Here is a 55,812-nt window from a genome sequence, read left to right as displayed (position 1 = left end):
TCGGCGACGGCGCGGAACGCGGAGGGGCGGGGAACGGTCCGTCCGGACGGCTGCATGCGCTCGTGCGGCCGTTCCTGTTGCGGCGGATGAAGTCGGATCCCGCCGTCATCGGGGATTTGCCCGACAAGATCGAGCAGACGTCGTATTGCGGCATGACCGAACGCCAAGCGGCGATGTACACGGCGGCGCTCGAGCGGATGGCCGATCAGCTGAAGCGGGCGGAAGGCATTCGCCGCCGGGGCGTTATCCTATCGACGATTACGAAGCTGAAGCAAATTTGCAACGCGCCCGAGCAGGCGCTGCGAGAACGTTCGCTGCGTACGGGAGCGTCCGGCAAGCTGCTCCGGCTCGAAGAGCTGCTAAGAGAATCGCTTGAAGCGGACGTAAGAGCGATCGTCTTCACGCAATACGCGACGATGGCGACGCTGCTGCAGTCGTATCTCTCCGCCCGCCTCGGCTGCGAGGTCGGGCTGATGATCGGCAAGACGCCCCGCAAGGAGCGGGAATCGCTCGTCGAGCGCTTCCAGGAAGCGGAGGACGGACCGAAGGTGCTCGTCTTGTCGCTGAAGACCGGAGGCTTCGGCCTCAACCTGACCCGAGCGAATCGGCTCGTGCACTACGACCGCTGGTGGAACCCCGCCGCGGAGCGGCAAGCGACCGACCGCGCGTACCGCATCGGGCAAACCCGCACCGTGGAGGTGTGGAAGCTGGTGACGAAGGGGACGCTGGAGGAGTCGATCGAGAAGCTGCTCGAGAGCAAGGAACGGCTCGCGGACGACGTCGTCGGCACGGGCGAGCAATGGATTACCGAATACAGCGACGAACAGCTGAACGAGCTGCTGTCGCTCCGCCGACAAGTGATCCTGTCGGAGGACGAAGCGTGATGGGCGAAGAGGGGGCGGAACATCATCGCGGAACGGGAACAGATCGACATCCGCATCGAGAGCGGCCGCGTGACGGCCGCGACGAATAGCGTATCGAACAGCGAATCGTATAGCGAATCGAACAGGAAAGAACCGTCCCCCCGGTGGGACGTTCCCATAGCGAAGACGGAAGACTTCGAACGCGCGGCGCGCGAGCTGGCGGCGGATCCGGCGCTGGACGGGCGCTGGCGCGCCGGACTGGCGACGGAAGACGAGCGCGAGCGGCTCGGCGCCGGCGAGCGGGGGTGGCGCGCGGAGTGCGATTGCGGCCAGCGGCAGCCGTGCCGACACGCGCAGTCGCTGCTGTTCCGCTTCCGGCAAGAAGCCAAGCGGGACCCTTGGCTCTGGTGGGAAGCGGCCGGCGTCGACCGCGACGCCTTGGCGTCCGCCGTTCGCAACGCCCGCGCGAAGCTGGCCGAAGACGCGCCCGAGGCGGAGGCGGCATGGGAGGCGCGGGCCGTGCAGCAAGCCAAGTCCCAGGCTCGGGAAAGCGGCGAGCCCTGGATGTTGCGTCGGATTGCGGATCCGGCGTTCTGGAATCGAGACGTACCGTTCGCCGATTGGCTGAAGCCGATCGCGTACGCCGTCCGCGCAAAGGAGGAGCATCATGACGCCGAGAGCGACCACAAGATGGATTCGCACGTTCGTGAACGCCCATAAGCTGTCGTCGTTTCAAGATAAGACGGCCGCCTTGCGGGCGGAACCGAACCCTTACTACTTGCTGGAATGGCTCGTCGTGCCGAAGGAAACCGAAGCCGGCACAGAAGACGATGCGTTCTGGAGCGCTTGGGAAGGAGAACGAACGCCGGGAGCGGAGAAGGGCAGCCTGATCGGCGTCGAGGCGTGCTTCCGCGAACAGCTGCCGATCGAGCTCTTGATCGGGGAGCCGATCGCCGAAGAAGACGCGGCGCGGCTCGCGACCGCGTTCGCCGATCTCGCCGCTCGCTACGGCGTAGAACGCTGGTCGGCGGGCGTCGAGGCGCTCGTCGAGCGGTTGAGGCAAGCGGCGGACCGCAGCTACCCCGAATACGTCGAGGCGCTGCGCCTCGAGGCGGAGAAGCTCGACGGCGAGGCCGCCCGCCAACTCGAGGAACTGAAGGCGGAGGCGGCGGAGTACGAAGAAGGCGAATTCGATCTCGAAGCGGAAAAGCGGGCCGCCCAGTCGAAATGGGACCGCAAGAAACAAGAGCTGCCGTTGAAGCTCCTGTCGCGGCTGTTCCCGGACGACGCGCTCCTTAGAGGCATGGCGACGAGCGGCGTACCGAAGCCGGCGGAACGGGTCAAGGCCGCGGCGGAGCGGCTGCGGGCGAGCGCGTCGCACCCGGCGATCGGATGGGCGGCGGCGCTCGACGCGGGCGACGTCGACGCGTTAGAGCGCGACTTGGCGGCCGCGGGCGCCGCCGCGGCCGCTTGGCTTGCGGCATACATGAGCCGCAGCGAGATGACGCGCGGCTGGCTCCCGTTGGAGGAACGGCAGCGCGCCGCGCTGCGATGGATCGCCAGAACGGCGGGAGCGGAGACGGACGCGGACGAGGAGCGGGGCGACCGCTGGATGAACGCGGCGTTCCGCGCGGCCGGCTGGGAAGGTCTGCTCGCCGAACCCGAATTCGCGGAGCGGGCGCTGCACGCCTTCGTCTGGCGCGCGGCGCGCGCCGAAGACCGGCGGAAGCGGCTTCGCGAGGAGCTCGTTCTGCAGCATTGGGCGTCGTTCGCGGACCGATTCCGCGAAGACGGGGCCGAAGAGCGGTTCGAAACCGTCTCCTGGGTGTTCCTGCTCGACCCGGAGAACGTGCAGCAGCGATTGCTCCGCGGCGCCGCGGACCGGGCGGAGGAGCTGATCCGCAGGCTGTGCCTTCTGTATGCGGAAGGCATTCGCCGCGGTCTCGACGTACGGATCGTCGTATCGTTATATACGTATTTGGCCAAACATGATAGAGAAGTCTTCTATTCGTTCGTACACGGCACGAAGTCGATCGAAGAGGCGCTGCCGATGATGGAACTGCCGAGCGCGGAGCTGTCGCAGCTGTTCCGCGGGGACGGCGTCCGGCAGACGTCGGCGCGCAAGCACTTGCTGCAGCTGTTTTACGCGTTCTTGGAGGAACCCCAAGAAGAGCGCCAACCGAAAGGGAAGGCGAGAAAACCGTCCGAGGCGCTGCAGAAGCTGGCCGCCATTTTATCCGCGGACAAGAGGGCGGCCGTCGTCGGTTGGCTGCACCGGCACGAGCGAGACTGGAGATCGTGGGTCGGCGACAAGCGGGAGCGGGGCGAGGCGCTGACGCGCTTGCTTCGATTCCGCTGGTTGGGGACGGCCGCCGAACCGACGGAGCAGCATCGCGCGGTGGAAGAATGGCTGCAGCGGCGCACCGACTGGGTGCAATTCGAGACGGACGCGCCGAATGTGGAAGGCAAGGGCGTCACGTACGCGATCGCGAAGCCAGGAGCCATCGACGCGGAGACGGGCGAGGTGCTCGTTCGCGCGACGGTGCGGGCGGAATGGTCCGACCGGAAGGAAATCGGCAAGCTCTTGGACGATCTGAAGCTGCTCTAGGACGACATACGACATAGTCATGAAACGGAGGTACACCTTATGGATCCCTTGCTCGTCGGCATCGACTTCGGGACGACCAACAGCTCGGTGGCCGTGCTCGACCCGGTCCAGAACCGGGTGCATATGAAACGATTGGACGAAGGCGAGACTCCCTACCTGATCCGCACGATCTTGTCGAAAGGCACGGAAGGCGATTGGATCATCGGCAATCAAGCGGCGGCGCTCGGCAAGCTGCGCGACCGTTCGGTGCTGTCGCTCAAGACGGAGCTTCGGCGGTCGCCGGACTTCCGTCTGCGCGTGGACGGCCAAGACGTGCCGCTCGTGGAATGCATCTCGCGCTTTCTGATGGCGCTGCTCGAGGAAGCCGGCATTCCGGAGCCCGAGACGATCGACCGGCTGGCGCTCAGCGTGCCGGTCAACTACGACGATCGGCGCAAGGCGATGATGGAGCAGGCGGCCGTCAACATCGGCGTCGAGCCGAGCCGCATCTGGTTCCTCGACGAACCGGTATCCGTCTTATGGGATTGCCGCATCATCCCGTCGCGTTACGCGCTCGTCTTCGACTTCGGAGGCGGCACGCTCGACATGGCGATCATGGATAAAGAAGCGTCGGAGAAGCACCGGCAAGCGATCGTGCATCACCCGTACTTCGACCCGGACGACAACGACAGCAACCGGTACCACGGCAAAGTCGTGACGAAGCTCGGACTCGACCTCGGCGGAGACGATCTGGACGACTGCCTCGTGAAGTTGTTCGTCGAACGGGGCAAGGCGCAGGGCAATCCGGTGTGCGATTCGATCGCGCTCGAGCTGTTCGAGGACCCGGAGCGGCTCCACAAGCTGAAGTCGCATCCGCAGTACACGTTCTATCACCAGATGAAATCGATCGCCGAGCAGGTGAAGCGCAGACTGTCGACCGAGGAATCGGTGACGGTAGACGTGCCGCCGCTCATGCCGGGCGTCGACCAAGGCATCAAGGACGTGACGATCACGGCCGAGCAATTCTACCTCGCGACGGAGAAGCCGCGGGAGACGCTGATGAAGGGGCTGACGGAGCTCGCCCGCAAGTTCAACGAGGCGACCCGGCTGACGCGCCGAGACATCGGAGCCGTCCTGTTGTCCGGCGGCAGCTCGCTCGTGCCGTTCGTGCCGGACGTGCTCGAGGAGCTGTTCCCGAACGCCCGCATCGTCTGGGACGAGGAGCATCTGCAGACGCGCATCGCGAGGGGCAACGCCCGGTACACGCGCAGCGAGGACGAGTGGATCGTCGGCGACGTCGTGAACGCTTCGATCGGCATCTATAACCATGCCGGCAAGGAGACGATCGAAATTATCGCCGCCGACGACACGTATCCGATCAAGAAGCAGAAGCGCGTCGCGACGACGAAGCCGAACCAAACGAAGATCGAGATCGCTCCGATGGTGAAGGCGCAGGGGAGCGACCGATACGAGCCGCTGCAGAAGTACGGCCGACCGATTTTATGGCGCATGAACATCCGGGCGCATCCCGGAACGCACGACGTGAACCGGCTGACCATCACGTACGCGATCGACAAGTCGCAGCGGCTGCGCGTGTCCGCTTACGACAATCTGTTCAAGTCGGAGGTCGGCGTCGAGGAAGTCGAGCTGGCGGATTCGGGCTGGAACGTCCGATTGGATCGAAAATAATCCCGAAGGAGGGCGTATCCGCATGAACGAAACAACGCCGATCACCCCGCCGGACTACAACCGAGATTATACGCTCGGGTGGCTGATGCGGCTGCTGACGACTCCGAGCCCGACCGGGTTTACGCACGATATTTTGCGCTTGCTCGAGGAAGAGACCGCGAAGCTGGGCTTCCGCATGGAGCGCATCGCCAAGGGCGGCGGCTTCGTCCGCGTCGAAGGGACGTCGGGCGGTCCGGCGCTTGCCATTACCGGCCACGTCGATACGCTCGGCGCGATGGTCCGTTCGGCGAACGCCGACGGTACGCTACGTTTGACGCTGCTCGGCGGGTATATGCTGCCATCGATCGAAAACGAATACTGCCTCGTTCACACCCGCGACGCCAAGGCGTTCTCCGGCACGATTCTGCCGAAGAAAGCCTCCGTGCACGTATACGAAGACGCGCGCGACCAGAAGCGCAACGAGGAACACTACGTCGTCCGCCTGGACGAGACGGTCTCGAGCAAGGAGGACGTCAAGGCGCTCGGCATCGAGACGGGCGACTATATTTCGTTCGATCCGCGCGCCGTCTTCCTGGATAACGGCTACATCAAGTCGCGTCACCTCGACGACAAAGCCGGCGTAGCCGCCATGTTCGCGCTGCTCGAGGCGATGTCCCGCACGGGCGCGAAGCCGCGGCGCGATCTGATTTTCTTCTTCTCGAATTACGAAGAGATCGGCCATGGCTCGTCTTACGTCCCCGGCGGGGCGGAGGAGATGCTCGCGATCGACATGGGCGCGATCGGAGACGACCTCGCCTGCACGGAGCGGGACGTATCGATCTGCGCGAAGGATTCGACGGGGCCGTACGATTACGAGATGACGAATCGGCTCGTCGGTCACGCGAAGCGGCTCGGACTCGGTTACGCCGTCGATATTTATCCGCGGTACGGCTCGGACGCGTCCGCCGCGCTGCGGGCGGGCCAGAACATCCGGGCCGCGCTGATCGGCCCGGGCGTCGCCGCTTCGCACGGGATGGAGCGGACGCACGAAGACGCGATCCGGAGCACGTACGCGCTGCTGGCCGCCTACGCGCTGGAATAAACGCGGATGAGCGGACCGATGACCGACGTCGCCGAACAGGAGCTGATTCGTCGCAGATGGAGCGGCGAAGCGCCGTTCGCCGTCTATTTCTACACGCCTTGGTGCGGGACGTGCCGGTACGGCGAGAAGATGTTGACCGTCGTCCGGGCGATGGCGCCGGACGCGGCGATGTTCAAAGCGAACGTGAACTTCATGCCGACCGTCGTGCAGGATTGGAAGATCGAGAGCGTGCCCTGCCTTGCGTTCGTCGAGGAGAAGCGCGTGACGGAGAAAGTGTACACGATGCGCTCGGTCGAGTATTTGCTGGAGCGCGTCCGGGCACGGCTCGGCACGTGACATTCATAACTACCCGCGACGTGCGGCCGATGCTATAATGGCACTACTTTTTTCGTAGAAAGCAGGACTCGTCTATGACCGTACATATCATCACCGACGGCAGCGCCGATCTGCCGGAATCGATTCGCGACGGCTGGGGCATTCGCGTCGTGCCGCTCGGCGTTCGCTTCGGCGAAGCGGAGTTCGATTCGACGATGGCATCGAGCGAATTTTACGCTCGGATGCGTGAGTCGGAGTCGCTTCCCCAGACGTCGAGTCCGGCGCCTCACGCGTTCATGGAAGCGTATCGCGACGTCCCGCCGGGCGAATCGATCCTCGTCGTCGCCTTGTCTTCGCAGGTGAGCAGCACGTATCGACACGCGGTGCTCGCCAAGGAGATGTTCGAGGAGGAACGGCCCGGCGCCGCCGACATCGAGGTGATCGATTCGAAGACGGCTTCGGCCGGGCTCGGAGGCATCGTCTATAAAGCGGCCAAGATGGCGAAGGACGGCGTCGGCGCACGGGACATCGCGTCCGCCGTGAAGCGGCTCGCAGCCGAGACGCGCACGCACTTCGTCCTCGACACGCTGGAGAACGTCATCAAGGGCGGCAGGCTCGACCGCGTCCGAGGCGCGGTCGCTTCGATGCTCAATATCAAGCTGCTGATGCACGCGAGCGAGCACGGCGCCATCGAGGTGCTGGAGAAAGCTCGGGGCACGTCCAACGCGGTGAAGAAGCTGATCGATCGGATCGAAGACGCGAAGCACGAGGTAAGCGGCAAGCTGCTCGCCGTGGCGCACAGCAACTGCGAGGAGCGGGCGAAGGCGCTCGTGCGCGACATCTTGGCGCGGTACGACTTCGGAGAAGTCGTCGTGTCGGACATGGGACCGGTCATCGGGACGTATGCGGGCGAAGGCGGATTATTGATTTCGTATTAAGCGAGGAGGGACGGACATGAACGTCGGCGATTTGGTCGTCGCTCGGTATAAGAGCGGCGAATACGTAGGCGAGCTGATCCAGCTCGACCGGCCGAAGGCGAAGGTGCGGACGCTCGCCGTTCGCAAGCACCCGACGCAGGGCGATCTGCACCATCCGGAGCAGGCGGACGTGGCGTTCTTCCACGAGCGTCGGGCGCTGAGCTATCGCGAGGTGGCGAACGTCTTCGCTTCCGAGCTGGCGCCGTACGACGGTGCGGAAGCGCCGGACTACCAGGCTTCGCTCGCGGAGGCGCTGGACGCCGAGATCGCGACGATGGAGCGGCGCGGCGACGCGTTCGGGCGCCGCGCGCTGCTGGAGCTGGAGAAGCTGAAGCGGGACTATTTCGGGGTGTAACCGGATTCGGCGCGACATCCGCCTCTTCGACGAGAGGCGGATTTTTCATTTCATCAGAGGGAGACGCAAGCGACGCATCATGAGACTTCGAGACTTTCATCCGAACGTAAGACTGCGCATTTATTTAGGATTTTTCAGTTCGTTCCTCTTCAACCTCGTGATCCCGTACATGACGATCTACTTCGCCAGAGAGCTCGGGGCTTTGGCGGCGGGGCTCGCCCTGACGACCGGCGTCGTCTTGAGCCTCGCCGCCGGCTTCTGGTCGGGCTACGTCTCCGACCGGATCGGCCGCAAGAAGCTGATGGTCGCCGCGGAGCTCGTCTTCCTCGGCGCGTACGCGACGCTGGCGCTGGCGACGTCGCCGGCGATCGACGCGCCTTGGGTCGCGCTCGCGGCTTCGATCGCCGCTCAGGTCGGCTGGGGCGTCTACGGACCGGCGTCCGACGGCATGCTGCTCGACGTCACGTCGCCGGAATCTCGCAAATTCATGTATTCGATCTTTTACTGGTCGAACAACTTAGCGATCGCGCTCGGCGGCATGATCGGCGCGTACTTGTTCTCGTCGCATCTGACGCTCATGCTGCTGCTCTTGACCGGCATGACGGTCGTGACCGCGACGCTGACGGCGTGGCGCATCGGGGAGACGCACTTCCCCGGCGCGGCCGACGCCGCCGCGAACGCGCGCGACCTGTTTCGCAGCTACGGCCGCGTGCTTCGCGACCGGACGTTCATGTGGCTGTGCCTCGCGAACTTGCTCGTGTTGTCGACGGAATTCCATCTCGGCAACTATATCGGCGTTCGGCTCGCGGACGAATTCGGGACGCAGTCGCTATTCGGAGCGGGGGAACAGGCCGTGCGCATGGACGGCGTGCAGATGCTTGGGCTGCTTCGCACGGAAAATACGCTGTTCGTCGTCGTCTTCTCGCTGTTCGCGGCAAGCGTCATGCGGCGACTGCGCGATCGTCACGCTTTGTATGCCGGCATGTTCCTGTACGTCGCCGGGTACGCGTTCCAGATGTGGTCGAACAGCCCGTGGCCGCTTCTCGTCGCGATGCTGCTCGCGACGTGGGGCGAGGTCATCAATTCTCCGATCCGGACGGCGTACCATGTTTCGATCGTTCCGGACGACGCCAGAGGCTCGTACATGGCGGTCGATTCGCTCGCGCATTCCGGCGCCATGATGTTCGGCACGCTGGCCGTGTCGCTCGGCTCGCTTTTCTCGCCGGAAGCGATGGCCGCCTTCACGCTCGCGACCGGCCTCGGCGGCGTGGCGATCTTCGCGGCTTTGATGGGGAAGCTGGAGGGTCGCATGGAGGCGGGCTCGCAACGCAAAGCGACGCCGGTCCCGACGGGGGCGTCGGAAACGGCGTCGCGTTAGCATCGTTTTACTTGTCCGTTCCTAGTTTCTCGAACTCGTCGCGAATCGCCTGAAGCTTCGAAGGCGAGGACGCGCATTCGTAGGCTGTCGCCGCCAGTGCCTTGGCGCCGAGCAGCATCCCTTGGAACGCCCGGTCCTTCATCGCGGCGTCTCGGAATTCGACCGTATGCAAGGCGAATTTCTCGTCGACGACCTGCACGTACGGATGAGCGGCGGGGCACTGCAGCGACACGTTGCCGAGATCGAGCGAGCCGTGATCGTTGCCGCGCTGGATGCTCGCCTCCGGCACGCCGAGCGCGACGAGCGCCGCGGTGAAGGCGTCGGACAGCGTCTCGTTCGTCCGCAGCTCGTCGTACGAAAACTCGTAGTTCGAGACTGTAAGCGAACAACCTGTCGCGAGGGCGGCGCCTTCCGCGACGCGCTTCACCTTCTCCACGAGCTCGTTGGTGTACGCCCGCGTTCCGGCTCGTACGTAGAAGTCTGCGCAGGCATAATCGGGAATCACGTTCGGCGCCTTGCCGCCGTTCGTAATGACGCCGTGAATGCGCGCGTCGGCCTTCGTCTGCTGTCGCAGCGCGTTGATGCCGTTGAACAGCTGGATGACCGCGTCGAGCGCGTTGACGCCGTCCTCCGGATTGGCGGCGGCGTGCGCCGGCCGGCCGCGGTATTCGAAGCGAAGCGCGTCCATCGCCATGGACGACCCGGATTTCTCGTAGGCGTAATACGGATGCGCCATCAGCGCGAAGCTGCAATCGCGGAACATGCCGGCTTCGGCCATAAGCACCTTGGCGCCCTTCGTCTCTTCGGCGGGCGTGCCGTAGACGCGAATTTTGCCGCCGAAGTCGTCGAGCGCCGCCGCGAGGCCGACCGCCGCCGCGACGCTCATCGAGCAGATGAGATGATGGCCGCAGGCGTGGCCGATGTCCGGCAGGGCGTCGTATTCGGCGAGGAACGCTACGGTCGGGCCCGGCTTTCCGGAATCGAGCTCCGCGACGAACGCGGTCGGAAGGCCGAGCGTATGGCGCTCGATCCGGAAGCCGAAGCTTTCGAGCGCTTCGGTCAACGTTTCGAACGCGAAAAACTCCTCGTTGCCGAGCTCGGGCCGGTTGCCGATCGCGTTCGCGATGCCGCGGATCCGGGGGGCGATCTCGTCGATTCGGGAGAGAATGGAAGAATTCATTTGCAACATTCCTTTCGTCAATCGAGTCTGAATCGTGAAGCGTTTTCTACGGAATTATAGCATATTGCGGGGCGGATTTCCGATCCGCCGGGAGCCGGGGAGCTAGCATTGGACAAACGTTCCCGATTGTGGCACGATGGAGAATGGGAATGAACAATAGGAGGATGAACGATGTCAGACAATCAGAAGCCCGTATCCGGCCAAGGCAACGGCGGAACGGCAGGGGGCAAAGGGAAGATCATTCTGCCATGGGTATTGTTCGCGGCGACCGCGATCGGCTTCGGCGCGTACGCGATCGTACAGGCGAACCAATCGAACGTCGCGACGGGCAATGTCGGCGAGGAAGCGGTCGCGACGGTCGACGACGAGAAAATCACGGCGAACGAGCTGTACCAGACGATGCTGAAGCAAGTGGGGCCGCAAGCGGTCGACCAGCTGATCCTCGAGCGGCTCATTAACCGCGAAGCGGCGAAGCAGAAGATCGAAGTGTCCGATGCGGACATCAATGCGGAGCTCGATAAAATAAAAGCGAACTTCCCGGACGAAGCGACGTTCAATCAGCAGCTCGAATCCGCCGGTTTCACGCTCGACACGCTGAAGGAGCAAATCCGCCCGCAGGTGCAGCTGACGAAGCTCGTAGAGCCGCAGATCGAAGTGACGGACGAAGAGCTTCAGACGTACTACGACGAGAACAAGTCGCAATACGAGACGCCGGAGCAAGTGCGCGCGTCGCACATCCTGGTCGAGACGAAGGAAGAAGCGGAAGCGCTGCTCGAGCAGATCAAGGGCGGCGCGGACTTCGCGGAGCTCGCGAAGGAGCATTCGAAGGACGGCAGCGCGGCGCAAGGCGGCGATCTCGACTTCTTCGGCAAAGGGCAGATGGTCGCTCCGTTCGAAGAAGCGGCGTTCGCGCTCGAGATCGGCGCGGTCAGCGACGTGGTCGAATCCCAATTCGGCTTCCACATCATTAAGGTGACGGATAAGAAGGCGGCGACGACGGCGACGTTCGACGAGAAGAAAGAGGAAATCCGCGAGACGGTATTCCAACAGAAGCTTACCGAACGAACGACGACGTATGTCGAAGAGCTGCGCTCCGCGGCGAAAATCGAAAACTCCCTCGCGACGGAAGAGACAGCCGCTTCCTAAGCAGGATTGGAAAAACCGACGGTCCGCCGTCGGTTTTTCTTCGTTTTCGTAACGATATTTCGATTTCCCGACGGCAGGCGAAGACGAATCGGCACGACATTCGTTACACTCGTGGGAGGCACTTGTATAATCGTAATAATTACGATAAGATCTAAAGCGTAATGATTACGAAAAGAGGTCGTTTATGAAAAAGGTAGGCATGATCTTGGTTCTGGTCTGGTTCACTGTGTTAACGGCTTGCGCACAATCCTCGAGTGATCGAGGGGATGGAAAAAACATTCATTTTCTATATAATTTCTCTACGAAATCCCTCGACCCTCACGTAGATACCAGTTATGTTCCTTTAAGAGCGGGAATAACTGAAACGCTAGTCCGGCTAGATGAAGAGAATTTAACTGTAGCGCCTTGGTTGGCGGAGAGCTGGAAAGGCGAGGATGGTCGGCATTGGACCATAACGCTTCGCGAAGGGGTTACGTTCCATAACGGAAAGGAAATGGATGCCGAATCGGTTAAGGCTTCATTGGAACGGGCGCTTCAAGAAAGCATCGCGATCCAGAATGCCTTGAAAGTCGATACGATCGAGGTCGAAGGACAATATACATTGCGGATCACGACCAAAGTACCGTTTCCGGAGTTTGTTTCCGAGCTTGTGAATCCCAATGTTTCGATCATCGATGTAAGCGAAGGCGACATTATTAATAAACCTGTCGGTACGGGGCCTTTTCAGCTGAAGTCCTTTACGCCAGGGAGTAAACTCGAGCTTGAACGTTACGACGATTATTGGGACGGGGCGTCGAACCTCGATTCCGTCACCTTCTCTTTCAATGAAGATTCCAATGCCCGTACGCTCGCCTTGCAGGCGGGTCAGGTCGACATTGTATACCGTCCGGAAGTGGCGACATTGGATACGTTAAAAGAAAGGGACGGAATGAAAGTAGAATCTACCGCAACGTTCCGCGTACATCAAATGACCATGAACCTGCAGCGCGCAAGCTTGCAGGACGTCAACGTAAGACGCGCGGTGGATGCCTTAATCGATCGCGAGGAAATCGTCGATGCGATTCTGCTCGGATACGGGGAGCCCGCTGTAGGACCGTTCCTTCCATCCCTGCCTTTCGCCCCATCGTATGAAGGGAGGCGCGACTCGGGCAGCGAGGCGGCGATGAAGTATTTGGAAGAAGCCGGTTATCGGCTGAAAGACGGGATTATGCAAAAGGACGGTCAGCCTCTCGCGTTTACCTTGCTGACCTATCCGGCAAGAGCCGACTTGCCGTTGATCGCTCAGGTGTTCCAGTCCGATGCCAAACAAATCGGGATCGACGTAACGATTCGGCAAATCGATACCCCCGAGGAATACATGGCGTCGAATCGCGACTGGGATCTGGCTACTTATAGTAATTTGACCGCTCCGCGGGGGGATGCCGGATATTACCTGAATGCTACGTACCATCCGACCGGTGCGCTTAACTTTAGCGGCGCCGCCGAACCCGAACTTACCTCGATCATTGACGAGCTGAATCAAACGGTCAATCCCGAAGCGCGAGCTGCCCTTGCGGAGCAAGCGGCCGATTATGTCTATGCAAATGTCTTGAATTCTTTTGTACTGCACCCCTCCACGATCGTTGCTTATAACGAAAATAAGGTGATCAATTGGGTAACGACGCGGAGCGAGTATTACATGATATCAAATCTTTTGGACGTGAAATAATGCTTCGTATCATTGCTCGGAAACTTTTGGAAGTTTCGATCTTTACGGTATTGATTACGTTCGTTAGTTTTCTGTTTGTCCGGCTTGCGCCCGGCGATCCTGTGCTGACGATTCTAAACGTGGATGAACTATCGGTCAGTCGGGAGCAGGTTGAAGCGGTAAGAGAAGAGATGGGGTTTAACAAGCCGTTGCTTGTCCAATACGGGCAATGGGTTCTGCGTTTTCTACAGCTTGATTTCGGTCAGTCTTACGTAACCGGCCAACCCGTTATGGACATGATTCTCATCGGACTTCCCGCGACTCTCGAAATTACGGCCGGCGCGGTGTTCGTGATGCTGGTGATTTCCATTCCGTTAGGATCATTATCCGCGCTATACCGGAACAGCTGGATCGACCGTCTGGGCAGGGGAGTCTCGGTTATCGGAGCCGCCGTACCGAGCTTTTGGCTTGGTCTTATCCTTATCGATATTTTCGGGGTGCGGTTCAACTGGTTTCCTACCATGGGAAGAGACGGTTTTGTTTCCCTGATCCTGCCGTCTGTAACGCTTGGGCTTGCCATATCGAGCGTCTACGTTCGATTGCTTCGCTCCAGCTTACTCGATGCGCTTAGCCAGGAATTTATTCGCACGGCGAGGGCCCGAGGGCTGTCGGAACGAAGAGTATTCTTTGCGCATGCCTTTCGCCAGAGCCTGCCGCCCGTGGTTACGGTATTCGGCGTGAGCCTGGGAAGCTTGATTGCCGGTGTGGTCGTAATCGAAGTTTTGTTTGCCTACCCCGGGATCGGAAAGCTCGTGGTGGATGCGATACGTCAACGCGATTATCCGTTAATCCAAGGATATATATTCGTCATGGCGATCATCGTTTTTGTTGTAAATTCGACCGTTGATTTGACGAATCGTTATTTGAATCCCGAGTCGAGGCTGAAAGAAAGGGAGGCCGCGAAATGAGCGACTTGCCTTTCCGATTGTCGAACAAGGATAAACGCAGGGCGCAAGCCGCTATTGTGCTGCTTTTCGCGTTCCTATTCTGCGCGGTCTCCTTATATACCTTCTTGGTTTTGCATCACGATCCCACAGTAACGAATCTCGGCGGACGCCTTCAAGGGTGGAGCTTCCAGCACCCTCTCGGAACGGACCATCTCGGTCGCGATGTGTTAACCAGACTGTTGACAGGCGGCCAGCAGACGATCGGATACAGCGTCCTAGCATTAACCATCGCGCTCGCAGTCGGCATTCCGATTGGAGTTGCGTCCGGATACCGAGGCGGATGGCTGGATAAGGTGTTTATGCGCGTCGCGGACGGGTTTTTATCTTTTCCGGATATGATTGCGGCGATCATAATAAGCGGTTTGCTTGGGCCTGGAATCGGAAACTTGGTGCTAGCGATCGTCTTCGTAAAATGGGTAAATTACGCAAGGTTGGTCCGTAGTACGGTACTGACGGAAGCCCGGAAAGATTATGTAATCATTGCTCGTACGAACGGACTTTCATCCTTTACAATCATGCGTAAGCATTTACTTCCGCATCTTGCGGGGCATGTTCTCGTTCTCGCAAGCCTTGATCTCGGGAAAATCATTTTGCTCATTTCCACCTATTCCTATATCGGTCTAGGCGCGCAACCTCCGGTGCCCGAATGGGGGGCCATGCTCAACGACTCGCGCCCCTACTTCCAATCCATGCCCGAGCTCATGTTATATCCGGGTGCGGCGATCGCGATCGCGGTGTTACTGGCAAATATGCTAGGCGATTATTTGCGCGATCGTTTCGATGTCAAGAAGGAGGCGGGATCATGAACCTATCGATCGAGCAGTTATCGATTCGAAGCGGAAGCAATACCATCGTGGATCAGGTCTCCATCTCCGTTCATCAAGGGGAGTGGGTGGCGCTCGTCGGGCAAAGCGGAAGCGGGAAAACGATGCTCTCTCAAGCCGTTGGACGATTGCTTCCCTCGAATATACAGGTGGAGGGGAAAATTCTCTTCGACGAAGAAGATATCCTGTCCATGTCCAAAAAACAGATACGGGCCGTCCGAGGGCAAAGGTTGAGTTATATATTTCAAGATTATCAAGGTTCTTTCACGCCGTTTCGAACCGTGGGTCAACACTTTGATGAATATCAAAAGGCACATCGCGTTGCCGGCTCGAATACGCGGAAATACAATGCCGTTCGCGCACTTCACTCTGTCGGGTTAGAGGAATCGCTGTATCATCGGTACCCGTTCCAGTTGAGCGGGGGACAGCTTCAGCGGGTTTCCATCGCATTAGCGCTGCTGCTAACGCCAAATTTGGTCGTCGCGGACGAAATCACGACCGCGCTTGATAGCGTATCAGGGCACAAGATATTAGAATTACTGGCCGAACGTCAAAGGGAGACCGGCTGTTCGATTCTGTTCATTACGCATGATTGGCGTCATGTGAAACGTTATGCGAGTCGGATCGCGGTCATGAAGGAAGGGAAGATCGTGGAGTCCGGAGGGAAGCATCGAATCCTGGACCATCCCCAACACGAATATACGAAGCAGTTGATCCAAGCTGCGCCTACGCTGGGGCATTCCCTCCCATCCGGATGAAGCGAGGAGAAAACGCATGAGTCTGCTTACGGTTAAGCATTTGACAAAATCATATAGGTCAGGAAAGCTCGCGGTTCACGATGTCTCCTTTGAAGTGAATTATGGGGAATGTCTTGGGCTTGTCGGGGAAAGCGGCTGCGGAAAAAGCACACTGGCTCGGTGCCTGTTACGAATCGAGAATATCGACAGCGGAACGATCCTGTTAGAAGATCAAGCGATCGAACAACTTCGCGAGAAGCAGTTGTATCCTCACCGGAGAAAGGTTCAGATCGTGTTCCAAAATGCGACGGCCGCTCTGAATCCCAAGGTAAAAGTAAAAGATTCTCTCGTTGATCCATATGCTCAGTATGAAAAAGATGTAAAGCTCGCTCACTTTTCTTACACCTCTAAGGACGCCTATGTAAAGCAGTTGCTTGAAGCGGTCGAGCTGCCGTCGGAGTTGGCCGATCGTTATCCGCATGAGTTGAGCGGGGGCCAAAGACAGCGCGTTACGATTGCTCGTGCGGTCAGCATCGAGCCTAAGTTAATTGTTCTAGACGAGCCGACCGCAAGTTTGGACGTGATTTCGCAAGGAGCCATTTTGAATCTATTGACGGAACTTCGTAAAACGCTAGCGCTCTCTTATTTGTTTATTTCCCATGACCTTGCCGCCGTGAATCAAATGAGCCAACGGGTGATGGTAATGAAAGAGGGAAAACTTGTCGATCTGTTCAACTGCAATCAAATATTCGCAGAGGATCGCCATCCTTATACAAAAGAGTTGATATCCTATTTTCGATAGGGACGCAACATGCACGGAGAGGAAAGGAACTTATGAAGGTACAAGCGTCGCCGCCTACCTACGATGCGTCGAAATATACGCATAAGACATACTTGCTGCTGTCGCTCCCGCTTGTACTATCCGCTTTATCCACGCCATTGTTAGGGGCGGTGGACACTGCGGTCGTCGGGCACCTTGGCGACCCCGTATATATCGGCTCCGTCGCCGTCGGCTCCCTTATATTTAATTACTTGTATTGGCTGCTTGGATTTCTTCGCGTGAGCACCTCCGGTTTTACCGCGCAAGCGGAGGGGGCGGGAGACGCCAATGAATTGGTTATGGCGTTCTACCGCCCTTTTTTCCTAGGTCTCGGTTTCGGTTTCGCATGTATATTATTGCAAAGTCCTATTTTACAAGCGGCCCTCGCTATTGTGGGTCCATCTCATCGCGTCGCGGCTTTGGTCGATCAGTATTATTCGATCCGAATTTGGGGAGCCCCGCTTGCGCTCGCCAATTATGCGGTATACGGATGGTTAATCGGACGCTCCGAAGTCAGGATGGCATTATGGCTGCAGCTTATTCTCAACGGTTTGAATATCATATTAAATTTGCTCTTCGTATTCGGTCTTGGGATGAAAGTACAAGGCGTGGCGTGGGCGACGCTGACTTCGGAAGCTGTTGGATTCGCAGCAGGCGCTTTATTCGTCTGCTCGAAAGTAAACCGTATGGATAAAGAGTGGCAAACGTTCTTCCGTGCGGATTCATTCGTACACATGCTGAAGGTGAACCGGGATTTGTTTATAAGAACCTTCTGTCTGCTTGCCGTAATGGTGTTATTCACCGCGGCGGGAGCCGGGAGAGGCGATGCAATTCTTGCCGCTAACGCGATTCTTATGCAAATCGCCCTTATTGTTTCTTACATTTTCGACGGCTTGGCAAATGCAGGGAGCATCTGGGCCGGGAGGGCTTTCGGGGAAAAGAACGGCGCGTTGCTGCAGCAAACGATCAAGACGGGAATGTTTTGGTCCTTCGTCACGGCCGTGTTGTTGACGGCGGGCTTATCGGCGTTCGGCCGTTTTATCATCTCGCTGTTCACCGCGTCGCAGGAAGTCCAAGCGCTTGCCGTTCAATATTCAATGTGGCTTCTTCTTTTCCCGCTGGCCGTGTTCGGCGGGTTAATGCTGAACGGTATTTTTAACGGGGCAACGGAAACGGCGCCGATTCGCAATTCCATGATCATTTCCATGGCCGTTTTTGTCGTTATCCTTTACTGTATCGGGGATCGGATCGGCAATCATGGTCTTTGGCTTGCTTATATCGCGTTTAGTTTGACTCGCTCCATAATGCTTTGGAGATATACGAGCGGACTGAAGGGAGCGCTGGTCGATAGTTGCCGCCTTAGCAGGTATTCTTGACGAAAAGCTCACGATTCGCAGTTTAACGATGTTAGAATTCGGCAACAGCTTCGTCGGAGGCGGCGACGCGCCTTCTTTTTCTTTTGTCCGCGCGGGCGTGGTATAATGAGGAACGGATTTCGGAAAAAAAATTTCGCGAAAGGCGGGATTTCCATGTCCTTGCGAGAGATGCAGGCCGTGCCTGGCGAATGGCTCGAACGGCGCATCGAAGAGGTTCGCGAGCTGGAGGCTTCCGAGACGGAACGATACGGAATCGTGAAGGACGAGGAAACCGGAGAACATTATTTGCATTATCGATACATACACCGGGACGTCGCGGCCGGCGGCGCCGAATCCGCGTACCATCAGCTCATGCCGCTCGAGACGGACGAAGTGCTGGATCTTATGTTCAACGGAGCCGCATATCGGTATCCGGAGGCGTGGCGGCGGGCGTACTTGCGCAACGGACCGAACGATCAGTACGTCTGGTTCGACCCCGCGCCGACGCTGGAGGCGGACGAGGGGGAGCGAGAGGCGGAACGCATCCGGAGGACGCTCCTGGAATTTAAGCGCCAAGGCTCGTACGACCCGCAAGACGTGGAGCGGCTGCTCCGCGAATTGGATTCGAACGAAGACTGACCACGGTAAGGAGAGATTCGCGTGAACGAACAGACGTTGGCGTTATTCAAGAGCTTGACCGAGATGGCGGGAGCGCCCGGCTTCGAACAGGACGTCCGCCGCTTCCTGCGCGAGCGGCTGACGCCGCTGTCCGAAGAGATCGTAACGGACCGCATCGGCAGCTTGTTCGGGAAGAAGACGGGTCAAACGGACGGTCCGGTCGTCATGGTCGCCGGCCATATGGACGAAGTCGGCTTCATGGTGACCGGCATTACGGAGAAGGGGATGGTGAAGTTCGCGGCGCTCGGCGGCTGGTGGAGCCAAGTGCTGCTCGCGCAGCGCATGCAGATCGCGACGAAGCGCGGTCCGGTCGTCGGGGTCGTCGGTTCGACACCGCCGCATCTGCTCGACGAGGCGACGCGGAACAAGCCGGTCGATATCGGGCATATGTTCCTCGACATCGGCGCGGACGACAAGGGCGACGCGGAAGCGCTCGGCGTCGTCGTCGGCCAGCCGATCGTGCCGATCTGCCCGTTCACGCCGCTCGCCAATCCGAAGAAAATTTTGGCGAAGGCGTGGGACAACCGGTACGGCGTCGGCCTCGCGATCGAGCTGATGGAGGCGCTGCAGGGCGCTTCGCATCCGAACGTCGTGTATTCGGGAGCGACGGTGCAGGAGGAGATGGGGCTGCGCGGGGCGGAGACGGCGTCTCGATTGATCGATCCCGACATCGCCTTCGTATTGGATGCCAGCCCGGCGAACGACGCGTCCGGCGACAAGTCCGCGTTCGGCCAGCTCGGCAAGGGCGCGCTGCTCCGCGTGATGGACCGTACGATGATCACGCACCGGCTCATGGTCGAGTACGTGCGGGATACGGCGGAGACGCATAAGATCCCGTACCAATATTTCATCTCGCCGGGCGGCGGGACGGACGCGGGTCGGGTGCACTTGTCCGGCATGGGCGTGCCGACGGCGGTCGTCGGCATTCCGGCGCGATACATTCATACCGCCGCCGCGATCGTGCATGTGGACGATTACGCGGCCGCGAAGGAATTGCTTGTGAAGCTCGTTACGTCGTGCGACCGCTCCACGGTCGAGACGATCGTACGGAACGAATAGGGGGAACGGAGTCGGATGGAACAAGGGATGGAGAAGCCGAGATACAAGCCGTACGGTTCGCCGCTGTCGGGCGGCGCGCGCAAGATGATGCTGCTCGGATCCGGAGAGCTCGGCAAGGAGGTCGCGATCGAGGCGCAGCGACTCGGCGTCGAGACGATCGCGGTCGACCGGTACGAGGGGGCGCCGGCGTTCGCCGTCGCGCACCGCTCGTACGTCATCAACATGCTGGACGGCGCGGCGCTGCGGGAGCTGATCGAGCGCGAGAAGCCGGATCTGATCGTGCCGGAGATCGAAGCGATCGCGACGCCGACGCTCGTCGAGCTCGAGCGGGAAGGCTACGTCGTCGTGCCGACGGCGAACGCCGCTCGATTGACCATGGATCGCGAAGGCATTCGCCGGCTGGCCGCGGAGACGCTCGGCTTGCCGACGGCGAAGTACGCGTTCGCCGATTCGTTGGACGAGCTTCGCGCCGCGGTGGCGGACATCGGTACGCCGTGCGTCATTAAGCCGATCATGAGCTCGTCCGGCAAGGGACAGTCCGTCTGCAAGACGCCGGACGACGTCGACGCGTGCTGGAACTACGCGATGGAAGGCGGCCGGGCGAAGCGGGCGCGCGTCATCGTGGAGGAGTTCATCCGATTCGATTCCGAGATTACGATGCTGACGGTTCGCTCGGTGTCGGGCACGACGTTCTGCGCGCCGATCGGGCACGTGCAGAAGGACGGGGACTACATCGAGTCGTGGCAGCCGCACGGCATGTCCGAGGCGCAGGTTCAGGAGTCGCAGCGGATCGCGAAGACGGTGACGGACGCTTTGGGCGGCTATGGCTTATACGGCGTCGAACTGTTCCTCGCGCCGGACAAGGTGTATTTCAGCGAAGTGTCGCCGCGTCCGCACGATACGGGGCTCGTCACGCTCGGTACGCAGGACTTGTCCGAGTTCGCGCTGCACGTCCGCGCGATTCTGGGCTTCCCGGTGCCGACGATCCGGCTCCTGACGCCCGGCGCGTCTAGGACGCTGAAGGCGGTCGACAGCCGCGTCGACTTCGTCGTCGCCGGCGTCGACCGCGCCCTCGCGCTGCCGAACACGCAGGTGCGCGTATTCGGCAAGCCCGAGACGCTGCCGGGACGGCGGATGGCGGTCGCGATCGCGACCGCGGACACGGTCGAGGACGCTCGCGCCGTCGCGGGCGACGCGGCGGGGCAACTGCGGATCGAGTAGGAATGAACGGAATACCTGTTTCATGAGGCCGTCACGACGGGAGCGAAAGCTGCGTCTTGACGGCCTCTTTTTGCGTTTTGCATTTCGGAGCCGCGAATAGACGAGTCGAGGTTCGAACCCCGGCGCTGCGAGCTTTCGGCGTCCGGTCGACTCCGGAGACGCTTGCGATGCCGCTCGACGGTGCGGACTCGCATAATCTCATGGGATTGGTTCGCCCGGTATTGACGTATGATAACAGTATATGGCATTCTTCGCGACACAGCATCGCACCAATTGACAGAAGGAGGCGCAGCTCTTGAAGGCGTCGCAAACGATCATCGAGACGACCGAGCGGATCGGGGCGCACAATTATCACCCGATTCCGGTAGTGGTCGAGCGCGCGGAAGGCGTATGGGTATACGATCCGGAAGGCAACCGGTACATGGATATGCTCAGCGGCTACTCCGCGCTGAATCAAGGCCATCGTCACCCGAAAATCATTCAAGCGTTGAAGGACCAGGCCGACAAGGTGACGCTCACGTCGCGCGCGTTTTATAACGAACCGATGGCCCGGTTTTACGAGCGGCTGTCCGCGTTCACCGGCAAGTCGACGATCCTGCCGATGAACACCGGCGCGGAAGCGGTGGAGACCGCGCTGAAGGCGGCGCGGCGGTGGGCGTACGACGTGAAGAAGGTGCCGGACGACCGTGCCGAAATCATCGTCGCGAGCGGCAACTTCCACGGGCGGACGATCACCGTGACGTCGTTCTCCTCCGATCCGGCGTACCGCCGCGGCTTCGGCCCGTTCACGCCGGGCTTCCGCATCGTGCCATACGGCGACTTCGAAGCGCTGCGAAGCGCCGTGACGCCGAACACGGCCGCATTCCTCGTCGAGCCGATTCAAGGCGAAGCGGGCATCGTCATCCCGCCGGAGGGCTACCTTCGCGACGCCGCGAGCCTCTGCAAAGCGCAGAACGTTCTGCTGCTCGCGGACGAAATTCAAACCGGCTTCGGCCGCACCGGCCGCAAATTCGCCTGCGACTGGGAAGACGTGACGCCGGATATGTACATTATGGGCAAGGCGCTCGGCGCGGGCGTTCTGCCCGTGTCGGCGGTCGCGGCCGACGCCGACATTCTAAGCGTCTTCGACCCGGGATCGCACGGCTCGACGTTCGGCGGCAATCCGCTCGCCTGCGCGGTCGCCGTCGCGGCGCTCGACGTGATCGAGGAGGAGCGACTCGTCGAGAGGTCCGCGACGCTCGGCGCGGCGTTCCTAGCGCGCCTTCGGACGCTGCGGCATGCCGACATCCGCGAGGCGCGAGGCCGGGGCCTCCTCGTCGCGCTGGAGATGAAGTCGCCGGCAAGGCCGTACTGCGAGACGCTCAAGGAGCTGGGCCTGCTGTGCAAGGAGACGCACGAGAACGTTATCCGCTTCGCGCCTCCGCTAACCGCGACGCCCGAAGAGCTGGACTGGGCGTTCGAACGGATCGAGCGGGCGTTGACCGCAACGTCCTAAACCAAGAGAGGAGAGAATCGTCATGACTATGATTCCATACACGCCGGAGCCGTTCACGGATTTCTCGAACCCGAAGGAAGCGCAGGGCTTCGAAGAGGCGCTCGCGAAGGTACGGAGCGAATTAGGTCTCGAGGTGCCGCTCGTCATCGGCGGGCAGCGCATCGCAACGGAGCGAACGAGCGAATCGATCAATCCGTCCCGTTACGGCGAGACGGTCGGCGTCGTCGCGAGGGCGGACCTCACGCACGCGGAACAGGCGATCCAAGCGGCGCACTACGCGTACAAAGCCTGGTCTCGTGTATCGCCGGAGGCGCGCGCGACGGTCCTGTTCAAGACGGCGGCCATTCTGCGGCGGCGCAAGCATGAGTTCAGCGCGTGGCTGACCGTCGAGTCCGGCAAGGTAAGGGCCGAGGCGGACGCCGATACGGCGGAAGCGATCGACTTTATGGAATATTACGGGCGGCAGATGATCGCGCTCGCGAAGAAGTCCGACGACTTGCTCGTGCCGATGCCGGGCGAACATAACCGCCTCGAATACATCCCGCTAGGCGTCGGCATCGTCATCCCGCCGTGGAACTTCCCGCTTGCGATCATGGTCGGCATGACCGTCGCGTCGATCGTCGCCGGCAATACGGTCGTATTGAAGCCGGCGAGCACGACGCCGGTCATCGCGTACAAGTTTTACGAGATGCTCGAGGATGCGGGACTGCCGCCGGGCGTCGTCAACTTCGTGCCGGGCAGCGGCGCGGAAATCGGCGATTATCTCGTGACGCATAAGCTGACGCGGTATATCGCGTTCACCGGCTCGAGGGACGTGGGGCTCCGGATTCACGAGCTGTCGGCGAAGCAAAGCGAAGGCCAGATTTGGCTGAAGCGGTATATCGGCGAGATGGGCGGCAAGGATTCGATCGTCGTCGACCGCGACGCGGATCTCGAGGCGGCCGCGCAGGCGATCGTCGCATCCGCGTTCGGCTTCGCGGGGCAGAAGTGCTCCGCATGCTCCCGCGCGATCGTACATCAAGACGTCTACGACGAAGTGCTCCGTCGAGCCGTCGAGCTGACGCGTCCGTTGAAGGTCGGCGACGCCGCGGACCACGGGAATTATACGGGTCCGGTCATCGACCGGTCGGCGTACGAGAAAATTCTGGCATACGTCGAAATCGGAAAAGGGGAGGGCCGTCTCCTGACCGGCGGCGGAACGCCCGAAGCGGACCGCGGCTTCTTCATCGAGCCGACGATCTTCGCCGACGTCGATCCGAGCGCGCGGCTGATGCAGGAGGAAATATTCGGTCCCGTGCTGGCGTTCTCGAAGGCGACCGATTTCGATCATGCGCTCGAGATCGCGAACAATACGGAATACGGGCTGACCGGATCCGTGTTCACTCGGAACCGCGCGCATATCGAACGGGCGCGGCAAGAGTTCCACGTCGGGAATCTATATTTCAATCGCAAATGCACGGGCGCCATCGTCGGCGTGCATCCGTTCGGCGGCTTTAACTTGTCGGGGACCGATTCGAAGGCGGGGGGGCCGGATTACTTGCTGCAATTCGCGCAGCTGAAGCTCAGCTCGGAGAAATTGTAACGAAAGCGGGGAGAGGCGGATGTCGTGGGATTCGTTCATGCGCGGCGCGGTGCTCACGGTGGCGGGGAACGCGGGGATTCGGACGTTCTTCCAGAAGTACGGCATGCGGCTCGGGGTCGCCCGATTCGTCGCGGCGGAGCAGCTGGAGGAGACGCTTACGGCGGTGGAGCGACTCAATAAGCAAGGACTCTTGGTCACGCTCGATTACTTGGGGGAGAGCGTAAGCGAGCAAGCGCTGGCGGAGGAGGCGGCCGAGCAAGCCGTTCGCGTCCTGCGAGCGATCTACGAAAGGAAGCTGAACGCGAACGTGTCGGTGAAGCTGACCCAGCTCGGATTGCAGATCGATCCGGAGCTATGCGAGACGTTGATGACGCGGATCTTGAACGAAGCCGAACGAACGAGGAATTTCGTTCGCATCGATATGGAGGATTCGCCCGTCACGCAGAACACGATCGACTTGTTTCGGAAGCTGCTCTCGCGGTACGGTCGTAAACGGGTCGGACTCGTGCTGCAGGCATACTTATACCGTACGGAGGAAGACCGCCGCCGGCTCGGAGCGCTCGGGGCGAACCTGCGCATCGTGAAAGGGGCGTACAAGGAGCCCAAGGAAATCGCGTATCCGGAAAAGAAAGACGTCGACGAAAACTACGTCCGCCTCGTGGAAGCGCATATGAGCCAAGGCTGCTATACGGCCGTCGCCACGCATGACGAGCGGATCATCGAGAAGACGATCCGCTTCGTCCAAGAACGAGGCATCGATCGGGAGCGATTCGAGTTCCAAATGCTGTACGGCATTTCGACGTCCTTGCAGCTTCGGTTGGCGCAGGAAGGGTACCGGGTTCGCGTGTATACCCCGTTCGGGGAGGCGTGGTATCCGTACTTTACCCGCCGCATCGCGGAGCGACCCGCGAATTTATGGTTCGTAATGAAAGGGATGTTCCGTTCGTGAACGAAACGGAAGGAGGAAATCTGGGTGGCGAAAACGAAAGAGATCTCCCTGATCGGCGTCCCGATCGATCTGGGCGCGGATCGTCGCGGCGTCGATATGGGCCCGAGCGCGTTGCGGGTCGCGGCCATCGAATCGCGCCTCGCGCAGCTCGGCTATACCGTGTACGACGAAGGCGATTTGGTCGTTCGGAGGCCGAGCGAGTACGGCGACTACGGCCCGAAGCTGAAGTTTCTGGAGGAAATCGGCGCCGTCTGCGACAGGCTGCATCGGGAAGTGTCGTCCGCGATGGAGCGCGGGCGGTTTCCCCTCGTGCTCGGAGGCGACCATAGCCTCGCCTTCGGATCGATATCGGGGGTGCTGCAGCATAAGCGGAGCGTCGGTCTCATCTGGTTCGACGCGCATGCCGACTTGAATACCGACGAGACGTCGCCGTCCGGCAACATTCACGGTATGTCGCTCGCGCTGGCGCTCGGCATCGGGCATCCGAAGCTGACGGCGATCGGAGGCGTCGAGAAGAAGATCGACCCGTCGAAGGTCGTGATCGTCGGCGCGCGTTCGATCGACCCGGGCGAGAGGGAGCTGATCAGGGAGCTGGGGATCAAGGTGTTCTCGATGCACGACATCGATCGACTCGGCATGACGCGGGTGATAGAGGAGACGATCGGCATCGTCCGGGACGGTACCGACGGCGTGCATCTCAGTCTCGATCTGGACGGACTCGATCCGGAGGAGGCGCCCGGCGTCGGAACGCCGGTCATCGGGGGGATGACGTACCGCGAAGGGCATTTGGCGATGGAGCTGTTGTCGGAGGCGGGTTGCGTCGTCAGTATGGATATCGTCGAGGTGAATCCGATTTTAGATCACCGGAACAAGACTGCGCTCGTCGCGGTGGAGCTCGCCGCATCGCTGCTCGGAGTTTGGATTTTAAAACGGCCTTCGGCCGCGGCAACGAGCCGCGGCGTTTTTTTTTTTTTTTTTTCAAAAAAATGGGCGGGAAACAAGCCCATTTTTCCCGGTCCTGAATAACATGGAGTAAAGTTCTGGGCTTGGGGGAATCAGCTATGACGAAACCGATCAAGATGACCGCCGTCGGAGACTCGCTGACGTTCGGCACCGGAGCGCCGGAGATGAAGGGCTTCGTCTGGGTCGTGCAAGACTTATGGCGGTCGAAGCAGCCGCTCGACATCGCGCACCGGAATTTCGGCGTCGTCGGGGCGACGACGGCGGAGACGCTCGAGCGGCTGCTTGCGAACGGGGAGCTGCGACGCGCGGTCGCCTCGGCCGACATCGTCACATTGACGGCCGGAGGGAACGACCTGATCCGGGCGGCCATGCGGATGTACATCCAAGGCGAGACCCGGTCGATGAAGCCGGGGATGCGCGCGTTCGCGCACGCCTATAAGGATCTCCTCGGCGAGCTCGTCGCGGTGCACCGGACGATGGAGCGGGACGCCCGCATCGTCGTGACGGATTGCTATAACCCGTTCCCGCAAGTGCGCGACGCCGTCCTGTGGATCAACTTCGTCAACCGCTGCATCTACCGCAATGCGGCGTCTTACGGCGGCAAGGTGCTCGTGGCGCGGACGTACGACGCGTTCCTCGGACGCGAAGCGCATCTGTTCGCCGACGACGGCGTCCACCCGAACGAGCGGGGCCATCGGATTCTCGCGGAATGCGTCGCGGAGGCGCTGTCGCCGTTCCCGGAAGGGTGGCGGTAGGGACTCCCCCTTCCGTTTCGTTGAAAAGCGGCGCCGGATTGCCTACAATAAGAGAAGATTCGCAATCCGGCTTGACCGACGGGGGAGGAACGAGGAATGACGGATAGCCGAACGGCGGAGCCGCGCAACGCGGACGTCGTCCCGCCTTGTCCGTTCTGCGGCTTCTCGATGAAGTGGTGGATGGCCAAGTGGAAGTGTTTCAACTGCGGCCAATGGAGCGGCTGCTGCGGGGACGAGACGAGCGATCCCGGCGGGTTATGGTGCGACGCGCCGAATATACGAAAGGACGGATGAACATGACGACATATCGCGAAATTACGACGGAAGCGGAATGGAAGGCGGCGCTCGAGGCGTCGGCGGACAAGCCGGTTCTCGTGCTGAAGCATAGCACGCAGTGCCCGGTGAGCAGCGCGGCGTTGGAGGAATACGAGGAGTACTTGAAGGACAAGCCGGCGGAAGGCGTCGACTATGTACTGGTGAAGGTCATCGAAGCGCGTCCGGTCTCGAACAAGATCGCGGAGGATCTCGCCGTGAAGCACGAGTCGCCGCAGATGATCTTAGTGAAGGACAAGGCGAAGTATTGGGCGACGTCCCACTGGTCCGTGACGAAGAAGCATATCCAGGCGGTGCTCGACTAATGCGGAACGCGCCGCTTCGGATCGGGGTCGTCTCCGACACCCATATGTTTTCCCGCGGCGCGAAGCTTCCGGATCTTCTCGTAGAAGGCCTGCGCGGCGTCGATCTGCTGCTTCACGCCGGCGATTTCACCGATCCGGCGGTCGTGCCGCTGCTCGAGGCCGTCGCGCCGCTGGAAGCGGTCGCGGGCAACAACGACGGCATGGACATCGTGCGACGCTTCGGGTATCGCAAGATCGTGGAGGCGGGCGGGCGCCGGATCGGCCTCGTTCACGGCCACGACGGTCCCGGACGGTCGACCGAAGCCAAGGCGGCGATCAGCTTCCGGGACGACCCCGTCGACATCGTCGTATTCGGTCACTCGCACGTGCCTTATTACGAGATGTCGCCGGACGGGGTGCTGTTGTTCAACCCCGGTTCGCCGACGGACAAGCGGCGGCAGCCGCGGTATTCGTACGGGCTGATCGAAATCGGGGACCGGATCGAAGCGGCGCACCGGTATTACGACGACAAAGCATAAAGCCTCCGAGCGGAGGCTTTTACTTTTTCGCCGGGGGCTGGACGGACTTCTCCTCGTATTGCAAGCAAGGCCGCCCGGAAGACGACAATACCGTGACGCTGGGCATCTGTCTCGTCTTGAAGCCGTAGGCTCTGCAGCCACGCGGGTACTGCGGCTCCCAGGTCACGTAGTAATGGCGGCACTTCATGCAGTTGATTCGGCTCGATTCGGTCATGCGTCGTTCCTCGCGATTCTATTTTGTATAACATATTCTAATAGAGCGTTCCGCCTCTGTCTACGAGGAAGCGATGTGTTATAATGTGGGGATGAATATCCAAGTCCGGAGGGAAACCATGATGAGCGCCAGCGAAAACGAATATTTATCTCTTCTGAAACACCTTCTCGAGAGAGGCGATCGCAAGGGAGACCGGACGGGCACGGGAACGATCTCTTCGTTCGGGTATCAGATGCGGTTCGATCTGAACGAAGGCTTCCCGCTCCTGACGACGAAACGCGTTTCCTTCAAGCTGATCGCCAGCGAGCTGCTCTGGTTCATTAAAGGCGACACGAACATCCGTTATTTGCTGCGGCATAAGAACAATATTTGGAACGAGTGGGCATTCAAGAAATGGGTCGAGAGCGAGGAATACGCGGGTCCGGATATGACGAATTTCGGTCTGCGCGCCCCGCGCGACGAAGCGTTCAACGCGCTGTATCAAGCGGAGATGGAGTCGTTCAAGCGGCGGGTGCTCGAGGACGACGGCTTCGCGGCGAAATACGGCGATCTGGGCAACGTGTACGGGAAGCAATGGCGCCGGTGGGAGACGTCGCGCGGCGAGACGATCGATCAGTTGAAGAACGTGATCGAGGAAATCAAGCGCAATCCCGATTCGCGCCGCCTGATCGTGTCCAGCTGGTCGCCGGAGGACGTCGCCCCGCAGCGGGCCGCGCTTCCGCCGTGCCATACGCTGTATCAATTTTACGTCGCCGACGGGAAGCTGTCCTGCCAACTGTACCAGCGGAGCGGGGATACGTTCTTAGGCATCCCGTTCAACATTGCGAGCTACGCGCTGTTGACGCATCTCGTCGCGAAGGAATGCGGCCTTGCCGTCGGCGACTTCGTGCATACGATCGGAGATGCGCATATTTACATGAATCATCTCGATCAAATCGCGATTCAACTCGAACGCGAGCCGAGGCCGCTGCCGACGCTGCGGCTGAACCCCGAAGCGCGCTCCGTGTTCGACTTCGACATGGACGACCTCGAGTTGATCGGCTACGACCCGCACCCGGCGATTAAAGCGCCTGTAGCGGTGTAAGGAGGCGGAGAAACATGGCGGTGGAAATCGCGCTCGTCGCCGCGATGGACGAGCACCGGATCATCGGACGGGACAATAAGCTGCTCTGGCGGTTGCCGGAGGATATGCAATTTTTTCGGAACATCACGAAGGGCAACCCGGTCGTTATGGGCAGGAAGACGTACGAATCGATCGGCCGGCCGCTCCCGGGACGCCGGAACATCGTGCTGACGCGGGATCCGAGCTTCTCGGCCGAAGGCGTCGAGACGGCCGATTCGGTCGAAGCGGCGCTCGCGATGACGGCGGACGCGAGCCGGTTATGCGTCATCGGCGGAGGCGTCGTCTACGAAGCGTTCCTGCCGTTCGCGAACGCGATGTATTTGACGCGGATCGAACACGCCTGGGACGGCGATACCGTGTTCCCGGCGTGGAACGAAGGGGAATGGAGCGTCGTCTGGGAACAACCGGGGCCGACGAATACGGCCAATCCGTACGCTTATCGTTTTCTCGAATATCGGAAGAAATAACGCGAAGGACCGTACGAGGATCGGCATCGAAGATCGATGCGAATCGTCGCGCGGTCCTTTTATTAATGCCGTCGTCTGCGGCTCATTCGCTCGATCGCCGAACGATGCGCGAAATATTCCGGGATCGCGATCAACCCCCCGGCGAGCAGCGCGGCGACGGTGCTGACGTACGCTCCGTCGAAGAGGTACTGGGCGATGTAGATGCCGCCCGCCGCGACGGCCCAATCGGCGGCCGTCGTGAGCCATAACGTGCCTCGCCGCAGCATCGCCGATTCCATGACGAGACCGACGGCGGCCAGCGCAAGGCCGATCAGGACGATGGACCATGCCGTCGGGAAGAACAAGTCCGCCATCATGACGTCGGCTAAGCCGACGAGCGCAGGGACGAGCAGAAATTTAAGAAGCAGCATGAACAATGGAATACCCCCCAGTCGGAAGTTGACTTACTATGCTGTATTGCCTTTTCTCTCCGTCGTTATGCACGCCGCTTCCCGAGAACCGTTCCGGTCCGTTGCGAATATAGTGGGGTAAACGCCTATGTTGACGGGAGGCGCCGTTCAGGAGGAAGGCATGTATCCGGTATATACGTACATCGGGAAAGAAACGAAATGCGAAGAAGCGCCGATCGCGTTCCCGCCGCAGCATCAGCCGCGGCAACCCGGCTTCGAAGCCGCGATGGCGCCGCGTCCGATCGCGGAGAACCCGTATTATACGCCGTCGGGGAAGCTGCGCGGCAAGACCGCGATCATTACGGGGGGAGATTCCGGCATCGGCCGCGCGGTCGCGTACGCGTTCGCGAAGGAAGGGGCGAACGTCGTAATCGTCTACCTCGACGAGCACGAAGACGCCGAGGAGACGGCGCGCCGGGTACGCGAGATCGGCGGCGGGTGTCTCGCGGCCGCCGGCGACGTCCGTCGGTCCGCGTTCGCGGCGGAGGTCGCGCAGCGGACGCTGCAGACGTTCGGCGCGATCGACGTCTTGATCAATAACGCCGCGTACCAGCCGTATCAACCGACGATTCTCACGCTCAGCGACGAGCAGCTGGAGGCGACGTTTCGGACGAATATGTTCGCCTACTTTTACTTCGCGCGGGCCGTCGTCCCGTACATGAAACGCGGCAGCGCGATCGTCAATACGGCGTCGGTCGTCGCATACAACGGCAACAAGGAGCTGCTCGATTACTCCGCGACGAAGGGAGCGAACGTCTCGTTCACCCGCTCGCTCGCGCTGCAGCTGGCGGAGTACGGTATCCGCGTGAACGCGGTCGCGCCGGGGCCGGTCTGGACGCCGCTCACCGTCGCGACGTTCCCCGCGAACGCGATGAAGCAATTCGGCACCGAAACACCGTTGCGCCGGGCCGCGCAGCCGTACGAACTCGCGCCGGCTTATGTGTTTTTGGCGTCCGACGACGCGAGTTACGTCACCGGGCAGACGCTGCACGTGAACGGCGGCATGATGAGCGGGTCATAGGATTTCCGTGATGGAGAGCCTCCTGAGAAGGGGGCTCTTTCATTTTTGTCGGACATCATGCTAGAAAAAAATACCGACAGGCGGAGGATCGCGATAAAAAGCGGCTCTTGGAAGGCATTGGCAGGACCGTGGAGGAGATGGGAGGAAAAAGGAGTATTCATCGCATAATTTTATGTGAGCGGACATGAAGCGGCTTGAGCCGGATATACGGAGAGATACGCAGGGTGAGCATCCGCTGGAAGTATGTTACCATTTGGAATGTCCATAAGGATTAGTTATAGATCCTACGCTTGTCTTTCAAGGGAGTCATACATAAGTGGGGTTTATAAAATTCATTTTTCAGGAGGGTGCTTGTGAGAAAAGGGAAAAAGTGGATCGGGTTGTCGTTGTGTGCGGCGTTGATTACGGTGACGGCGGCGTGCAGCCAGACGACCGGCGCCGGCGAGACGTCTACGCTGGAACGGGCGAAGGCGGAGGGGAAAATCGTCATCGGCTTCGCGAACGAAAATCCGTACGCCTACGAGACGGCGGACGGCACGTTAACGGGCGAAGCGGTCGAGGTCGCCAAAGCGGTGTTCGCGGAGCTCGGGATCGACGAAGTGGAAGGCAAGCTGGTCGACTTCGGTTCGCTCATCTCCGGATTGCAAGCGCAGCAATTCGACGCGATTACGGCGGGCATGTTCGTGAACCCGGACCGATGCGCCCAAGTGGCGTTCGCGGATCCGGAATACCGCGTCGGCGAGGCGCTCGGCGTCAAACCGGGAAATCCCAAAAACTTGCATAGCTATGAGGATATCGCCGCCGATAAGGGCGTGAAGGTCGGCGTCATGGTCGGCGCGATCGAGATCGAATACTTGAAGACCGCCGGCGTCGCGGACGACCAGATTGAGATCCTGAACGATCAGCCGGCCGTCGTCGCGGCTTTGAACGCGGGGACGATCGACGCGGTCACGATGACGGGACCGTCGCTGCAGGCGTTCATCGATTCGGGTCAGGCCACGGAGCTCGAACGGGTGGCCGATTTCAAGCAGCCGGTCGTGGACGGCGAGGAAATATGGGGCTACGGCGCGACGGCGTTCCGTCTCGGGGACGAGGCGTTCGCGGAAGCGTTCAACGCGGAGCTGAAGAAGCTGAAGGACAGCGGCCGGCTGCTCGAGATTATCGGCGAGTTCGGATTCACGGAAGCCGAGCTGCCGGGCGACATGACCGCGGCGCTGCTCTGCGGGGAATAACGGACCGATGCCGGCGCCCTTCGATCTGCTTCCCTTGTTCGGGAAGGGCATTCTCGTTACGCTGCAGCTCGCGGCCGCCTCGGCGGCGCTGGCGTTCGTCGTCTCCTTCGTCGCCGGGCTGAGCCGACTCTCGAAGCTTCGAGTTCTGCGCTGGGTTACCGCAGGGTACGTGGAGACGTTCCGAGGCTCGTCGCTCCTGGTGCAGATGTTCTGGTTCATGTACGCGTTCTCGATTTTGACCGAGATGCGGAGCATGCCGCCGTTCCTCGCCGGGGCGCTCGCGATCGGCCTCAACTACGGCGCGTACGGCTCGGAGATCGTCCGAAGCGCGGTGAAGGCGGTGCCGACGGGGCAGACGGAGGCGTCGGTCGCGCTCAACTTCACGGCGTTCCAGCGGATGAGGCTCGTCATCCTGCCGCAGGCGTTCCGGATGATGCTCCCGTCCTTCGGCAATCTGCTCATCGAGCTGCTCAAGGCGACGTCTCTCGCTTCGCTCATCACGATCGGCGACATGACGTATCGGGCGAACGTCATCAATAACACGCTATACCGAACGGATGAAATATACTTGATTTTGCTGCTTTTGTACTTTGTCATCGCGTATCCGCTGCTGCGTCTGACCCGGTGGTACGAACGGAACGCGTCGGCGGGGAGGTCGTAGCGCATGGCGGAAAAATGGAGCTGGACCGCGGTTTCCGAGCTGCTCCCGTTGCTGCTCGAAGGCGCGAAGACGACCGTGGTCATCACGATCGCGGGGTTTCTCGTCGCGGCGATCTTCGGCTTGCTGTTCGCGATGCTGCGGAGATCGTCCTCGAAGATCGTGTCGAAGGCGAGCGGGCTCGTCATCGACTTTATCCGGTGCACGCCGCTGCTCGTTCAGGCGTTCTTCCTATACTTCGCGCTGCCGGAAATCATTCAGGTGCGCATCGATAAATACGCCGCCGGCATCGCGGCGCTCGGGCTTCACTACGCGACATACTTGTCGGAAGTGTACCGCGCGGGCATCGACAACGTGCCGAAGGGGCAGTGGGAAGCGTCTCGAGCGTTGAATTTCGGCAAGGCGCAGACGTGGCTGCGGATCGTGCTGCCGCAGGCGATCCCGCCGATCGTGCCGGTGATGGGCAACTATTTCATCATGATGTTCAAGGAGACGCCGATCCTGATCGTCATCGCGTTGCCGGAGATGCTGCTGCAAGCGAAGCTGTACGGCTCGGCGAATTTCCGGTACATCGAGGCGTATACGATGGTCGGACTCATATTCTTATTGCTCAGCCTGCCGTCCTCCTATCTGTTCCGCCGATTGGAGACGAGGCTGAATCGGAGGTGAGAGGTACCATGACAACGTCCCCAATCGTGACGTATCGCGGCGTCGAGAAGAGCTTCGGCGATCTCGCGGTGCTGCGAGGCGTCGACCTCGACATCTACCCAGGGGAAAAGGTGGCCGTCATCGGACCGAGCGGGTCCGGAAAGACGACGATCGCCAGACTGCTTATGACGCTGGAGGAGCCGACGGCGGGCACGATCGAGGTCGACGGCGAACCGCTCTGGCAGGAACGCCGCGGAGAGCGAACCGTCCGGGCGAGCGAAAAGCATCTGCATCGGCTCCGAGGCAGCATCGGCATGGTGTTTCAGCATTTCAACCTGTTTCCGCATATGACGATTCTCCGCAACTGCATGGAGGCGCCCGTGCACGTGCTCGGGCTGGGCAAGGCGGAGGCGAAGGCGCGGGCGATCCGGATGCTCGAGAAGGTCGGCCTCGCGGATAAAGTCGACGCGTATCCCGCGCAGCTGTCCGGCGGCCAGAAGCAGCGCGTGGCCATCGCCCGGGCGCTCGTCATGAAGCCGAAGATCATGCTGTTCGACGAGCCGACGTCCGCGCTCGATCCGGAGCTCGTCGGGGAAGTGCTGAGCGTCATCGCGGAGATCGCCGCGGAAGGCGAGATGGCGATGCTGCTCATCACGCACGAGATGGCGTTCGCGCGGGACGTCGCCGACCGCGTCGTCTTCTTCGACGAAGGACGCATCGTCGAAGAGGGGCCGCCCGAGCGGATCTTCGATGCGCCGGAGAGCGAACGGCTGCGAACGTTCCTGCAGCGGTTTCGCGGGCAGCCGGAGGCGATGGGCGAAGCGAAGGAGGTTGCCGTTCCATGACGTTGGAAGAGGTCGACATTCGAACGCCGACCGAGCGGGACGGAGGCGACATCTGGCGCGCCGCGCGGGATGCCGGCACACTCGACGTGAATGCGCCTTATAGCTATCTGTTGCTCGGGAAGCATTTCGGCGGGACGTCCGCCGTGGCGAAGCGGGGCGGGAAGACGGTCGGCTTCGTGACCGGGTTTCGCCCGCCGGGGAAGCCGGATACCTGGTTCGTCTGGCAAATCGGGGTGGATGCCGAGGCGCGCGGGCAGGGAATCGGGCGCCGGCTGCTGGAACACGTGCTCGGTCGACCGGACAATGCGGACATCCGCTATCTGGAAGCGACCGTGTCGCCGTCGAACGCGGCGTCGCGTTCCTTGTTCTTCGGCTTGGCCCGAAGCCTCGGGCTGGATTGCGATATTTCGGAAGGGTTCCCCGCGGAGCTGTTCCCGGACGGGGCGCACGAGAAAGAGGAGTTGTATCGGATCGGACCGTTCACATACCAATCTTAAGGAGATGAGTTCATGAGTATGCAAACGTTGGCGAAGACGGAATCGTCGTTAGACATCTTCGAGAAGCTGGAATCCGAGGTTCGCAGCTATTGCCGGGGGTTCCCGACGCTGTTCGCGAAGGCGCGCGGCTACACGCTTTGGGACGCGGAAGGGAAGGCGTACCTCGACTTCTTCGCCGGCGCCGGCGCGTTGAATTACGGGCATAATCACCCGACGCTCAAGGAACGGCTCGTCCGGTACGTGATGGACGACGGCGTGACGCACAGCCTCGATATGGCGACCGAGGCGAAGCGTCGGTTGCTCGCGACGTTCGACGAACTCGTGCTTCGTCCGCGGAAGCTGGACTATAAGGTTATGTTCCCCGGACCGACGGGCACGAACGCGGTCGAAGCCGCATTGAAGCTGGCCCGCAAGGTGAAGGGACGCCAGACGATTCTAAGCTTCACGAACGGGTTTCACGGCATGACGCTGGGCTCGTTGGCCGTGACGGGCAACGGCTTCAAGCGCGGCGGCGCCGGCGTGCCGCTGACGAACGCCGTATCGATGCCGTTCGACGACTACTTCGGCGACGCCGCCGATACCGCGGCTTACATCGAACGATTCCTCGAGGACGGCGGCAGCGGCATGGAGATCCCGGCGGCGGTCATCGTCGAGACGGTGCAGGGCGAAGGCGGGCTGAACGCGGCGTCGTTCGGATGGCTGAAGCGGATCGAGGCGATCTGCCGAAAGTTCGACATGCTCCTCATCGTCGACGACATCCAAGTCGGCTGCGGCCGGACCGGTACGTTCTTCAGCTTCGAACCGGCAGGGATCGAGCCGGACATCGTGACGCTGTCGAAGTCGATCGGCGGATACGGTCTGCCGCTGGCGCTGACGCTGCTGAAGCCGGAGCTCGACGTATGGTCGCCGGGCGAGCATAACGGCACGTTCCGCGGCAACAATCTGGCGTTCGTGACGGCGGAGGCGGCGCTCCGGGAATACTGGGCGGACGGCGCGCTGGAGGCCGAGACGATCCGCAAGAGCGAGCGAATTCGGAAGTTCCTGACGGATATGATCGAGAAGTACCCCGCGCTGCAAGGCGCGCACCGGGGACGCGGCTTCATTCAGGGCATTGCCTGCGGCGCCGCCGAGCTGGCGGGGGACGTATGCAAGGAGGCGTTCGCCCGAGGCGTCATCATGGAGACGTCCGGTCCGAACGACGAAGTGTTCAAGCTGCTGCCGCCGCTCATTATCGACGACGAAGGACTGAACGACGGATTCGCGCGCATCGAGGCGTCGATCGCCGCGGCCGTCGCCAAGCGAAAGGGGATCGAACGCGAATGATCGTAAGAAACCTGAAGACGATTCAAGGCACGGAGCGGGACGTGAAGGCGGAGACGTGGGAGAGCCGGAGGCTCGTCCTGAAGGACGACGGCGTCGGATTTTCCTTGCACGACACGGTGATGTACGCCGGAACGGTTACCGACATGTGGTACAAAAACCATATCGAAGCGGTGTATTGCATCGAAGGCGAAGCGACGCTGCTGGATCGAGAAACCGGCGAGACGCACGAGATCGTTCCCGGCACGATGTACTTGTTGAACGCGCACGATAAGCACCGGATCGAAGTGAAGAAGGATATGCGCGTCGTCTGCGTCTTCAATCCCCCGTGCACCGGGCGAGAGACGCATGACGAGGAAGGGGCTTATCCGCTGCTTACATAGGCGAGTGCGAACCATTTTCCGAAAAGGAGAGGATGGGAAAAATGACGACGAAAGACACCGTAATCGACTTGTATCCGTCGCGGGTCGAGGCGCAGCCGCGCATCTTGGAGCGGAAGGACCCCGTCGTGTACCCGAACGACTTCGAAGGTCCGCTGACGAAGGATGATTTGACCGCGTACGAGGCGGACGGCTATTTGTTCGCGGAAGCTTTCTTCAGCGAAGAGGAGACGGCGGCGCTGCAGAACGAGCTTCGGCGTCTGCTGGCGGAAAGCCGAGGCGTTCGGAAGCCGGAAATCATCTTGGAGCCGGACGGCGACGAGGTGCGGTCGATCTTCGCCGTGCATCGCGACAATGTAGTATTTCGGGCGTTATCGGAGCACCCTAAGCTGGTGAACGCCGTGCGACAAATCTTAGGCAGCGACGTATACATCCACCAATCGCGCATTAATTTCAAGCCGGGGTTCAAGGGGAAGGAATTCCAGTGGCATTCGGATTTCGAGACGTGGCATACGGAGGACGGCATGCCGCGGATGCGGGCGCTCTCGTGTTCGATCGCGCTCAGCGACAATTATCCGTTCAACGGACCGTTGATGGTGATCCCGGGGTCGCATCGACATTTCGTCGCATGCGTGGGGGAGACGCCGGAGAACAACTACGAAAGCTCGCTGCGCCGACAAGTGTTCGGCGTGCCGGACGAGGAGAGCCTGACCCGGCTCGTCGAGCGCAGCCGCATCGAGCAGCCGGCCGGACGCGCGGGCTCGATCGTCTTCTTCGATTGCAACATCATGCACGGTTCGAACAGCAACATCACGCCGTATCCGCGGAGCAACGCGTTCTTCGTATACAACAGCGTCGAAAATAAACTCGTGGCGCCGTTCGCTTCGCAGCGGCCGCGGCCGGACTATATCGCGACAAGGGACTGATTCGACATCATGTGGCAAGCGCTCTCGTTCGCGCTCATCATTATCGGGATCAACGTCGTGTACGTATCGCTCTTCACGCTTCGCATGATACTAACGATCAAAGGACAGAAGGCCTTGGCCTCTGTCCTTTCGGTCATGGAAGTGTTCATATACTTAATGGGGTTGACGCTCGTCTTGGACCGTCTCGACAATCCGTGGAACGTCGCGGCGTATTGCCTCGGCTACGGAGTAGGGGTATATTTGGGCGGCCGCATCGAAGAGCGCCTCGCGCTCGGATATTCGCAGGTGCAAGTCATCGTCGATTCGCTCGAAGCCGAGCTGCCGCCGATGCTGCGATCGCTCGGATACGGCGTTACGTCTTGGGTCGCCGACGGGAAAGACGGGAAGCGCCTCATGATGCAGGTGTTGGTCAAGCGGAGCAACGAGAAGCGGTTGCTGGAGCAGCTGAACGAACTGTCTCCGAAGGCGTTCATCGTCTCGTACGAACCGAAGTTTTTCAAGGGCGGCTTCTGGGTGCGGCGCATTCAGAAGTAGCTCTTATTTTTTGTAAATTTCCCGCATCACATGGCGAAGCTCGGGCACGATGATGCGCGTCATTGCCAGCTTCACCGCGCCGCTAGACCCCGGCGTGGAGAAGACGGCCGTCCGTCCGACGACGCCGGCGACGGCCCGGCTTAGAATCGCCGCGGCCCCGATATCCTCCGCGAAGCTGAGATACCGGAAGATTTCGCCGAATCCGGGCATCTCCTTGTCCAAAGCGTCCCTCACGGCTTCGTACGTCGTATCCCGCGGCGCGATGCCGGTCCCCCCGTTGAACAATACCGCTTCGACCGCATCGTCGGCGGATGCGGCTTCGATCATGCTCCGGATCTGATCGTATTCGTCCTTGACGATCTCGTACCGGACGACCTCGTAACCGGCCTCCAGCAACAGCTCCTTCATCAGTGCTCCGCTCTTGTCGGTCTCCGGCGTCCGCGTATCGGATACGGTGACCACCATGCACCTCACGCTGGAGGGGGCCTCGCTTCGATGCTGCTCGACGGATGTCGGTTCGTTGGAATTGGACATCGGCTAGTCTCCTTTGGTTCAATAGAGTTGGAACGATAGGGTAACTATACCAAAACGCGAGGCGGGAAGGAACTATGGACTTGGCGACGGCAAGCGAGCTCGGACAACGGCTGCTGGATAAGTACGGTCTCGAGCGGGAGCATGCGCTTCATGTGGAGCGATTATCGGCGCGGTTGTTCGAGGGGGTGCGCGGCACCGCCGGGTTCGCGACAGAGCATCTCGGGTTGCTGCGCTTCGCCGCCTTAACGCATGACATCGGCCATTATATCGACGAGCGGACCCATCATCTGCATAGCGCGTATTTGATCCGACGCGACGCATGCATGCGGGAGCTGCCGGAGCGCGAACGCGACGCGGCGGCGTGGCTGGCGCTCAATCATCGCAAGCGGAAGCTGCTGGAGCCGGATCGGTATCCGGGGAAGGAACGAAGGCTGATGGGCAGGCTTGCGATCGTGCTGCGGCTCGCCGATGCGCTCGACTACGAGCATCGGCAAGAGGCGAGCATCGTCTCCGTCGAGATGGGGGAAGACGGGCGCGGGTGGATCGTGCGTACGGCAGGATTCGATCTCGCCTTGCATCGGGATCGGATCGGCAAGAAGCTGTCGTTCGCCGCCGCATTCGGTTGGGACCGCGTGCGAGTGGAATCGGGCGCATAGTTCGCCGACGAGGTTATTATCCTTTTACGGTTAATAGGGGCGAGGCAGATGGTTTCCTACAACAGGTACGGCAATCCGAACGGACCGCTACTGCTATTCTTGCACGGAGGCGGCGTAGGCGGGTGGATGTGGGATCGGCAGGTTCGATATTTCGGCGATTATGATTGCGTCGTGCCGGAGCTCGTAACGGGGGACGAGAGATTCTCTATCGATTCGTGCGCGAAGAAGTGGCTGCGGTTCATCGAGGCGCAGGCGCAAGGGAGACGTGTGATCGTTGCAGGCTTCTCGCTCGGGGCGCAGGTGCTCGTGGCGATGCTTAGCTCGCAGACGGGCTCGCAGCGCATTCACGACGCCATGATCAACAGCGCCTTGGTCGGAGGGATTCCGCACGCCGGCGCGACGATCCGGTCGATGAAGCTCGCCATGCCGCTGGTCAAGCGGAGATGGTTCGCTAAAATTCAAGCGAAATCGATGTACATCGGGGACGACGATTTCGAGCGGTACTATCGAGACACCGTTCAGATGAGCTGGAAGACGTTCGCCGAGGTCATGACGGAAAACATGTCGTTCACGATTCCGGACGGCTATTCGAAAACGGAGACGAACGTCCTCGTCACCGTCGGCGCCCGAGAGAAGGGCGTCATGAAGCGGTCGATGGACGAGTTAGTCGCGAGCCATCCGAATAGCGTCGGCATCGTTATTCCGGATGTAGGTCACGGAGCTCCCTTGGCGAAGCCGGAATCGTTCAACCGGCTTCTCGAGGCGTGGATCCGCGGGGAACCGCTCCCCGCGCGGTAGGGCCGCCGCCCGTCATTTTCCCAATCTCCCTTGTTCGGTGCCCGCGCCCGTGAACGTATGTTTCACGGCGTGGACGACCTCGTCCATCCGCTCGTCGAGCTTCTCCTCGCGTTCCTTCCGTTCGCCCTTCCGCGACGATTCCGATTTCTTCATCGTGATCCGCTCCTTCCATCGATTCGTGTGGTATACGCTTCCCCAAACGGGGGCGAATCATGCGACGCCCGATTTGTGCGCTCACAACGGACGTCATATAATAAAGATCGTCATCCGATTCCAAGGAAAGGGGCCGCCCCCATGTTCGAAGTGCTTGTCGCATTCGCGTTATGCCTGATCTGGGGATTGGTTTACGTCCGCACGAGGCTGGGATTGCCGACGATCCGGGACGTCCCGTCGGGGCTGCCGCTGCCCGCGCAGCCGCCCCTCGTGTCCGTCGTCATCGCCGCGAAGGAGGAGCAGGAGAACATTCAGGAGACGATCCGCCATCTGATGCGGCAGACGTACGCCCGGCTCGAAATTATCGCGGTGAACGACCGTTCGAGCGACGCGACCGGCGCCCGGATGGACGCGCTGAAGGCATGGTCGGACAAGCGTCCCGAGCAAGGACCGGCGCTTCGCGTCATTCACATTACCCAACTGCCGCAAGGTTGGCTCGGGAAAAATCACGCGTTATACCAAGGTTATTTGCAAGCGAGAGGCACGTATTTGCTGTTTACCGATGCCGACGTCCGGTTCGAGCCGAACGCGATTCGCGACGCCGTGGCCTACGCCATGCAGCAGGGCGCCGATCACGTGACGCTCCTTCCGAAGCTGGAAGCGCGGACGTTCTGGCTTAGGGCGTTTGTGCACTATTTCTTGTTCAGTTTGTGTTTGCTCGTTCCGCCGTGGATGGGCAATGACGATACGCAGCGGAAATACGGCATCGGCGTCGGCGCGTTCAATTTGCTGCGCCGGGAAGCGTACGAAGGAATCGGCACGCATAAAGCGCTGTCGATGCGGCCCGACGACGATCTTCGGCTCGGCATGCTCGTGAAGCGGGGCGGGTGGAAGCAGCGGGTGATGACCGGAACGAAGCGGATCGCGGTCGAATGGTACCCGACGCTGTCGGACGCCGTGCGCGGTCTCGAGAAAAATTTGTATTCGGGATTCGGGTATCGTCTCCCGATGGCGCTCGCGGCGATGTTCGGGCAATTGCTGTTATTCGCCGTGCCGTTGACGGCGCCGGCATGGAGCAGGGGGCCTGCGCTCGTCTTGTTTTTGCTCGCGGATGCGTTCCTCGTCATCGTATATTTGCGGCATGTGCGCCGGTTTAACGAAGAACGGGGAATCGAGGCGGTGGCTCTGCCCGCGTCCGTCTTTATGCTAGTATGGGTTCTAGCTCGATCGGTAGGGCTTGCCCACGCGCGGAAGGGCGTTTATTGGAGGGGGACGTTTTATTCTCTAGAAGAGTTGAGGCGAATGTTTCAGTGAATGGAAGCGAACGACCGCTCCAACCCGGTCATTTATTCGTATTATTGTTCGTATGTATCGCCGCCGGCTACAACCAAGGCGCCTTGCTCCCGTTGCTGACCGTATTGCTCGAGCGGGAGGGCGTCTCGGCCGGCATGAACGGTTTGAACTCGACGGCGTTGTATATCGGGACGTTCGCGACGATGTTTTTCATCCGCCGTCCCGTCGCCCGTTTCGGCTATCGCCCCGTCATCGCCGCCGGCCTGATCCTGGCGGGCGCCGCCTCGTTCGCGTTCCCGTTCTGGAAGACGCTGGCCGCGTGGTACGCGCTCCGGCTGCTCGTCGGCATCGGAGACAGCGCCTTGCACTTCGCGACGCAGCTGTGGATCGTGACGACGAGCCCTCCGGAACGTCGCGGCCGATACATCTCGTTGTACGGGATGTGCTACGGCATCGGCTTTAGCATCGGGCCTCTAGGCATGAACGCATTAAAGCTGGGCGAGACGGCGCCGTTCGCGCTGATCGCCGCCTTCATGGCGCTGGCGCTGGCGCTGCTCTATCGGCTTCCAGGGGCGAAGCCGTTCCAAGAGGTTGGCGACAAGGGCGGCGGCGGCGTCCGAACCGTCTACCGTTACGCTTGGTTCGCGCTGATCCCGGCGTTCCTATACGGCTATATGGAGGCGTCCATGAACGGCAACTTCCCGATCTACGGTTTGCGCGTCGGCTTCCCGGAAGCGCAGGTGTCGCTGCTGCTGCTGACGATCGGTCTCGGCAGCCTGGCGCTGCAGCTGCCGCTCGGGGCGCTCAGCGACCGCATCGGGCGCAGGCCGGTGCTGCTGGCGTGCGGTCTCGTCGGCGGCCTCGCGTTCGCCTGCGTGCCGCTGGCGGGCGAACGCGTCATCGCGGTCGCCGCCTTATTCGCGCTCGCCGGCGGTCTCGTCGGTTCGTTCTTCTCGTTGGGTCTTGCATACGCGGCGGATTTGCTGCCGAAGGGGCGATTGCCGACGGCCAACGTCGTCGCGTCGATTCATTTCAGCGTCGGCAGCATCCTAGGTCCGTACTTGGGCGGGCTCGGGATCGAGCACGCATCAAGGTCGAGCATGTTCTGGCTGCTCGGTTCGTTCTTCCTGATCTATGTGATCGCCGGCGCCGCGTTCGCGAAGCCGAATAACGGAAAAAACCTCCCGACGTCCGGATGACGTCGAAAGGTTTTTTTTGCGTGGCGAGGAACGTCAATAACGTTCCGGCAGCGCTTCGAGATATGCGTCGTTCATCTGCAGCAGCCGCATGATTCGAACGAAATCGTCCTTATACAGCATCGGATCCGCCTCGAGCGCCGGGTCGGTCACCGACAACGGAATGACCGTGCCCTCGCCGAACGTCTCCCCGGAAATATACATAATTTCGTCGTTGTAGAACGACCCCGTCGGCAGATAGAAGCGGCTGCCCAAGATGTTGTCGGTCGAATTCAGCAAGTCTTGCCCGAACTGTACGTGACTCGACAGCGAGATGCCAAGCAGGTTGGCGGCGGTCGCCATGAAGTCGATCTGTCCGCCGAGCTTCTCGCTGACGAAGCCTTCGTCGGTAAAGCCCGGCACGGTGACGATGTACGGGATGTTGTGAACGGTGCGCGGGTCGTATTCGTGACCGAGCGCCTGCTCCAGCAGCTTCCGATCGTCTTCCTTCAGCGAATGGGCCGACACGCCGAAGTGGTCGCCGTACACGACGAGCATGGATTGCTCCCAGAGGCCTTCGGCCTTCAGCGCCGCGATGAATTCGCCGAGCGCGCGGTCCGAATAATTCGTCATCTTGACGTAGTTGCCGATATCGGTGCCTTCCCATTCTTCGGGCAGCTCGATCATCTCCTTCGATTCCGGGGGAATGAAGGGATGGTGCGAGCTCTGCGCGATCAAGTGCGCATAGAACGGCTTGCGATTCGCCTTCAAGTTGGCGAGGAGCGGCATCGTCTTCTCGTATAACACTTCATCCGACGGACCGAACGCGATCATGTCTTCCTGTCCGAAGTACTCCATGTCATAGTAACGTCCGAATCCGAGCGCCGGGTACAGCTGGATCCGGTTCCAGAACTTCACATCGTTCGTGTGCAGCGTGAACGTCTCGTACCCGCGGTCGGCCAACAAGCGAGGCAGACTCGGGAGCTTCTTGCTGCCGTACGCTTGGGAGGCGGCTTGCTGCGCGGGCGGATAGAAGCCCGTGTTGACGATGAATTCCGCATCGGACGTATTGCCTTGCCCGATCGACTGGTACACGTTAGAGAAGTAGTAGCTGTCTTCGATCAGATCGTTCAGGTTCGGCGTGATTTCCTTGCCGCCGAGCTTCATGCCGATCAGAAAGTTTTGGTACGATTCCAGCTGCACGACGATCAAGTTGCGACCTTCGGCCGCCCCGAAGCCGAAGGGGCTCGCAGGCAGTTCGACGTTCTTGACCGAACGGACGGCGTCCGGCGTAATCGGCTCCGCGCCGGCGCCTGCGGCGTTGGCGTTCGCGACGCCCGTGAAGATCGTATGCAGTTCATAGCTGACTAAACCCATTCGTTCCGCTTGCTTCAGCTCGTTCAAGAGCGAGCCGTAGAACAGTCCGTACGCGACGATCGTCGCGGCGGATACTCCCCAGATCGCGCCGAGCGCCCGGACGTTCGGACGAACGGCGGCGAACTTCGGCGCGGCGCGGAACAGCCGCAATGCGAAATACAACGCGAAATCGGCGAAGTAAAGCAAATAGAGCGGCTGCAGCAGGTCCAAAATACTGTCGCTGACGTCGAGTACCTGGTGCGCTTGCATGAAAGCGTGGTACGTCACGACGATGCCGAACTGTCGGAAGTAGACGATCACGGAAACCATCGCCGCCGACAGGATCGCGTTCAGCGCGAAGTAGGCCAGCAGCTTCTTGCGCTCGTTCCGGAAGAATATCTCGACCGGAATCGTAAACAGCAGAAGCGAAGGAACGGCCACCTTCAAGCAATCCAACGGATTCAAGTTGTCGAAGATGAAAAATTGCAGTCCGTAATATTTCAATATCAAGACGAGCGTAAACGCGACGATCGGCGCGGACGCATAAGAAAACAAACGTCTCATCGTGAACAATCACCCCACTCTTTCTATCTATAAACGCACGATGAACGAACAATGTTTTCATTATAGCGGACTGCGTTCGAATTGCAACGGACATAAGAAGGGGGATTTGCCCGACCAAAGGCCAAATCCCCCTAATATTTCCACCGATCGATGCCGTTTGCAGAATTGCTGTCTTATGATCGCCGTAGCGAGGATTCCCGAACGACGAGGCGATGGGGAATGATGTGGCGAAGCGCATGGGACGGATGCTCGTGTTGAATGAAGCGAATCAATTCTTGGGAAGCGGTGTATCCTAACTGGTAAATCCCGATATCGATGCTGCTGATCGGAGGCGTCGCCAGCTCCGAGAAGACGATGTTGTTGAAGCTGACGAGGGCGATATCCTTCGGCACGCTGTATCCGAGCTCGACGAGCCCTCGAAGAATGCCGAACGTGACGACGTCGTCGACGACGACGAGCGCGGTCGGACGTTCCGGCAAGCCCATAAGCAGCGACATCGCCCGATACCCGCTCTCCTGTAGAAATTCGCCTTCCACGATCCAATCGGAACGTACCGGCAGATGGGCTTCCCGCACCGCCTTGGTATATCCTGCGAGGCGATCCCGCGAGACGATCAAATTCGGGGGGCCGCTCACGAAGCCGATCCGTTCGTGCCCCTGCGAGATGAGATGGCGCGTAGCGTCGTACGAGGCCTGAACATTGTCGTTGTCGATCGTCAGGATGTCGGGGTAATCCTCGTTGCGGCCGATGATCGCGAACGGGAAATCCGCTTCTTTCAGCATCGCGATGACGGGATCGTTCGCTCTCGAATACAGAAGCAGAATGCCGTCGACGCGGCGCCCCCTCACAAGGCGCGTGACCGTCTCCAGCTCTTCGCGTTCGGTCGTGCCGGTCGCCATCAACAGATCGTACCCGGACCGGGTCGATTGCGTGACGATGCCGCGGATCACTTCCGAGAAGAACAGGTTTTGAAACAGCTCGTCCGCCGGGCGAGGCAAGATGACCGCGATCGTGCTCGTCGTCCGAGAGACGAGGCTCTTGGCCATCATATTCGGATGATAGCCGATTTCGTCCATCACCTTCCGGACCCGAAGGGACGTCTCCTCGCTGATGCGGGGGTGATTCGAGATGACGCGAGAGACGGTCGAGGGAGAGACCCCGGCGCGTTTCGCCACGTCTTTAATGGTAACGGTCATGATGACCAACTCCTAGAGGATTGAATTCGTCGTGTGCAATCGTTTTCACCTTCATTTCATCTTACAGCAGAATAAGAGGAATGTAAACGGGGGTAAGAAGGGGAGAAAAGCGGTTAAAAACGAACGATACGGGAGAGTTCATTTGTATAATGCCATGAAACGGAGAACAATGGCTGATTTTCGTCGAATATGATGAAATACAATGTGTGCAAACGATTTACCATCTGGGCTATAATCAGAACAGCAAACCGGCATAAAGCGTTTACATATTTCCTTCGACACACCGTGAAAACGATTGAACAGTCGTTTCGGGGCCTTCGAAGGAAAGTTATAGTGAACAACCGTTTGCATAACCACATCTTTCAAAGAAAGCGGGTCGACAAGCGCAATGAACAAAATGAAGAAACCTTGGTTAGTCATGGCTTCGTCTCTAGTGTTGGCATTGGCGGTTTCGGCGTGCGGCGGCGGCAATGCCGGCACGACGGAGGAAGCCCCGGCGGACGAAACCCCGGCGGCGGAGACGCCGGCCGAGCAGCCGGCGGATACGGGCGAACTGAAGCCCGAAGAAGGCGCGAAGCTTCTCGTATGGGAGTCTGCGGACCAGAAGTCGTTCATCGAAGAAGTCGCGAAAGCGTTCAAAGAAAAATACGGCGTTGACGTCGAGTGGGCGGACGTAGGTCCGGATAAATCGATGGGGCAAATGATTACGGACGGTCCGGCGGGTCTCGGCGCGGACGTATTCGCAGCCGTACACGACCGCACGGGCTCTGGAGCGGCGGCGGGCATCATCATGCCGAACGACGTGTTCGAAGCGGAAACGAAAGAAATCATGTCCGAAACGGCGATCGGCGCCGTTACGCACGAAGGCGTGCTTTACGGCTATCCGTACTCCGTCGAAACGACGGCGGTCTACTACAACAAAGATTTGATTCCCGAAGTTCCGGCCGATTGGAACGGCGTCGTCGAATTCGCGAAGACGTTCAATAACCCGGCGGAAAATAAATACGCGTACATGTGGCCTGCAGGCAACGGCTACTGGAGCTTCGGCTTCTTCGGCGGCTACGGCGCCTACGTATTCGGCGCCGGCGGCACCGACCCGAACGACATCGGCATGAACAGCGAAGCGGCGGTGGAAGCGGGTAAGTTCTTCCAGACGCTCAATCAAATTCTTCCGTTCAAGACAGGCGACATTACGGACGACGTGCGGAAGAGCTTATTCGAGCAGGGCTCGCTCGCCATGAACGTCAGCGGTCCTTGGGATAAGGAATCGTTCAAGGGTCTCGTGCCGAACCTCGGCGTAACGACGTACCCGACGCTTCCGAACGGCGAACCGATGAAGCCGTTCTCCGGCGTTAAAGCCTACTATGTCAACGCAAATTCGAAATTCCCGGTCGCGGCTCGTCTGTTCGCGCAGATGGCGTCCTCGCCTGAATTCCAAAAGAAGAACTACCAGATGACCGGCGTTCTCCCGGCGGCGAAGGCGCTCGCGGAAGATCCGGACATCCAAGCGGATCCGTTCACGGCTACGTTCTTGAAGCAGTTCGAAAATTCCGTGCCGATGCCGGCGATTCCGGAAATGGCGAACTATTGGGTTCCGATGGAATCCGCGCTCGCATCGATCTGGAACGACAACGCGGATCCGAAAGCGGCGCTCGACAGCATGGTGCAGCAAATGAAAGATTTAGCGGCGACCGCCCAATAAGCATGAACCGAAATCACCCGCCGGGTTGGCCGGCGGGTGATTTCCAATCGTATGACATGAAGGGGTTGAAACGTTATGAAGCAGCGCAGCGCGCCGAGCGCCGATCCGGCATCCGGCGGCAAGTCGTCGTTCGCGAGAACGGCCGCCACGCTTTCGCTATTCGTCATGGGATTAGGACAATGGTATAACAAGCAGTATATTAAAGGTTTGTTTTTCTTCCTTATTTATATCGTAGGTTTGATGTACACGTTCGTCATGTTCCCTCGGAATATTCGCGGTTTGATTACGCTTGGAGATAAAGCGGCCGGCTTCGGCAAGAACGCGCAGGGGCTCACCGTATTGCTGCCGGGGGATCATTCGATCTTCCTGATGATCTACGGACTAGTCGCCTTGATTACATTCTTGATTTTCCTGTTTATTTGGTATTTGAACGTTCGCGACGCGCACCGCAACGGCTTGCTTCGCAACGAGAGGAAGTCCGTGCCGGGGTTCGCGCAGTCGATTCGCGGCTTGCAGGAGAAGAGCTTCCCTTACTTGCTGCTCACGCTGCCGGGACTCGGCGTATTGTTCTTTACGATTCTCCCGATCATCTTCATGATCCTAATCGCTTTCACGAACTATTCCGCGCCGAATCACATCCCGCAGAAAAATCTCGTGGATTGGGTCGGCTTCGGCACCTTCTCGAATTTGCTCGTATACTCCCAATGGGCGTATACGTTCTGGAACGTTCTGGCATGGACGATCGTATGGGCGATCGTGGCGACGGTCACTTGCTACTTCGGCGGCATCTTCGTCGCGATGCTCATACAACAGAAGGGCATTCGGTTGAAGGGGATGTGGCGCACGATCTTCATTATCCCGTATGCCATTCCGCAGTTCATCTCCTTGCTCATTATGAAAAACTTGTTCAACTCCCAGCTCGGACCGATCAATCAATACTTCCGGCTGTTGGGCCTTGAAGGGCTGCCATGGCTCATTCATCCGTTCTGGGCGAAGGTGACGATCGTGGCCGTCAATATGTGGATCGGCGTGCCCGTGTCGATGGTGCTCGTGCTCGGCATTCTGACCGCGATTCCGAAGGATTTGTACGAAGCGGCCGAGGTGGACGGCGCATCCGCGTTCCAGAAATTCCGGAACATTACGATGCCGTACGTACTCTTCGCGACGGCGCCGCTGCTCATTATGCAATTCGCCGGCAACATCAACAACTTTAACGTCATCTACTTGCTCACGAAGGGCGACCCAAAGACCGGGGAGTACGCCTTCGCCGGGACGACCGACTTGCTCGTCACGTGGCTATATAAGCTGACGCTCGACAACCAAATTTACAACATCGCGTCGGCGGTCGGCATTCTGATCTTTATCTTTATCGCATCCTTCTCGATCTATAATTTCCGCCGTACGCGGTCGTTCAAAGAGGAGGATATTCTGCAATGAATTCATCGAAAAACGGCGTAAAATTGTTCTTCAGTTACTTGTTGCTGATTCTCATCGCGATTTGCGTATTGTATCCGACGGTGTGGATCATTATGTCTTCCTTTAAAGTAGGCAACTCGTTGTTCAGTCAGACGCTCATCCCGAAGCAGCTGACCCTCGAGCACTATGCCGACTTGTTCCGGGAGCAGAAGGACCGGGACTTCCGATTCGTGCAATGGTACTGGAACACGATCAAGGTCGCGACGATCTCGATGGTGCTGGGGACGCTCGTCCAGTTATTGACGGCGTACGCAATATCCCGATACCGGTTCTATGGACGGAAGTCGCTAATGACGACGATTCTGATTCTCGGCATGTTCCCGGGCTTCATGTCCATGATCGCGACGTATATTATCTTGATGCAGCTCAACCTGCTCGGGACGCACGGGGCGCTCATCCTCGTGTATACGGCCGGGGCGGCGCTCGGCATGTTCGTGGCGAAGGGGTATTTCGACACGCTGCCGAAGGCGCTCGAGGAATCGGCGCGCATCGACGGGGCGGGACACTTGAAAATTTTCTTCAGCATCTTCCTGCCGTTGTCGCGGCCGATCATGACGTACGTAGCGCTTACCACGTTTGCCGGCGCATGGGTCGACTTCATCTTCGCTCGTTTGATCTTGAGCAAAGCGCGGGACCAATGGACGCTGGCCGTCGGTCTCGTGGAGATGGTCGATACGTACACGTCTACCGAATTCACGCTGTTCGCGGCCGGTTCGGTGTTGGCGGCGATTCCGGTAACGGTGCTGTTCATGGCGCTGCAGAAGCTGTTGGTCGAAGGACTTACGGCGGGGGCGACGAAGGGATGAAACTTTGGAAAACGATCGGGGCGGCGGCGCTTGCCGCCGCCCTTCTTGCCGGCTGCGCGGGCGGAGGATCCGGCGCCGATGCCGAACCCCCTTCGCGCGTCTACTACGAGATCTTCGTTCGATCGTTCTACGATACGAACGGCGACGGCGTAGGCGATCTGAACGGCGTGACGGAGAAGCTCGACTATCTCGAAACGCTCGGGGCGGAGGGCATCTGGCTCATGCCGATCAACGCGTCGCCGAGTTATCACGGCTACGACGTAACGGATTACTACGCGGTGAACCCCGACTACGGTACGCTCGACGATATGAAGCGGCTGCTGAGCGAAGCGGGGAAGCGCGATATCAAGGTGCTGATGGATCTCGTCGTGAACCATACGAGCGTACAGCATCCGTGGTTCCTGGCGTCCGCTCAGGGTTCCGAGTCGGAGAAGCGCGACTGGTACGTGTGGGCCGATCCCGAGACGAACGCGAACGATCTGAGCGCGACCGGCTCCGGGAAAGCATGGCATGCGAACGACGGCGGTCATTATTTGGGCGTCTTCTGGGACGGCATGCCGGACCTCAACTTCGACAACCCGGCCGTTCGCGAGGAGATGAAGAAGATCGGCTCGTATTGGCTCGAGCTGGGGGTCGACGGCTTTCGGCTCGACGCCGCGAAGCATATTTACGAGAACGTGCAGGCCGACGCGAACCATTCGGAGAAGGCGGAAGCGAACGTCGCTTGGTGGCAGGAGTTCCGGGCGGCCATGGAGGAGACGAATCCCGACGTGACGCTGATCGGGGAAGTGTGGGACGCTCCCGCGGTCGTAGCGCCGTACTTCGACGGCGCGATGAGTTCGGCATTCAATTTCGAGTTGGCGAGCCAGCTGCTCTCGATGACGGGCACGGGCTCGTCGGCGAACGTCGCTTCCCGATTAGAGCGAATTTATGGGCTCTACGAAGAAGCATCGGGCGGCGCGTTCACCGATTCGATCTTCCTGGCGAACCATGACCAGAACCGCGTCATGACGGTTCTGAACGGCGACGAGGGGAAAGCGCGCGCCGCGGCGGCGCTGTTGCTGACGCTGCCGGGAAACCCGTTCCTCTATTACGGCGAAGAGATCGGGATGCGGGGCGCGAAGCCGGACGAGTACATCCGAGAACCGATTCCGTGGACGGTAGACCGAACGGCGCCGGGGAACGCGTCTTGGATGATCCCGAAGCATAACGGCGGCGAAGCCGCTTCCGTAGAAGAAGCGATGGCGGACGACGCGTCGCTCTTCCATCATTACCGGAGGCTGATCGAATATCGGAAGAAGGACGCCGCGCTCCGAGGCGGGGCGCTCCGGTCGCTGAAGGTCGGGGGCGGCTTGGAGTCGTTCCTTCGAGAGACGGAGGACGGAGACGCCTCGCTCGTCCTTCACAACGTGACCGCGAACGAGTTGTCGGTCGATCTGGCCGAGACGGAAGAAGCGAAACCGTTCGATTCGCTCGCATTCGCCACGTCGGCGGACGCCTCGCTCGAGGGCGCCGTCGCGAAGCTGCCGCCGTACAGCGTTATGATCCTAAAGAAATAGTGGAAAAAGAAGGATGCCGGTCCTAAGCCGGCATCTTTTGGTTTTATATGACAAAATTCATGACGGAAATGACTTGAAAACAGAATGGCAGCGGCTATACTTGTATTTATGCTGCAATACATCTAATTACTTACAATTCACTAGATAATAGGATAGGAAGGAAGCGAATCCATGCCGAAGGTCATTAAGAACGTAATTGCCATTCCCGGAATCCTCGTCTTTATTCTCGTCTTGGCGATGATGCCCGTGATGCTGCAGGAAAGCGGCGGAACGGGCGTCGACGCGCTGCGGATCGTCTGGTCGAACGGATTGCATCAGCTTAGGGAGTATGCGGCGGGCTTCGCGACGGGCGATTCGTTCCGATTTTATACGGGCAAGAACGAATTCTCGTTCTGGAGCGAAATCGGCGGGTATTTTTCCGTTTCTTTCCTATACATTGCCGGCGGGGCGGTCGCCGGTACGACGCTCGGCATCCTCATCGGACTCGCGTTCGCGTATTCGCGAAGCGAGTGGTGGAAGCGAATGATCGAGATCACGGGCGTTTTGCCGGATTTCGTCATTATTATTTTGCTTCAATTCACCATTGTTCAAATCGCGAAGGAAACCGGCGTCGTCGTCTTTCGGGTCGCGAACTTCTCGACCGACCAGCCTCCGGCCGTCATGCTGCCGCTCACTTCCATGATCATCATCCCTACGTTATATATGATTCGAAACGTCGCGCTGCAGACTCGGTTAACGTTAACGGAGGACTATATCGGGAACGCCAAAGCGAGAGGGCTCGGCAAGGTGTATATTACGTTTTTCCATGCGCTTCCGAACGTGCTTCCTTTCATCAAGGCGGATCTGCATAAGTTTATGGGCATTATGGTCGGAAATCTTTTTATCGTCGAATATTTCTACAATTTAAGAGGCGTCACGAAGCTTCTGTTCGCCGACGGGTTTCTAGGCTACTACGGGTATCAATACGACCTCGTCGTGAACGGCTTGATCACGTTGCTCGTCATGTACGGACTATTGTACTTACTTCTGCGGTTATACATATTCGGATGGGAGAAGGGGGTCGCGCGATGAATAAATCGCTGTTGTTCGGATTGATCGTAACCGCCGTCATGTTGGCCGCGGCGGCGTTCGGCCCCCAGTTCGCTCCGCACGGTCTTGAGGATCAAGTCGAAATTCACTTCTTCATTAACGACAAGGGAGAGGGCGACATGATCGCGCCGCCCGTGGCGCCGAGCAAGGACTACCTGTTCGGGACCGATCGGAACGGGTACGATATTTTGACGAAGCTGCTTCACGGCGCCAAATATACCGTATTTCTGGCGATCGGCATCGCTTTGGCCCGCGTGCTGATCGGCGGCATCGCCGGCATGTTCCTCGGATACTACGGGAACGCCTCCGCTTCGGGCAAGCGAAAGTCGATACCTTATTGGAACGTCCTGAACGGCATTCCGGTTTTTTTGATGATTTGGTTCATCGTATACGGCATCTCGTATAATCCGTCGGCATCCCCAACCTATTTGGCGGTTGTATTGGGCGTCATCTTCGTCGCGATCGGACTTCCCGCCGTCGTCGGACCGATACGGGACAAGGCCGTCGAGATCAAGGAACGTCAATTCGTCATGGCTTCGAAGTCGATCGGCGCGAACCACTGGACCATCATTCGATCCCATCTCTTCCCGCATCTCAAGGAAAGCTTCGTCGTGTTGTTCGTCAACGAGATCATTCTGATCTTGACGTTGTTCGGGCAGCTGGCGATCTTCAACATCTTCGTCGGGGGCACGATCATGACGTTCGATCCTGTCGAATACTTCACCCGGACGAACGAGTGGGCGGGGCTCATCGGCCAAGCGCGGAACGGAATTTACGTTCATCAATGGATTTTGTTTTTCCCGCTGGCCGTTTACGTGACGCTGATCGTCGGTTTTTACTTCGTATCGAAAGGCCTCGAGACGTTATATAAGGACAAATACAGCAAATTTTCGCATATATAGGCATTTTCTTGGGCTCCGCCGCTGCGGGGCCCTTTCAGTTTTCTTACTTGCGAATCGTTACCTTCGTCCCGACCGTAATATGGCGGTACAGCCATTCCACGTCTTTGTTTTGCATGCGGATGCAGCCGGAGGAGACGCTCTGGCCGATCGACCACGGACGGTTCGTGCCGTGGATGCCGTACCGATATCCGCCCGTATTCGGGACGGCGAGGCCGAGCCAACGGGTGCCGAACGGATTCCGCTTGTCTCCGCCCGGAATGTTCGATTTCAAATACCACGGGTTCTTGATCTTATTCGCGATGGCGAAATCGCCTTCCGGCGTAAGGTTCCCCTTGCCCGTAGCCACGGGGAATTTCCTCACCGGGGTTTCGTTCACATAGACGATTAGCGTATGCCGGGATTTGTCGATGACGAGCGACAATTCGTCTTCGTTCGGTTCCGCGCCGGCGAGGCTCGCTTCGGCTGGAGGGCCGGCGAATCCGATCGCGAGAAATGCGACGAGGAGCAGAAGCAGGGCGGCGCGACGGCGGTATGGAGCGGAAATGGCGAGTCATCCTTTCTGGCGTTCCGAAAAGTCACCGTAACTCGCATTATTTTCCCACGAACTTCGATTTTTATATGCTGCTCCGCGGGTCATACTAATCCCGAAACGAACGGAGGTGTGTCCGATGGCGCGCAGAAACAACCGCAATCGTCTGCTGGTGCCCGATTCCCGCGCGGGAATGGCGGCGTTCCGAACCGAGGTGCTTCGGCGGGAAGGGTATGCGGTCGATCCGTCCCGCCCGAATGACGCAAAGTACGAAGTGGCGCAATCGATCGGCGTTCCGCTGGAACGCGGCTATAACGGGGGGCTGGACACCGAGGCGGCCGGGAAAGTCGGCGGCGCCATCGGCGGCCTCATGGTGCGCGAGCTGGTGAAGCTGGCGCAGCAGCAGTTAGCCGAGCAACGGCGATAACGGGAGGAGCGAACAGGCGATGAAGAGAAATCCGTACCGGAAGCAACCGAGCAGAAGTTATAACGAGCTGCACAACATGGCCGAATTCGCGGAGGAGCATACGACGCTTCGACCTTCGAAGGCGAAGGCGTTCCCTCCGAGTTTGAACCAGATCCCCAAGAAAATTACGGAATAAAGAAGAAGCAATCGGCGCGCGTCCGTTAGCCTCGGCGTCGATTGCTTCTTCTTATGATTTACAGAGGATGACGGCGGATAGGGGCGGAATGCGAAGGAGCCCGTCGGCAAAGTCCGCTGCGGCGAACGGTACGTCGGAAGCTCGGCTGCCGTCGCACAGCGACAGCCAACGGCCGCCTTCCGGCAGCCGCAGAGACGCTGGGAACGTAAGGGCGTTGAACGCCGCGGCGTACATGCGGAATCCCCGATCGTCCGCCGGCCCCTGCAGCGTATAGGCGATGACGCCGGCCGGCGAGTCGACGATGCGCAGCGCGGAGCGGATCGCTTCCGCCGTCGGCAGCCGGAACGCCCCATGCGAACGCCGCAACGCCAGCAATCCTCTTACATAACCGATATGCTCGCGATGGCAGGTCGCGCGCTTCCAGTCGAGCCGATTGACTTCGTCGGGCGAGCGATAGCTATTATGCTCCCCACGTTTCGTACGGAGCCATTCCTGCCCGGCATGGAGCAGCGGAATGCCTTGCGACGTGAGCAGCAGCGCCGCGGCCAGACGCTGCATGGCGGCGCGCGTCGCATCGTCGTCGCCGCCGTTCGAGAGGGCGAGCCGATCCCACAGCGTATGGTTGTCGTGCACCTCGACATAGTTGATCGTCTGTTCGGGCTCGGCCGCGTGTCCGGAGATGCCACGGCCGTAGTCGATCCCTCCGACGACGCCGGTCCAGACGTCGTGCGCCCTGGCGCCCTCGCCGCCGACGAAGCCGCGCTCCGCCGCATCGAAGACGCCGCCCCGAACGCCGTCGCGGAACCGGTCGTGGAAGAAGCCGACGCGGGGAAGCAGGCGCGCGTTCGGAAGCGCCGCTTTTCGTTCCTCCGGCAGCGGCGTGTCGAGCACCCAGCCTTCCCCGTACAATAGGATCGTCTCGTCGACGTCGTCCAACCGTTCGCGGACGAGGCGAATCGTCTCGACATCGTGAATGCCCATCAGGTCGAATCGAAACCCGTCGACTCGATATTCCCTCGCCCAGTAAGAAATCGCGTCGACGATCAGCTTGCGCATCATCGCGCGCTCGGAGGCGGTGTCGTTGCCGACGCCGGTGCCGTTCGCCGCCCGGCCGCCCGCCTCGGTTCGGAAATAGTAACCGGGGACCAGCTTCTCCAAGGCGGAGCGGGCGGCGGAGAAGGCATGGTTGAAGACGACGTCGAGCGTCACCCGGAGTCCGCGGCCGTGAAGCGCTTGAATCAGCGTCTTC

The 55,812-nt window shown here is 60.0% G+C and carries 60 protein-coding genes (2 of these 60 only partly in view); 51 read left to right on the top strand and 9 right to left on the bottom strand.

The features are described from left to right. The 9 genes from RIN49_RS01830 to RIN49_RS01790 form a co-directional block, all read left to right on the top strand. A protein-coding gene (locus tag RIN49_RS01830) for a DEAD/DEAH box helicase (RefSeq protein ID WP_309118450.1) crosses the window boundary here: on the top strand, positions 1–884 show its end. Its footprint begins 1,762 nt before the window's first position; 884 of the gene's 2,646 nt are visible here — the last part of the coding sequence; its start codon lies off the left edge, out of view; it ends in the stop codon at positions 882–884. Between the two features lie 69 nt (positions 885–953). Further along, on the top strand, positions 954–1,583 hold the full coding sequence (locus tag RIN49_RS01825; RefSeq protein WP_309118449.1) for a hypothetical protein: 630 nt from the start codon (positions 954–956) through the stop codon (positions 1,581–1,583). Then, a complete protein-coding gene (locus RIN49_RS01820) occupies positions 1,531–3,471 on the top strand; it encodes a hypothetical protein (protein WP_309118448.1) in 1,941 nt (646 codons plus the stop codon). Before RIN49_RS01825 ends, RIN49_RS01820 begins: the two co-directional genes overlap by 53 nt. 39 nt (positions 3,472–3,510) lie before the next feature. After that, positions 3,511–5,139 carry an Hsp70 family protein gene (locus RIN49_RS01815; RefSeq protein WP_309118447.1) on the top strand — a complete coding sequence of 543 codons (1,629 nt, stop codon included), beginning with the start codon at positions 3,511–3,513 and terminating at the stop codon, positions 5,137–5,139. A 22-nt stretch (positions 5,140–5,161) separates the two neighbouring features. Beyond that, positions 5,162–6,220, top strand: coding sequence for a M42 family metallopeptidase (locus tag RIN49_RS01810; RefSeq protein WP_309118446.1), 1,059 nt, complete (start codon positions 5,162–5,164; stop codon positions 6,218–6,220). Positions 6,221–6,226: 6 nt separating this feature from the next. Then, the gene (locus tag RIN49_RS01805; RefSeq protein WP_309118445.1) at positions 6,227–6,556 is read left to right on the top strand and encodes a thioredoxin family protein; all 330 of its coding nucleotides are present in this window, start codon (positions 6,227–6,229) and stop codon (positions 6,554–6,556) included. Between the two features lie 74 nt (positions 6,557–6,630). Then, on the top strand, positions 6,631–7,473 hold the full coding sequence (locus RIN49_RS01800; RefSeq protein ID WP_309118444.1) for a DegV family protein: 843 nt from the start codon (positions 6,631–6,633) through the stop codon (positions 7,471–7,473). A 16-nt stretch (positions 7,474–7,489) separates the two neighbouring features. Further along, positions 7,490–7,867, top strand: a complete 378-nt coding sequence (gene kapB / locus RIN49_RS01795; protein WP_309118443.1) for a kinase-associated lipoprotein KapB — start codon at positions 7,490–7,492, stop codon at positions 7,865–7,867. 79 nt (positions 7,868–7,946) lie between these two features. Further along, complete coding sequence (locus RIN49_RS01790; RefSeq protein ID WP_309118442.1) at positions 7,947–9,245, top strand: MFS transporter; 1,299 nt, start codon at positions 7,947–7,949, stop codon at positions 9,243–9,245. A gap of 7 nt (positions 9,246–9,252) precedes the next feature. On the opposite strand, the gene RIN49_RS01785 is transcribed toward RIN49_RS01790, so the two are convergent. Then, positions 9,253–10,425: a M20 family metallopeptidase gene (locus tag RIN49_RS01785; RefSeq protein WP_309118441.1), complete on the bottom strand. Its 1,173-nt coding sequence runs from the start codon at positions 10,423–10,425 to the stop codon at positions 9,253–9,255. A gap of 171 nt (positions 10,426–10,596) precedes the next feature. Between RIN49_RS01785 and RIN49_RS01780 the strand changes: the two genes are divergently transcribed. From RIN49_RS01780 to RIN49_RS01695, 18 genes are all read left to right on the top strand, one after another. Next, positions 10,597–11,571 (top strand): peptidylprolyl isomerase, encoded by a 975-nt coding sequence (locus tag RIN49_RS01780; RefSeq protein ID WP_309118440.1) that lies wholly within the window; start codon positions 10,597–10,599, stop codon positions 11,569–11,571. 184 nt (positions 11,572–11,755) lie between these two features. Further along, positions 11,756–13,279: a nickel ABC transporter substrate-binding protein gene (gene nikA, locus RIN49_RS01775; protein ID WP_309118439.1), complete on the top strand. Its 1,524-nt coding sequence runs from the start codon at positions 11,756–11,758 to the stop codon at positions 13,277–13,279. Beyond that, a complete protein-coding gene (nikB, locus tag RIN49_RS01770; RefSeq protein ID WP_309118438.1) occupies positions 13,279–14,226 on the top strand; it encodes a nickel ABC transporter permease in 948 nt (315 codons plus the stop codon). The genes nikA and nikB overlap by 1 nt, the downstream gene beginning before the upstream one ends. Beyond that, positions 14,223–15,071, top strand: a complete 849-nt coding sequence (gene nikC / locus RIN49_RS01765; RefSeq protein ID WP_309118437.1) for a nickel transporter permease — start codon at positions 14,223–14,225, stop codon at positions 15,069–15,071. The genes nikB and nikC overlap by 4 nt, the downstream gene beginning before the upstream one ends. Beyond that, positions 15,068–15,847, top strand: a complete 780-nt coding sequence (locus tag RIN49_RS01760) for an ABC transporter ATP-binding protein (protein WP_309118436.1) — start codon at positions 15,068–15,070, stop codon at positions 15,845–15,847. Before nikC ends, RIN49_RS01760 begins: the two co-directional genes overlap by 4 nt. A 16-nt stretch (positions 15,848–15,863) precedes the next feature. After that, a complete protein-coding gene (locus RIN49_RS01755; protein WP_309118435.1) occupies positions 15,864–16,628 on the top strand; it encodes an ABC transporter ATP-binding protein in 765 nt (254 codons plus the stop codon). Positions 16,629–16,660: 32 nt separating this feature from the next. Next, entirely contained in the window at positions 16,661–18,022 is a 1,362-nt protein-coding gene (locus RIN49_RS01750; protein ID WP_309118434.1) for an MATE family efflux transporter, read from the top strand. A gap of 153 nt (positions 18,023–18,175) precedes the next feature. Beyond that, a complete protein-coding gene (locus RIN49_RS01745; protein WP_309118433.1) occupies positions 18,176–18,640 on the top strand; it encodes a hypothetical protein in 465 nt (154 codons plus the stop codon). A 21-nt stretch (positions 18,641–18,661) separates the two neighbouring features. Next, complete coding sequence (locus tag RIN49_RS01740) at positions 18,662–19,738, top strand: M42 family metallopeptidase (RefSeq protein WP_309118432.1); 1,077 nt, start codon at positions 18,662–18,664, stop codon at positions 19,736–19,738. A gap of 15 nt (positions 19,739–19,753) precedes the next feature. Next, positions 19,754–20,959, top strand: a complete 1,206-nt coding sequence (gene purT, locus RIN49_RS01735; RefSeq protein WP_309118431.1) for a formate-dependent phosphoribosylglycinamide formyltransferase — start codon at positions 19,754–19,756, stop codon at positions 20,957–20,959. A gap of 295 nt (positions 20,960–21,254) precedes the next feature. Beyond that, the gene (locus tag RIN49_RS01730; protein WP_309118430.1) at positions 21,255–22,454 is read left to right on the top strand and encodes an ornithine--oxo-acid transaminase; all 1,200 of its coding nucleotides are present in this window, start codon (positions 21,255–21,257) and stop codon (positions 22,452–22,454) included. Between the two features lie 28 nt (positions 22,455–22,482). Next, entirely contained in the window at positions 22,483–24,036 is a 1,554-nt protein-coding gene (gene pruA / locus RIN49_RS01725; RefSeq protein WP_309118504.1) for an L-glutamate gamma-semialdehyde dehydrogenase, read from the top strand. 19 nt (positions 24,037–24,055) lie between these two features. Next, positions 24,056–24,985 carry a proline dehydrogenase family protein gene (locus RIN49_RS01720; RefSeq protein ID WP_309118429.1) on the top strand — a complete coding sequence of 310 codons (930 nt, stop codon included), beginning with the start codon at positions 24,056–24,058 and terminating at the stop codon, positions 24,983–24,985. Positions 24,986–25,009: 24 nt separating this feature from the next. Continuing rightward, a complete protein-coding gene (gene rocF, locus RIN49_RS01715) occupies positions 25,010–26,011 on the top strand; it encodes an arginase (protein ID WP_309118428.1) in 1,002 nt (333 codons plus the stop codon). Between the two features lie 35 nt (positions 26,012–26,046). Continuing rightward, positions 26,047–26,703, top strand: a complete 657-nt coding sequence (locus tag RIN49_RS01710) for an SGNH/GDSL hydrolase family protein (protein WP_309118427.1) — start codon at positions 26,047–26,049, stop codon at positions 26,701–26,703. Between the two features lie 96 nt (positions 26,704–26,799). Continuing rightward, on the top strand, positions 26,800–26,997 hold the full coding sequence (locus RIN49_RS01705) for a hypothetical protein (protein ID WP_309118426.1): 198 nt from the start codon (positions 26,800–26,802) through the stop codon (positions 26,995–26,997). A 2-nt stretch (positions 26,998–26,999) separates the two neighbouring features. Then, on the top strand, positions 27,000–27,341 hold the full coding sequence (ytxJ, locus tag RIN49_RS01700) for a bacillithiol system redox-active protein YtxJ (RefSeq protein WP_309118425.1): 342 nt from the start codon (positions 27,000–27,002) through the stop codon (positions 27,339–27,341). Further along, positions 27,341–27,859, top strand: coding sequence for a metallophosphoesterase (locus RIN49_RS01695; RefSeq protein ID WP_309118424.1), 519 nt, complete (start codon positions 27,341–27,343; stop codon positions 27,857–27,859). Before ytxJ ends, RIN49_RS01695 begins: the two co-directional genes overlap by 1 nt. 19 nt (positions 27,860–27,878) lie before the next feature. On the opposite strand, the gene RIN49_RS01690 is transcribed toward RIN49_RS01695, so the two are convergent. Next, a complete protein-coding gene (locus RIN49_RS01690; protein WP_309118423.1) occupies positions 27,879–28,073 on the bottom strand; it encodes a uracil-DNA glycosylase in 195 nt (64 codons plus the stop codon). A gap of 121 nt (positions 28,074–28,194) precedes the next feature. Between RIN49_RS01690 and RIN49_RS01685 the strand changes: the two genes are divergently transcribed. Both RIN49_RS01685 and RIN49_RS01680 read left to right on the top strand, forming a co-directional pair. After that, on the top strand, positions 28,195–29,157 hold the full coding sequence (locus RIN49_RS01685; RefSeq protein ID WP_309118422.1) for a thymidylate synthase: 963 nt from the start codon (positions 28,195–28,197) through the stop codon (positions 29,155–29,157). Between the two features lie 14 nt (positions 29,158–29,171). Then, positions 29,172–29,663, top strand: coding sequence for a dihydrofolate reductase (locus RIN49_RS01680; RefSeq protein WP_309118421.1), 492 nt, complete (start codon positions 29,172–29,174; stop codon positions 29,661–29,663). A gap of 62 nt (positions 29,664–29,725) precedes the next feature. On the opposite strand, the gene RIN49_RS01675 is transcribed toward RIN49_RS01680, so the two are convergent. Further along, positions 29,726–30,073 carry a hypothetical protein gene (locus RIN49_RS01675; RefSeq protein WP_309118420.1) on the bottom strand — a complete coding sequence of 116 codons (348 nt, stop codon included), beginning with the start codon at positions 30,071–30,073 and terminating at the stop codon, positions 29,726–29,728. A 160-nt stretch (positions 30,074–30,233) separates the two neighbouring features. Between RIN49_RS01675 and RIN49_RS01670 the strand changes: the two genes are divergently transcribed. From RIN49_RS01670 to RIN49_RS01625, 10 genes are all read left to right on the top strand, one after another. Continuing rightward, positions 30,234–31,133: a glucose 1-dehydrogenase gene (locus tag RIN49_RS01670; RefSeq protein ID WP_309118503.1), complete on the top strand. Its 900-nt coding sequence runs from the start codon at positions 30,234–30,236 to the stop codon at positions 31,131–31,133. A gap of 353 nt (positions 31,134–31,486) precedes the next feature. Beyond that, on the top strand, positions 31,487–32,365 hold the full coding sequence (ehuB, locus tag RIN49_RS01665; RefSeq protein WP_309118419.1) for an ectoine/hydroxyectoine ABC transporter substrate-binding protein EhuB: 879 nt from the start codon (positions 31,487–31,489) through the stop codon (positions 32,363–32,365). Positions 32,366–32,372: 7 nt separating this feature from the next. Next, positions 32,373–33,026: an ectoine/hydroxyectoine ABC transporter permease subunit EhuC gene (ehuC, locus tag RIN49_RS01660; protein ID WP_309118418.1), complete on the top strand. Its 654-nt coding sequence runs from the start codon at positions 32,373–32,375 to the stop codon at positions 33,024–33,026. Between the two features lie 3 nt (positions 33,027–33,029). Continuing rightward, complete coding sequence (ehuD, locus tag RIN49_RS01655) at positions 33,030–33,692, top strand: ectoine/hydroxyectoine ABC transporter permease subunit EhuD (RefSeq protein WP_309118417.1); 663 nt, start codon at positions 33,030–33,032, stop codon at positions 33,690–33,692. A gap of 8 nt (positions 33,693–33,700) precedes the next feature. Then, positions 33,701–34,516: an ectoine/hydroxyectoine ABC transporter ATP-binding protein EhuA gene (gene ehuA, locus RIN49_RS01650; RefSeq protein ID WP_309118416.1), complete on the top strand. Its 816-nt coding sequence runs from the start codon at positions 33,701–33,703 to the stop codon at positions 34,514–34,516. After that, positions 34,513–35,013: a diaminobutyrate acetyltransferase gene (gene ectA / locus RIN49_RS01645; RefSeq protein WP_309118415.1), complete on the top strand. Its 501-nt coding sequence runs from the start codon at positions 34,513–34,515 to the stop codon at positions 35,011–35,013. Before ehuA ends, ectA begins: the two co-directional genes overlap by 4 nt. A 12-nt stretch (positions 35,014–35,025) precedes the next feature. Further along, a complete protein-coding gene (ectB, locus tag RIN49_RS01640; RefSeq protein ID WP_375295194.1) occupies positions 35,026–36,336 on the top strand; it encodes a diaminobutyrate--2-oxoglutarate transaminase in 1,311 nt (436 codons plus the stop codon). Continuing rightward, complete coding sequence (locus RIN49_RS01635; protein ID WP_309118414.1) at positions 36,333–36,716, top strand: ectoine synthase; 384 nt, start codon at positions 36,333–36,335, stop codon at positions 36,714–36,716. Before ectB ends, RIN49_RS01635 begins: the two co-directional genes overlap by 4 nt. 32 nt (positions 36,717–36,748) lie before the next feature. Continuing rightward, a complete protein-coding gene (thpD, locus tag RIN49_RS01630) occupies positions 36,749–37,639 on the top strand; it encodes an ectoine hydroxylase (RefSeq protein WP_375295193.1) in 891 nt (296 codons plus the stop codon). Between the two features lie 9 nt (positions 37,640–37,648). Continuing rightward, positions 37,649–38,173: a DUF2179 domain-containing protein gene (locus RIN49_RS01625; protein WP_309118412.1), complete on the top strand. Its 525-nt coding sequence runs from the start codon at positions 37,649–37,651 to the stop codon at positions 38,171–38,173. A 3-nt stretch (positions 38,174–38,176) separates the two neighbouring features. Here RIN49_RS01625 and RIN49_RS01620 read toward each other — a convergent pair whose 3' ends face one another. Further along, positions 38,177–38,707 carry a MogA/MoaB family molybdenum cofactor biosynthesis protein gene (locus RIN49_RS01620; protein WP_309118411.1) on the bottom strand — a complete coding sequence of 177 codons (531 nt, stop codon included), beginning with the start codon at positions 38,705–38,707 and terminating at the stop codon, positions 38,177–38,179. 74 nt (positions 38,708–38,781) lie between these two features. Between RIN49_RS01620 and RIN49_RS01615 the strand changes: the two genes are divergently transcribed. After that, entirely contained in the window at positions 38,782–39,363 is a 582-nt protein-coding gene (locus RIN49_RS01615) for an HD domain-containing protein (RefSeq protein ID WP_309118410.1), read from the top strand. A gap of 48 nt (positions 39,364–39,411) precedes the next feature. Further along, a complete protein-coding gene (locus tag RIN49_RS01610; RefSeq protein WP_309118409.1) occupies positions 39,412–40,161 on the top strand; it encodes an alpha/beta fold hydrolase in 750 nt (249 codons plus the stop codon). Between the two features lie 12 nt (positions 40,162–40,173). Here RIN49_RS01610 and RIN49_RS01605 read toward each other — a convergent pair whose 3' ends face one another. Continuing rightward, a complete protein-coding gene (locus RIN49_RS01605; protein ID WP_309118408.1) occupies positions 40,174–40,314 on the bottom strand; it encodes a hypothetical protein in 141 nt (46 codons plus the stop codon). A 141-nt stretch (positions 40,315–40,455) separates the two neighbouring features. Between RIN49_RS01605 and RIN49_RS01600 the strand changes: the two genes are divergently transcribed. Then, positions 40,456–41,628, top strand: coding sequence for a glycosyltransferase family 2 protein (locus RIN49_RS01600; RefSeq protein ID WP_309118407.1), 1,173 nt, complete (start codon positions 40,456–40,458; stop codon positions 41,626–41,628). Then, the gene (locus RIN49_RS01595; protein WP_309118406.1) at positions 41,625–42,806 is read left to right on the top strand and encodes an MFS transporter; all 1,182 of its coding nucleotides are present in this window, start codon (positions 41,625–41,627) and stop codon (positions 42,804–42,806) included. Before RIN49_RS01600 ends, RIN49_RS01595 begins: the two co-directional genes overlap by 4 nt. Before the next feature lie 33 nt (positions 42,807–42,839). On the opposite strand, the gene RIN49_RS01590 is transcribed toward RIN49_RS01595, so the two are convergent. Together RIN49_RS01590 and RIN49_RS01585 are read right to left on the bottom strand one after the other, a co-directional pair. Then, positions 42,840–44,702, bottom strand: coding sequence for an LTA synthase family protein (locus tag RIN49_RS01590; protein ID WP_309118405.1), 1,863 nt, complete (start codon positions 44,700–44,702; stop codon positions 42,840–42,842). A 173-nt stretch (positions 44,703–44,875) separates the two neighbouring features. Continuing rightward, positions 44,876–45,898 carry a LacI family DNA-binding transcriptional regulator gene (locus RIN49_RS01585; RefSeq protein WP_309118404.1) on the bottom strand — a complete coding sequence of 341 codons (1,023 nt, stop codon included), beginning with the start codon at positions 45,896–45,898 and terminating at the stop codon, positions 44,876–44,878. Between the two features lie 397 nt (positions 45,899–46,295). On the opposite strand from RIN49_RS01585, the gene RIN49_RS01580 reads away from it, so the two are divergent. From RIN49_RS01580 to RIN49_RS01555, 6 genes are all read left to right on the top strand, one after another. Further along, a complete protein-coding gene (locus RIN49_RS01580; protein ID WP_309118403.1) occupies positions 46,296–47,600 on the top strand; it encodes a sugar ABC transporter substrate-binding protein in 1,305 nt (434 codons plus the stop codon). A 75-nt stretch (positions 47,601–47,675) separates the two neighbouring features. Then, positions 47,676–49,037, top strand: a complete 1,362-nt coding sequence (locus tag RIN49_RS01575) for a carbohydrate ABC transporter permease (protein WP_309118402.1) — start codon at positions 47,676–47,678, stop codon at positions 49,035–49,037. Further along, positions 49,034–49,882, top strand: coding sequence for a sugar ABC transporter permease (locus RIN49_RS01570; RefSeq protein ID WP_309118401.1), 849 nt, complete (start codon positions 49,034–49,036; stop codon positions 49,880–49,882). The genes RIN49_RS01575 and RIN49_RS01570 overlap by 4 nt, the downstream gene beginning before the upstream one ends. Continuing rightward, positions 49,879–51,441: an alpha-amylase family glycosyl hydrolase gene (locus RIN49_RS01565; RefSeq protein ID WP_309118400.1), complete on the top strand. Its 1,563-nt coding sequence runs from the start codon at positions 49,879–49,881 to the stop codon at positions 51,439–51,441. The genes RIN49_RS01570 and RIN49_RS01565 overlap by 4 nt, the downstream gene beginning before the upstream one ends. Positions 51,442–51,612: 171 nt before the next feature. Continuing rightward, positions 51,613–52,512 (top strand): ABC transporter permease subunit, encoded by a 900-nt coding sequence (locus tag RIN49_RS01560; RefSeq protein WP_309118399.1) that lies wholly within the window; start codon positions 51,613–51,615, stop codon positions 52,510–52,512. After that, the gene (locus RIN49_RS01555) at positions 52,509–53,432 is read left to right on the top strand and encodes an ABC transporter permease (RefSeq protein ID WP_309118398.1); all 924 of its coding nucleotides are present in this window, start codon (positions 52,509–52,511) and stop codon (positions 53,430–53,432) included. The genes RIN49_RS01560 and RIN49_RS01555 overlap by 4 nt, the downstream gene beginning before the upstream one ends. A gap of 43 nt (positions 53,433–53,475) precedes the next feature. On the opposite strand, the gene RIN49_RS01550 is transcribed toward RIN49_RS01555, so the two are convergent. After that, a complete protein-coding gene (locus RIN49_RS01550) occupies positions 53,476–53,853 on the bottom strand; it encodes a L,D-transpeptidase (protein WP_309118397.1) in 378 nt (125 codons plus the stop codon). Between the two features lie 247 nt (positions 53,854–54,100). Here RIN49_RS01550 and RIN49_RS01545 point away from each other — a divergent pair, with 247 nt between their 5' ends. Further along, complete coding sequence (locus RIN49_RS01545) at positions 54,101–54,388, top strand: alpha/beta-type small acid-soluble spore protein (protein ID WP_309118396.1); 288 nt, start codon at positions 54,101–54,103, stop codon at positions 54,386–54,388. A gap of 19 nt (positions 54,389–54,407) precedes the next feature. Next, positions 54,408–54,563 (top strand): hypothetical protein, encoded by a 156-nt coding sequence (locus tag RIN49_RS01540; protein WP_158299491.1) that lies wholly within the window; start codon positions 54,408–54,410, stop codon positions 54,561–54,563. Positions 54,564–54,614: 51 nt separating this feature from the next. Here the strand turns inward: RIN49_RS01540 and pulA are convergent, their stop codons facing one another. Further along, positions 54,615–55,812, bottom strand: partial view of a type I pullulanase gene (gene pulA / locus RIN49_RS01535; protein WP_309118395.1) — the final stretch only. Its footprint extends 1,313 nt past the window's final position; only the last 1,198 of its 2,511 coding nucleotides appear in the window; its start codon lies off the right edge, out of view — the gene reads right to left on this strand; its stop codon occupies positions 54,615–54,617.

The organism is Paenibacillus sp. (assembly GCF_031177825.1).
In the GTDB taxonomy this organism is placed as follows: Bacteria; Bacillota; Bacilli; order Paenibacillales; family YIM-B00363; genus Paenibacillus_AE.
Note: the sequence above shows the minus strand (reverse complement) of the source record. Positions and strands in the feature narration are given on the sequence as shown.

Excerpts from the sequence above, each read along its gene's own strand:
- RIN49_RS01820 (WP_309118448.1), top strand. The coding sequence starts at position 1,531 with ATGACGCCGAGAGCGACCACAAGATGGATTCGCACGTTCGTGAACGCC.
- RIN49_RS01815 (WP_309118447.1), top strand. The coding sequence starts at position 3,511 with ATGGATCCCTTGCTCGTCGGCATCGACTTCGGGACGACCAACAGCTCG.
- RIN49_RS01810 (WP_309118446.1), top strand. The coding sequence starts at position 5,162 with ATGAACGAAACAACGCCGATCACCCCGCCGGACTACAACCGAGATTAT.
- RIN49_RS01805 (WP_309118445.1), top strand. The coding sequence starts at position 6,227 with ATGAGCGGACCGATGACCGACGTCGCCGAACAGGAGCTGATTCGTCGC.
- RIN49_RS01800 (WP_309118444.1), top strand. The coding sequence starts at position 6,631 with ATGACCGTACATATCATCACCGACGGCAGCGCCGATCTGCCGGAATCG.
- kapB (WP_309118443.1), top strand. The coding sequence starts at position 7,490 with ATGAACGTCGGCGATTTGGTCGTCGCTCGGTATAAGAGCGGCGAATAC.
- RIN49_RS01790 (WP_309118442.1), top strand. The coding sequence starts at position 7,947 with ATGAGACTTCGAGACTTTCATCCGAACGTAAGACTGCGCATTTATTTA.
- RIN49_RS01785 (WP_309118441.1), bottom strand. The coding sequence starts at position 10,425 with ATGAATTCTTCCATTCTCTCCCGAATCGACGAGATCGCCCCCCGGATC.
- RIN49_RS01780 (WP_309118440.1), top strand. The coding sequence starts at position 10,597 with ATGTCAGACAATCAGAAGCCCGTATCCGGCCAAGGCAACGGCGGAACG.
- nikA (WP_309118439.1), top strand. The coding sequence starts at position 11,756 with ATGAAAAAGGTAGGCATGATCTTGGTTCTGGTCTGGTTCACTGTGTTA.
- nikB (WP_309118438.1), top strand. The coding sequence starts at position 13,279 with ATGCTTCGTATCATTGCTCGGAAACTTTTGGAAGTTTCGATCTTTACG.
- nikC (WP_309118437.1), top strand. The coding sequence starts at position 14,223 with ATGAGCGACTTGCCTTTCCGATTGTCGAACAAGGATAAACGCAGGGCG.
- RIN49_RS01760 (WP_309118436.1), top strand. The coding sequence starts at position 15,068 with ATGAACCTATCGATCGAGCAGTTATCGATTCGAAGCGGAAGCAATACC.
- RIN49_RS01755 (WP_309118435.1), top strand. The coding sequence starts at position 15,864 with ATGAGTCTGCTTACGGTTAAGCATTTGACAAAATCATATAGGTCAGGA.
- RIN49_RS01750 (WP_309118434.1), top strand. The coding sequence starts at position 16,661 with ATGAAGGTACAAGCGTCGCCGCCTACCTACGATGCGTCGAAATATACG.
- RIN49_RS01745 (WP_309118433.1), top strand. The coding sequence starts at position 18,176 with ATGTCCTTGCGAGAGATGCAGGCCGTGCCTGGCGAATGGCTCGAACGG.
- purT (WP_309118431.1), top strand. The coding sequence starts at position 19,754 with ATGGAACAAGGGATGGAGAAGCCGAGATACAAGCCGTACGGTTCGCCG.
- pruA (WP_309118504.1), top strand. The coding sequence starts at position 22,483 with ATGATTCCATACACGCCGGAGCCGTTCACGGATTTCTCGAACCCGAAG.
- RIN49_RS01720 (WP_309118429.1), top strand. The coding sequence starts at position 24,056 with ATGTCGTGGGATTCGTTCATGCGCGGCGCGGTGCTCACGGTGGCGGGG.
- RIN49_RS01710 (WP_309118427.1), top strand. The coding sequence starts at position 26,047 with ATGACGAAACCGATCAAGATGACCGCCGTCGGAGACTCGCTGACGTTC.
- RIN49_RS01705 (WP_309118426.1), top strand. The coding sequence starts at position 26,800 with ATGACGGATAGCCGAACGGCGGAGCCGCGCAACGCGGACGTCGTCCCG.
- ytxJ (WP_309118425.1), top strand. The coding sequence starts at position 27,000 with ATGACGACATATCGCGAAATTACGACGGAAGCGGAATGGAAGGCGGCG.
- RIN49_RS01695 (WP_309118424.1), top strand. The coding sequence starts at position 27,341 with ATGCGGAACGCGCCGCTTCGGATCGGGGTCGTCTCCGACACCCATATG.
- RIN49_RS01690 (WP_309118423.1), bottom strand. The coding sequence starts at position 28,073 with ATGACCGAATCGAGCCGAATCAACTGCATGAAGTGCCGCCATTACTAC.
- RIN49_RS01685 (WP_309118422.1), top strand. The coding sequence starts at position 28,195 with ATGAGCGCCAGCGAAAACGAATATTTATCTCTTCTGAAACACCTTCTC.
- RIN49_RS01680 (WP_309118421.1), top strand. The coding sequence starts at position 29,172 with ATGGCGGTGGAAATCGCGCTCGTCGCCGCGATGGACGAGCACCGGATC.
- RIN49_RS01675 (WP_309118420.1), bottom strand. The coding sequence starts at position 30,073 with ATGCTGCTTCTTAAATTTCTGCTCGTCCCTGCGCTCGTCGGCTTAGCC.
- RIN49_RS01670 (WP_309118503.1), top strand. The coding sequence starts at position 30,234 with ATGTATCCGGTATATACGTACATCGGGAAAGAAACGAAATGCGAAGAA.
- ehuC (WP_309118418.1), top strand. The coding sequence starts at position 32,373 with ATGCCGGCGCCCTTCGATCTGCTTCCCTTGTTCGGGAAGGGCATTCTC.
- ehuD (WP_309118417.1), top strand. The coding sequence starts at position 33,030 with ATGGCGGAAAAATGGAGCTGGACCGCGGTTTCCGAGCTGCTCCCGTTG.
- ehuA (WP_309118416.1), top strand. The coding sequence starts at position 33,701 with ATGACAACGTCCCCAATCGTGACGTATCGCGGCGTCGAGAAGAGCTTC.
- ectA (WP_309118415.1), top strand. The coding sequence starts at position 34,513 with ATGACGTTGGAAGAGGTCGACATTCGAACGCCGACCGAGCGGGACGGA.
- ectB (WP_375295194.1), top strand. The coding sequence starts at position 35,026 with ATGAGTATGCAAACGTTGGCGAAGACGGAATCGTCGTTAGACATCTTC.
- RIN49_RS01635 (WP_309118414.1), top strand. The coding sequence starts at position 36,333 with ATGATCGTAAGAAACCTGAAGACGATTCAAGGCACGGAGCGGGACGTG.
- thpD (WP_375295193.1), top strand. The coding sequence starts at position 36,749 with ATGGGAAAAATGACGACGAAAGACACCGTAATCGACTTGTATCCGTCG.
- RIN49_RS01625 (WP_309118412.1), top strand. The coding sequence starts at position 37,649 with ATGTGGCAAGCGCTCTCGTTCGCGCTCATCATTATCGGGATCAACGTC.
- RIN49_RS01620 (WP_309118411.1), bottom strand. The coding sequence starts at position 38,707 with ATGTCCAATTCCAACGAACCGACATCCGTCGAGCAGCATCGAAGCGAG.
- RIN49_RS01615 (WP_309118410.1), top strand. The coding sequence starts at position 38,782 with ATGGACTTGGCGACGGCAAGCGAGCTCGGACAACGGCTGCTGGATAAG.
- RIN49_RS01610 (WP_309118409.1), top strand. The coding sequence starts at position 39,412 with ATGGTTTCCTACAACAGGTACGGCAATCCGAACGGACCGCTACTGCTA.
- RIN49_RS01605 (WP_309118408.1), bottom strand. The coding sequence starts at position 40,314 with ATGAAGAAATCGGAATCGTCGCGGAAGGGCGAACGGAAGGAACGCGAG.
- RIN49_RS01600 (WP_309118407.1), top strand. The coding sequence starts at position 40,456 with ATGTTCGAAGTGCTTGTCGCATTCGCGTTATGCCTGATCTGGGGATTG.
- RIN49_RS01590 (WP_309118405.1), bottom strand. The coding sequence starts at position 44,702 with ATGAGACGTTTGTTTTCTTATGCGTCCGCGCCGATCGTCGCGTTTACG.
- RIN49_RS01585 (WP_309118404.1), bottom strand. The coding sequence starts at position 45,898 with ATGACCGTTACCATTAAAGACGTGGCGAAACGCGCCGGGGTCTCTCCC.
- RIN49_RS01580 (WP_309118403.1), top strand. The coding sequence starts at position 46,296 with ATGAAGAAACCTTGGTTAGTCATGGCTTCGTCTCTAGTGTTGGCATTG.
- RIN49_RS01575 (WP_309118402.1), top strand. The coding sequence starts at position 47,676 with ATGAAGCAGCGCAGCGCGCCGAGCGCCGATCCGGCATCCGGCGGCAAG.
- RIN49_RS01570 (WP_309118401.1), top strand. The coding sequence starts at position 49,034 with ATGAATTCATCGAAAAACGGCGTAAAATTGTTCTTCAGTTACTTGTTG.
- RIN49_RS01565 (WP_309118400.1), top strand. The coding sequence starts at position 49,879 with ATGAAACTTTGGAAAACGATCGGGGCGGCGGCGCTTGCCGCCGCCCTT.
- RIN49_RS01560 (WP_309118399.1), top strand. The coding sequence starts at position 51,613 with ATGCCGAAGGTCATTAAGAACGTAATTGCCATTCCCGGAATCCTCGTC.
- RIN49_RS01555 (WP_309118398.1), top strand. The coding sequence starts at position 52,509 with ATGAATAAATCGCTGTTGTTCGGATTGATCGTAACCGCCGTCATGTTG.
- RIN49_RS01545 (WP_309118396.1), top strand. The coding sequence starts at position 54,101 with ATGGCGCGCAGAAACAACCGCAATCGTCTGCTGGTGCCCGATTCCCGC.
- RIN49_RS01540 (WP_158299491.1), top strand. The coding sequence starts at position 54,408 with ATGAAGAGAAATCCGTACCGGAAGCAACCGAGCAGAAGTTATAACGAG.